The sequence below is a fragment of the Streptomyces sp. NPDC090106 genome, assembly GCF_044747265.1.
Classification (GTDB): Bacteria; Actinomycetota; Actinomycetes; order Streptomycetales; family Streptomycetaceae; genus Streptomyces.
Window position 1 is genome coordinate 396,437 of record NZ_JBIVDS010000008.1, and the last position, 57,671, is coordinate 454,107.

The window sequence follows — 57,671 nt, forward strand, 5'->3', positions numbered from 1 at the left end:
CGCGGGTCAGTCCATCGCGTCGATCAGGGGGCCTGGTGCGGCGGTGACTCGGCGGAGCCTGGGCCCGGTTCGCTTGTGCAGGGCGGCGCGTCGGGGGTCGAGCATCAGCGTCGGTGGGGTGGGTGTGACGTCGGTGCCGAGCAGAACGGCGGCTGGCGACCCGTTGCCGCGCGGGGGCGTCGCTCAGCCGCCGCGTCCGGGAGGGCACCGAGTGCGGTGGCGACTCGGCCGAGCCCCGGCCCGGTGGTCGGCTGTCGCGGGGGAGGGCTCCCCGGGCGCGCGTGGGTCAGCCCGCCGCGTCCACGAGGGTGCCGAGTGCGGCGGCGATCCGGTGCAGCCCCGGTCCGGCGGGGCCGCCCGGTTCGGCCATGTAGGTGTCGCGTCGGAGTTCGACCATCAGGGCGGACACGCGCGGGTCCCTGCCGAAGAAGTCCAGCGGCACGTACGTTCCGCTGAACGGACTGTTCAGGCCGACGTCCCCGTACAGCCCGGCGTCACCGAACGCGTCCCGGGCGGCGGCGAGCAGCGCGGGCGGGGTGTGGAAGGCGTCCGTGCCGAGGCAGACCGGGGGACGGGGGCCCTCGCCGTGCAGTTCGTAGGGCAGCCGCGCGGTGGGGTACGAGTGCACGTCGACGATCACGGCCCGGCCCGTGGCGGCCAGCCGCTCCGCGACGGCCTCGGTCATGGCCCGCGCGTACGGCCGGAAGTACCGCGCGAGGAGCGGCTCCGCGTCGAAGCCCGCCTCCCGCAGCACCTCACCGTGCGTCGTGCGCGTGTACACCGCCCCCATGCCCGCGGCGAGCATCTCCTCGCGTTCGTCGGGGAACCGCTCCGGATCGACGACGAGCCGCGACAGCCGGTTCACGAACCGCCAGGGCGTCACCCGGGCCGCCCGCGCCGCCGCCTCCGCGATCTGCGCGGTGTGCGCGTCGACGACGTGGTCCGACTCGCGCTCCAGCGCCGGCCCGTCCATCACGATCCCCGCCCGCACGTCGGCCGGGATCTCCCGCGCCGAGTGCGGCACGTGCAGGATGACGGGCGAGCCGGCCGCACCGGGCAGCAGCGAGAAGGACGGTACGGCGGAGGTCACAGGGCTGCTCCCGGGGCGTTGTCAGTGGCGTGGTGCAGGATCACCTCCATGACGATCCAGAACCACCAGATGGCGTCCCACCCGTTCCTCAAGACGCTGCGGGGGGACGACTACTACCCCGCCGGGTCCGTGGACCGGTGCGGGCAGGTCCTGCTGCGGCTGTGCGAGCGGATCGAGTCGGACCGGCCCGCCGATCTCACCGCGCTCTACGTCCTCACGCACGCCGCCACCGAGGAGATCAACGACCTCCAGGACGACGACGGCTTCGACATCGAGACGGTCGCCCGCGAGGCGATAGCCGAGGAGTTCTGGGTCGTCGCCCGGGCCTACGGCTTCGAGGACGCCGACATCGAGGAACTCGTCGCCACCCGGGACTGGTGAGCCGCCCCCGGGACGAACAAGCCGCCCCGGGACTGACGAGCCGCCCCGGGACTGAGTGAGACGCGGCCCGCCCCGGCCGGGCAACTGCCGACCGGGGCGGGATCACGCGGCGGCCCCGCGGGGCCGGGCGTCGGGTCAGAGCGACGCGAGCGTCTCGTTCCACGTGGTGGACGGGCGCATGACCGCGGCGGCCTTGGCCGGGTCGGGCTGGTAGTAGCCGCCGATGTCGGCCGGCTTGCCCTGCACGGCGAGCAGCTCGTCGACGATCTTCTGCTCGTTCGCCGCGAGGGTCTCGGCGAACGGCGCGAAGGCCTTGGCGAGGTCGGCGTCGTCGGTCTGCGCGGCCAGCTCCTGCGCCCAGTACAGGGACAGGAAGAAGTGGCTGCCGCGGTTGTCGATGCCGCCGACGCGACGGGTCGGGGACTTGTCCTCGTTGAGGAAGGTCGCCGTGGCGCGGTCGAGGGTGTCGGCGAGGACCTTGGCCTTCGGGTTGTCCGTGGCGCTCGCGTACTGCTCCAGGGACGGGACCAGCGCGAAGAACTCGCCGAGGGAGTCCCAGCGCAGGTAGTCCTCCTTGACGAGCTGCTGGACGTGCTTGGGCGCGGAGCCGCCGGCACCCGTCTCGAACAGGCCGCCGCCCGCCATCAGCGGGACGACCGACAGCATCTTGGCGCTGGTGCCCAGCTCCAGGATGGGGAACAGGTCGGTCAGGTAGTCACGCAGGACGTTGCCGGTGACCGAGATGGTGTTCTCGCCGCGGCGGATACGCTCCACCGACAGCTTCGTGGCGTCGACCGGCGCGAGGATCCGGATGTCCAGGCCCTCGGTGTCGTGCTCCGGCAGGTACGCCTGGACCTTGGCGATCAGGTTGGCGTCGTGCGCGCGGGTCTCGTCCAGCCAGAACACGGCCGGGTCGCCGGTGGCGCGGGCGCGGGTGACGGCCAGCTTCACCCAGTCCTTGATCGGCGCGTCCTTGGTCTGGCAGGCGCGGAAGATGTCACCCGCGGCGACCGGCTGCTCGATGAGCACGGTGCCCGCCTGGTCGACGACACGGACCGTACCGGCCGCGGCGACCTCGAAGGTCTTGTCGTGGGAGCCGTACTCCTCGGCCTTCTGCGCCATCAGACCGACGTTGGGAACCGAGCCCATGGTCGACGGGTCGTAGGCGCCGTTGGCGCGGCAGTCGTCGACGACGACCTGGTACACACCGGCGTACGAGGAGTCCGGCAGCACCGCGAGGGTGTCGGCCTCCGCGCCGTCGGGGCCCCACATGTGGCCGGAGGTGCGGATCATGGCCGGCATCGAGGCGTCGACGATGACGTCGGACGGCACGTGCAGGTTGGTGATGCCCTTGTCCGAGTCGACCATCGCGAGGGCCGGGCCCTCGGCGAGCTCGGCGTCGAAGGACGCCTTGATCTCGGCGCCGTTCGCCAGGGACTCCAGGCCCTTGAAGATGCCGCCCAGACCGTCGTTGGGGGAGAGACCGGCGGCGGCCAGCTCGGCGCCGTACCGCTCGAAGGTCTGCGGGAAGAACGCGCGGACCACGTGGCCGAAGATGATCGGGTCGGAGACCTTCATCATCGTGGCCTTCAGGTGCACGGAGAACAGCACGCCCTTGGCCTTGGCCTCGGCGATCTGCGCGGTGAGGAACTCGCGCAGCGCGGCGACGTGCAGCACGGACGCGTCGACGACCTCGTCCTTCAGGACGGGCACGGACTCGCGCAGGACCGTGGTGGTGCCGTCCTCGGCGACCAGCTCGATCTTCAGCGAGCCGGCCTCGGAGATCACGACGGACTTCTCGGTGGAGCGGAAGTCGTTCTGCCCCATGGTCGCCACGTCGGTCCTGGACTCGGAGGTCCAGGCGCCCATGCGGTGCGGGTGGGTCTTGGCGTAGTTCTTGACCGAGGCGGGGGCGCGGCGGTCGGAGTTGCCCTCACGCAGGACCGGGTTGACCGCGGAGCCCTTGACCTTGTCGTAGCGGGCCTGGATCTCCCGCTCCTCGTCGGTCTTCGGGTCGTCCGGGTAGTTCGGCAGCGCGTAGCCCTGCGCCTGGAGCTCGGCGACCGCGGCCTTGAGCTGCGGGATGGACGCCGAGATGTTCGGCAGCTTGATGATGTTGGCCTCGGGCGTCTTGGCCAGCTCACCCAGCTCGGCGAGCGCGTCCGGGATGCGCTGGTCCTCGGCGAGGTACTCCGGGAAGACGGCGATCAGACGGCCGGCCAGCGAGATGTCCCGCGTGGTCACGGCGACACCCGCCTGCGAGGCGTACGCCTGGACCACCGGCAGGAAGGAATACGTCGCCAGGGCCGGGGCCTCGTCAGTGTGCGTGTAGATGATGGTCGAGTCAGTCACCGGGTGCTCCGCTCCACGTCTGCAACATTGCTCGACATCAAGATATCTCGTGATGGTGGCGGGCTCGACAGGGGTCCGTGCAACCAAACGGCCGATCTCGCGGTCCTGGACAGAGATCGTGCATCTGATCGTCGACGGCCGGACGTGACCAACCGGCCGCCCGAACGAAAGCGGACCATGAGATATCGCACCAGAGTGACGGCCCCGGCTGCCCTGATCGGCACCGCCGCGGCGCTGGCGGCGGGCGCCCCGGCGTACGCGGCCTCCGACGCCACCGGGAACGGCGCGGCCTCCGGCACCACCGGGACCGGCGGCGGCACGCCCGGCGCGGAGACCCTCGGGGACACCGTCTATCCGGGCCTCGGCAACGACGGCTACCGTGTCTCGGCCTACCGCCTCGACCTCGCCTACGACGCCGTGACCCGGCTCGTCGAGGCGACGGCGACCCTCACCCTCACCCCCACCCAGGACCTGAGCCGCTTCTCCCTGGACGCCCTCGGGCTCGGCATATCCGCGGTGCGGGTCCAGGGGCGCGAGGCCGCCTTCGAACAGGTGGGCGAGAAGCTCAGGATCACGCCCGGCGTGTTCCTGCCCGCCGGGAGGAAGGTACGCGTCGCGGTGGCGTACACAGCCGACCCGCGCGCCGCGCTCGCGCACACCGCCTGGGTGCCGACCCCCGACGGCTTCGCGACCTGCCCCCAGCCCAACTCGGCGCACACCGTCTTCCCCTGCAACGACCACCCGGCGGACAAGGCGGACCTCTGCGTCCGCCTCACCGTCCCCACGGGCCTGCGGGGTGTCGCGAGCGGCCGGCTCGTCGGTACGGAGGACCTCGGCGACGGCCGGACGGCGTACACCTACCGTTCCCGTGAGCCGATCGCCACCGAGCTCGTGCAGATCACGGTCGGCGACTATGTGATCAAGGAGCGTCCGGGCCCGTCCGGCCTCGCGCTGCGGGACGTCGTCCCCACCGCCCGCGCCGAGGCGCTGGAGCCCGCGCTCGCCCTCACCCCGAACCTGGTGAGCTGGATCGAGGAGCGGCTCGGCGCCTACCCGTTCGAGACGTACGGCCTGCTGCCGTGCAACAACGACGCCTCGGACGCCTTCGACTTCACGGGCCTGGAGACCCAGACCCTCACCCTCTACAAGCCGAACTACCTGCTCCAGGCCGAGTCGAAGATCGGCTCGCACATGATGCACGAGCTGGTCCACTCCTGGTTCGGCAACAGCGTCAGCCCCGCGAACTGGGCCGACCTGTGGATCAACGAGGGCCACGCCGACTTCTACGGGCTGCTCTACCGCTACGAACGCGGCTGGGCCGACTCCCTCGGGCTCGTCACCATGGAAGCCCGGATGAAGGACACCTACGCGCGCGGCGACCAGTGGCGCGCGACGTCCGGCCCGGTCGCCGCCCCCACCGAGGCCACCCTCTTCGACAGCCAGCGCTACCTCGGCGGTGTCCTCGTCCTGTACGCCCTGCGCCAGCAGGTCGGCGAGGACACCTTCCACGCCCTCGAACGCGCCTTCCTGGACCGCTACCGCGACTACTCGGCGACCACGGCCGACTACATCGCCGTCGCCTCCGAGACCGCGGGCACGGACCTGTCCGGCTTCCTCCGCGACTGGCTGTACGGCACGAAGACCCCGCGGATGCCCGGCCACCCGGACTGGACGGTCACCCCGGTGACCTCGGCCCTGCGCCGACCGCAGGACACACCCGGCGGCCACCACGACAACTCGGCCACTTTGTAGGCCACTTGCGGTGCACCGCGTCCCGCCCGGGACGCGGTGCGCTCACCGTCCCCGTGAGGCCGGCGGCCGGTGGGGTGTCACGGGGTGACGTCGAGTGCGTCGCGCTGCTGCGGGATCGTCAGCGAGCCCTGCTGGAGGGAGACCGTGCGGCGCGGGGCCGGGACGCTGATGTTCTCCTGGCGGTAGCGCTTGTGGAGCTGCTTGATGAACTCGTGCTTGATGCGGAACTGGTCGCTGAACTCGCCGACACCGAGGATGACGGTGAAGCCGATGCGCGAGTCGCCGAACGTGTGGAAACGCACCAGGGGTTCGTGCTCGGGCACGGCACCCTCGATCGCGGTCATGACCTCGGTGACGACCTCGCAGGTGACCCGCTCGACATGCTCCAGGTCGCTGTCGTAGCCCACACCGACCTGGACGAGGATCGTCAACTGCTGCTCGGGACGCATGAAGTTGGTCATGTTCGACTTGGCGAGCTGCCCGTTGGGGATCACGATGAGGTTGTTGGAGAGCGCGCGCACGGTCGTCTGACGCCAGTTGATGTCCTCGACATAGCCCTCCTCGCCGCTGCTCAGCCGGATGTAGTCGCCGGGCTGCACCGTCTTGGAGGCGAGGATGTGGATGCCCGCGAAGAGGTTGGCGAGCGTGTCCTGGAGAGCCAGGGCGACCGCCAGACCGCCGACACCGAGGGCCGTCAGCAGGGGCGCTATCGAGATGCCGAGCGTCTGGAGCACCACCAGGAAGCCGATCGCGAGGACCAGCACCCGGGTGATGTTGACGAAGATCGTGGCCGATCCCGCGACGCCGGAGCGGGACTGGGTGACCGTCTGGACCAGCCCCGCCACCAGCCGGGCCGCCGCCACCGTCACCACGAAGATCAGCAGCACGGTGAGGACCTGGTTGGTGTGCCGCTGCGTCGCCGACTTCAGCGGCAGCGCCGCCGCGGCGACCGCCACCCCTCCCGAGAACGCCGCCCACGGCACAACGGTCCGCAGCGCGGCCACGATGACGTCGTCGCCGCTCCATTTCGTGCGATCGGCGTGCTTGCCGAGCCACTTGAGCAGGATCCGCAGCAGGAACGCGGCGACGAGTCCCGCGACCACGGCGATTCCGGCGACCACGAGGTCGTCCATGGTGAGGTCCCGTTGGAAAGCTGTCACGTTGCCACCTGTTCGGAGTGCGGGATGAGCGAGCGCGCGGCCCCGGTCAGCGGGTTGACCTGCGCGACCGCTCATCCTGCCCTATCCGGCACCCCCGTTCGTAGGTGGCCCGACGCGTCTCAGACGATGCCCTCGGCCAGTTCCGCCTGGTCACGGTCCGATCCGTACGCGGCCGTCGTGGGCGTGCCGTACGAACGCCGGGCGGCGTACCACCACACGGTGGCGAGGACGAGTACGACGGCCAGGGCGACGGACGCGTAGTTCATCGTGTCGACCGTCACCGGCGAGGACTGCGGCAGGCAGAACAACACCGTGACCACCGCCACCCACACCACCGCGACCCAGCCGATCGGCCTGCTCCAGCGGCCCAGCGACCACGGACCCGGCTGGAAACGGTCGCCCGCGCGCAGCCGCAGGAAGACGGGGATGGCGTAGGCGGGCGTGATGCCGATGACGTTGATCGCGGTGACCGCTCCGTACGCCGTCGCCGAGTACAGCGACGGCAGGGCCAGCACGCACGCCACCGCGACCGACAGCCACACCGCCGCCACCGGCGTCTGGGTGCGGCTGCTGACCTTGCGCCACAGCGCCGAACCGGGCAGTGCCCCGTCCCGGCTGAACGCGAACACCATGCGGCTGGCGGCGGCGACCTCGGCGTTGCCGCAGAACAGCTGGGCGACGATCACCACGAGGAGCAGCGCGCTGGCCCCGCCCGTGCCGAGGCCGTCGAGGAGGATCTGCGCGGGCGGCACCCCGGTGTCGGTGGCACGCGTGGCGTCGTAGTCCTGGATCGCGAAGGTGAGGCCCGCGAGCAGCACGAACCCGGCGATCCAGGAGACCCAGATGGAGCGGACGATGCCCTTGGCCGCGGAGACGGACGCGTTGGAGGTCTCCTCCGACAGATGCGCGGAGGCGTCATAGCCGGAGAACGTGTACTGGGCGAGCAGCAGACCGATCGCCGCCACGTACAACGGGCTGCTCCAGCCGGTGTCGTTGACGAACTCGGTGAACACGAACGACGGCGACTGGTGGTGGTCGGGGACGATCGCCAGCGCGCCGACGATCAGCGCCACACCCGCCAGGTGCCACCACACGCTGACGGAGTTGAGGACGCTGACCAGACGCACCCCGAACAGGTTCAGCACGGCGTGCACCAGCAGGATCACGACGAAGATCAGCATCGTCCTCCCCGGCGTCGGCTCGAAGCCCCACTGGAGGTTCATGAACGCGCCCGTGAACAGGGCCGCACCGTAGTCGATTCCGGCGATCGCGCCGAGCAGACCGAGCAGGTTGAGCCAGCCCGTGTACCAGCCCCACCGCCGGCCGCCGAGCCGGTCGGCCATGTAGTACAGCGCGCCGGAGGTCGGGTAGGCGCTGGTCACCTCGGCGAGCGCGAGGCCCACGCACAGCACGAACAGGCCGACACCGGCCCAGCCCCACAGCATCACCGCGGGACCGCCGGTGCCCATGCCGAAGCCGTACAGGGTCATGCAGCCGGACAGGATCGAGATCACCGAGAAGCTGATCGCGAAGTTGCCGAAACCGCCCATGCGGCGGGCGAGGACGGGCCGGTAGCCGAGTTCGCGCAGACGTTGTTCCTCGTCGTGCGGCGCGGTCGGTCCGTCGGTGGAGCGGGGCATGCGGAAACCTCCGGAACGGAACGGGACGGAACGGGACTGGACGGGACGGGACTTGGGGGAGGGACTGGTGGGGGAGGAGTGGGTCATGCGGGGCGGCAGCGCGCCCTGGCCTGGAGGAACACCTCCACGGCCTGATCGGGGGTGCGGTACGCCCATGGCAGGGGCGTCCAGTACGGGCCGAGCGCCTCGAACACCCGGGCAGCGTCCTGGAACTGGAGCGCGCCCCACAGGGCGTGGGCGAGATGGTTGAGGTCCAGCAGCGACCGCTCGGCGGTGAAGGTCTGCTCGAACCAGGCGTACAGCGCGCGACGCGCCTCGCGGGTCGCGTCCTCGGCGACCCAGTGCAGATCCAGCGCCGCGTCCCGGCCGCCCGAGCGGCGGTACCGCTCGACCCGCACGTACAGCGGCAGGACGTGCAGCGCGGAGCCCGGCGGCGCGGTGTCGGCGGCCCAGTGCGCGTACCCGGCCGCCTCGGCCAGCCGCCCCGAGGTGCCGTGCTCGTACAGGAACTGGAGCATCCGGTGGTGCGCCTCGCGGTTGTACGGGTCCCGTTTGTCGGCCTCCGCGAGCAGACCCCACGGCCCCGGCGGCAGCATCGGCCCCGGCGGCGCCTCCCGGTGTTCGGCCCAGCGCCGCTCCCCGTCCAGCCGGGACAGGGCCAGCAGACACACCCACGGCACCGGGTCCTGCGGAGCGGCCCTGGCCGCGCCGTGGCTCGCCTGCCACGCCTCCTGCCACAGGTCGCGGGTGTGCGCGTGCCGCTCGCGGTGGGCCCGCAGGGCCCGTTCGACCGAGACCCGGGCGTGCATCACCGTCGCCGGGACGCTCTGCGGCTCCTCCGACAGCCAGATGCGCACCACATCGGTTCCGGCGGCAGCGGCGGCGAGGACCTGGGTGCGCTGCGTCCACTGCCACCAGGCGGACGTCTCGGAGAGCAGCCGCCGCATCGACATCCAGCGTCCGGTGCGCAGTTCCTGGAGGGTGGCGCGCAACGCGGCGTCGTGTCCGGCGGGATCGTAGGCGGGTCGTGCTCCTTCTTTCGCCATCAGCCGCCCGCCCCCGGCCGCGTGGAGCGGGACGGGACGGCAGGGTGGAGTAACAACAGCCCTCCTCTGGGCGGGAGTTCAGGAGCTCGATCGGGTCGGCGGTCACTATAGAGGCGGAGGTTCCACATCTCCGCCCCTTTCCGGATCCTTTCGAACTCCTTTTCACTTCACCCGGTTTGACGCATGGTCAGCGATGCTTGACGCGGCGAGCCGGGCGGGGGCAGGCTGACGCACTGTGATCGCCGAGGACGCCGCCCCGGGAGGTACTCGATGACAGGTCCGGTGCTCGCCGTCGACCAGGGAACGTCCGGCACCAAGGCCCTCGTCATCTGTCCCGAACGCGGAGTCATCGGCGCCGGATTCGCCGAGGTCCGCCCCCGGCACCTGCCCGGCGGACTGGTCGAGGTCGACCCCGCCCAGCTGTACGCCTCCGTCGTCGACGCCGGACACCGGGCGCTCGCCGAGGCACGCGAACCCGTCGTCGCGCTCGGCCTCGCGAACCAGGGCGAGACCGTCCTCGCCTGGGACCCCGCCACCGGACGTCCGCTCACCGACGCCCTCGTCTGGCAGGACCGCCGCGCCGAGACCGTCTGCGAGGAACTAGCCCCCCACGCGGACGAGTTGCGCGCCCTCAGCGGGCTGCCCCTCGACCCGTACTTCGCCGCGCCCAAGATGGCCTGGATTCGCCGTCACCTCACCCGCGAGGGCGTCGTCACCACCACCGACTCCTGGCTGATCCACCGCCTCACCGGAGCCTTCGTCACCGACGCGGCGACCGCCGGCCGCACCCAGCTCCTCGACCTCGACACCGCGACCTGGTCGCCGCGCGCCCTGGATCTGTACGGACTGGCCGACGACACCCTCCCGAAGATCGTCGACAACGCCCGGCCCATCGGCACGACCAGGGCGTTCGGCGCCGAGATCCCCCTCACCGGCCTCGCCGTCGACCAGCAGGCCGCGCTCCTCGCCCAGCGCGTCACCGAACCCGGCGGCGCCAAGTGCACCTACGGAACCGGCGCGTTCCTCCTCGCCCCCACCGGCGACACCCCGCGGCGCGGCGACTCGGGACTCGTCAGCTGCGTGGCCTGGCGCCTGGACGGCCGCACCAGCTACTGCCTCGACGGACAGGTCTACACGGCCGCGTCCGCCGTGCGCTGGCTCACCGACCTCGGCGTCATCAGGGGCGCCGCCGACCTCGACGCCGTCGGCGGCACCGTCCCCGACAGCGGCGGCGTCACCTTCGTCCCCGCGCTCGCCGGACTCGCCGCCCCCTGGTGGCGCGGCGACCTGCGCGGCTCCCTCACCGGCCTCGGCCTCGACACCCGGGCCGGCCATCTGGTGCGCGCGCTGTGCGAGGGCATCGCCGCCCAGGTCGCCGAACTCGCCGACGCGGCGGGCCAGGACCTCGGCGCCCCGCTCACCGCACTGCGCGTCGACGGCGGTCTGACCCGCTCGGCGCTCCTCATGCAGGCCCAGGCCGACCTGCTGCAACGCCCCGTCGAGGTGTCCACCCTGCCGGACGCCACTGCCCTCGGCGTCGGCGCGCTCGCCCGCCTCGGCGCCGACCCGGGCAAGCCCGTCGAGGACGCGCTGCCCGACGCCAAGCCCTCCGCCGTCCACACACCCCGCATCGGCGCCGACGAGGCCGCCGCACGCCGGGCGCGCTTCCGCGACGAGGTCGCCACGCTCCTCGACCGGACCCCGCCCGCATGACCGTCACCAGGACCGGACGGCTCCCCGACCGCACGTACGACATCGCCGTCGTCGGCGCCGGAGTCGTCGGCTGTGCCATCGCCCGCCGGCTCGCCCGCCACCCCGGACTCGACATCGCCCTCGTCGAGGCCCAGGACGACATCGGGCAGGGCAGCTCCAAGGCCAACACCGCCATCCTGCACACCGGTTTCGACGCCGTGCCCGGTTTGCTGGAGGCCCGGCTCGTCCGCGAGGGCTCCCGGCGACTCGCCGAGTACGCCGCCGAGTCCGGCATCCCCGTCGAACCCGTCGGCGCCCTGCTCGTCGCCTGGGACGAGGAACAGCTCGCCGCGCTGCCCCGGCTCGCCGAGAAGGCCGAGCGCAACGACCACAAGGCGACCCGGCTCATCGGCGAGGCCGAACTGTACGAGCGGGAACCGCACTTGGGCCCCGGCGCGCTCGGCGCCCTGCACGTGCCCGGCGAGAGCGTCATCTGCCCCTGGACGACGACCCTGGCGTACGCCACCCAGGCCGTCCGGCACGGAGTGGACCTGCACCTCAACTCCGCGGTGGAGCGGCTGAGTCCGGGCTCGCTCACGACCTCCCGGGGCACCCTCCGCACCCGCTGGACCGTCAACGCGGCCGGGCTGCACGCCGACACGCTCGACCGTCACCTCGGCCACGACGACTTCACCGTCACCCCGCGCCGCGGCCAGCTCGTCGTCTTCGACAAGTTCGCCCGTGGCCTGGTCCGGCACATCCTGCTGCCCGTCCCGACGGCCCTCGGCAAGGGCGTCCTGGTGGCGCCCACCGTCTACGGCAACGTCCTGCTCGGCCCGACCGCCGAGGACCTCGACGACAAGCGCGCCACCCGGTCCACCACCGAAGGACTCGCGGACCTGCGCGAGAAGGGCCGCCGCATCCTGCCCCGCCTGCTCGACGAGGAGGTCACCGCCGTCTACGCGGGCCTGCGGGCCGCCACCGAGCACGACGACTACCGCATCGCCGCCCACCCCGACCAGCGGTACGTCACGGTCGGCGGCATCCGCTCGACCGGCCTCACGGCCTCCCTCGCGATCGCCGACCACGTGGTCGAGCAACTCGCCTCCAGCGGCATGGAGTTGGGGCCGGAGCGGGAACTCGACCCCGTGCGCATGCCGAACCTGGGCGAAGCTTTCCCCCGCCCCCACCAGCAGCCCGGACGCGTCGCCGCCGACCCCGAGTACGGCACCCTCGTCTGCCACTGCGAGCGCGTCTCACGCGGCGAGATCCGCGACGCCCTCACCAGCACCGTCCCCCCGGCCGGCCTCGACGGACTGCGCCGCCGCACCCGCGCGCGAGCGGGCCGCTGCCAGGGCTTCTACTGCGGGGCGGCCGTCCGCGACCTGTTCGAGAACTCGAAGGCGGCACCGTCATGACCCGGAAGGTCGACGTCCTCGTCGTCGGCGCGGGCCCCGCCGGACTCACCGCCGCCGCGGCCCTCGCCGCGTCCGGCGTGCGCCGTGTCGAGGTGCTGGACCGGGAACGACAGGCCGGTGGCGTACCCAGGCACTGCGCGCACGGCGGGTTCGGCACCCTCCTGCGACCGCTGACCGGCCCCGCGTACGCCCGCCAGCTCACCGAGACCGCGCGGCGCGCCGGGGCGGTCGTACGCACCGGCGTGACCGCCCTCGACTGGGCGGGGCCCCTCGCGCTGGCCACCGTGGGCCCGGACGGCGCCGAGACGATCGAGGCGCGGGCCGTCGTCCTGGCCACCGGATGCCGCGAACGCCCTCGCGCCGCCCGCCTGGTGCCGGGCACCCGTCCGGCCGGCGTCTACACCACCGGCGAGCTGCAACAGGCCGTCCACCTGTACGGACAGCGGATCGGCACCCGGGCCGTGATCGTCGGCGCGGAGGCCGTGTCGTACGCCGCCGCCGGGGCGGTGCGGACGGCGGGCGCGGAGGTCGTCGCCCTGGTGACGGAAGGCGCCGGCCGCGCCCCGACGGCCGTGACCCGGCTGCGCCGCCGCGACCCCGTGCTCACCGGCACGACGGTCACCGAACTCCTCGGCCACGGACGCCTGTCGGGCGTCCGCGTCCGCCACCGGGACGGCCGTACGACCGTGCTGTCCTGCGACACCGTCGTGTTCACCGGCGACTTCGTGGCCGACGACGAGCTGGCGAGACGCGGCGGGATCGCCCTCGGCACGGCGGCCCCCGCGACGGACCGGCCGGGCGTGTTCGCCGCCGGGGCACTGCTGCACCCGGGAGAACGGGCGAGAGCGGCTGCCCTCGCCGGTGCCGACGCCGCCGCCCTCGCCGGTGCCGAAGCGGCGGTCCTCACGGCCCGGTGAACGTCCCGTGCCGCCCCGCACCGGACGCGAACCGTGCCGCGCCTTCCATGCCCTCGGCCAACACGCCCGCCCCGTGCCGGAGTTCGACGCCGATCGCCGCCGACTCGTCGAGGCCCTCCTGGTCGTACACCGAGGCGCGGTCGGAGCGCAGGCACGCCTGGGGGAACGCGGCGATCGCGGCGGCGAGTTCCTCGGCGGCGGCCCGGCCGGTGCCGCTCGGCACGACACGGTTGGCGAGGCCGAACTCGTACGCCTCGCGGGCGTCCACCGGGCGCCCGGTGAGGATCATGTCCAGGGCGCGGCTCGTACCGATCAGGCGGGGCAGCCGTACCGTGCCGCCGTCGATCAGGGGGACGCCCCAGCGGCGGCAGAACACCCCGAACACGGCGTCCTCCTCTGCGACCCGCAGATCGCACCACAGCGCCAGTTCGAGGCCACCGGCCACGGCGTGCCCGGCGACCGCGGCGATCACCGGCTTCGACAGCCGCATCCGCGTCGGCCCCATCGGCCCGTCACCGCCCTCGGCGACCCGGTTGCCGTGCCCGGCGCCCATCGCCTTGAGATCGGCGCCCGAGCAGAACGTGCCGCCCTCGCCCCACAGCACCGCGACCCGCGCCTCGTCGTCCGCCTCGAACGCCCGGAACGCGGCGGCCAGTTCGACGGCCGTCGGCCCGTCCACGGCGTTGCGCACGGCGGGCCGGGAGAGGATCACCGTGGTGACGGGCCCCCGACGTTCACAACGGACGGACGTGACAGCCACGGCCCACCTCCCGGTGATCGGATGCGGGCCACAGTACGTCCACGACCACCGCCCGGGCGACGGGTGTCTCGTCCGATCCTGCCGCACGGGCGGCTGCCGTCCCGTGTGGGGCCGCGGCTCGGGCGGCCGTCGTTGTGCCTGCGGTCGCCACGCGGGTGCCTGCCGTCCCGCCTGCGGCTGCCGCCCGACCGACTGAACGCTCATCCCCAACTCCGGCTGGGGCGGGTGTGGTTCCGCCCTCGTCCTCGAATCGGGCGGCTGTTGTCCCGCCAACGGTCCCGCCCACACGACCGTGATCACGCCTCCGGTCCCGCGCGGACAATCGCGATCCCGCCTTCGCTCCCGCTCAGCCGACCGCGATCATGCCTGCGGCCCGGCTCGGGCAACCGTCACCACGCGCCGGTCTCGTCCGGAGGACTGCCGTCACGTCCCCGACCTTGCTCCGGTGCCGGTCATCGCTCTGCCGCTCCGCTCAAGCGGCTGCCGTCCCGTCCGCGGCTGCTGCCCGACCGACTGAACTCTCGTCTCCAACTCCGGCTGGGGCGAGTGTGGTTCGGCCCTCGTCCTCGGCTCGGGGGCTGTCGTCTCGCTGGCGTCGCCGCCCTTCGGCCATCGCGATCACGCCTGGGGTTCCGTTCGGGCAACCGCCGCCACGTCCCCGGCCTCGTCCGGAGGGCCGGCGTCACGCCCCCGGGAACCCGCCCAGACGATTCCCACCATGCCCCCCCACCCCCCCTCAGATCACCTTCATCCGCACCAGCGCACCCAACGTAAGCGCCCCCGGCAGGATCGGGACCCACACCGTGATGATCCGGTAGGTGAGGACCACCGCTGTGGCGATCGCGGCCGGGCCGCCCGCCGCGACCAGGGCGAGGACGAGTGCCGCCTCCACGGAACCCACGCCGCCCGGGGTGGGGATCAGGGCGACCGCGATCGTCGCCGCCAGGTAGGCGACGACCATGTGCGCGGGCGGTACCGGGAGGCCCATCGCCATGCCCACCGCGACCAGACCGCCCGCCTGGAGCGCCGGGAACGCGAACGAGCCGCCCCACAGCGCCAGTGCCCGGGAGGGCCGGGTGTGCACGGCGCGGAACTCGCCGAACGCGGTCCGCAGGAACGTGAGGACGAACAGGCGCAGGCGGCGTACGAGCAGCAGGACCAGCAGCGCCGCGACGGCGAGCGTGCCGACGGCCGCGAGGAGCGGGACCAGCGCGCCGTCCGGCAGGAGCGAACCGAACCGCAGCGCGTGCGGGAACACCATCAGCAGAACCGCCAGCAGACCGATCCGGGCGACCGACTCGGCGAGCAGATACAGCGCGACCGCCGCCGAGGAACGGGCCAGCGGCACCCCGCACACCGCCATGAACCGCAGATTGACCGCACTGGCCCCGAGGCCCGTCGGCAGCAGATGGTTGGCGGCGCCCGCCGCGAACTGCGTGGCCAGCAGCCGTCGTACGGGCAGCCGCTGCACGAGCGCGCCCTGCCGGGCGGCGGACGCGGCGACCCAGGTGCCGCAGGTGGCCGCGCCGGCGGCCAGCAGCCACGGCCACTGGGCGTGGCGCAGATGCCCGAACCCCGCCACCAGCACCTGCCGGTGGTGCACGGCGACCCACAGCACGAGCACCAGCGGCGCCAGCATCAGGATCTGCCGGCCGGGCAGTCGCCGCAGGGCTCGGGGGAAACGCGCGGTCATCACATCGGGGAAGGTTCTCCGCGCCAGGACAACACCAGGTTGCGCACGCGGGGACGGCGGCTGACGGACTTGAAGCGAATCGGCCCGCGCCGCGACGGAACCGGCCTTGACCTCAACATTGGTCGAGGTTCTACGGTCCCTCTCATGAGCATGGAGACCACAGCCTGGACGCAGCTGCAGAGCGTGATGAACGCCCGGCAGGAGACCCGTCCCTTCGCCCGCGAGACCCTGCGCCGCATCGGCGCCTTCGCCCGGCCGCACCGCCGCAGGATCGCGCTCTTCGTCGTGCTCGGGGTGCTCACCGCACTGCTCGCGGTCGCGACCCCGGTCCTCGCGGGGGACGTCGTCGACGCGATCGTGTCGGACGGCGAGGAGCGGACCGTCGTCCGCCTCTCGGTCCTGATCGCCCTCATCGCGGTCGTCGAGGCGGCGCTCGGCATCCTCGGGCGGCGCCTGTCGGCGACGCTCGGGGAGGGGCTCATCCTCGATCTGCGGACAGCCGTGTTCGATCATGTGCAGCGCATGCCGGTCGCGTTCTTCACACGTACCCGTACGGGCGCGCTCGTCTCCCGACTCAACAACGACGTCATCGGAGCCCAGCGCGCCTTCAGCAACACTCTGTCCGGTGTGGTCAGCAACCTGGTCACGCTGCTGCTCACACTGGCCGTCATGCTGACCCTGTCCTGGCAGATCACCCTGCTCGCGCTGGCGCTGCTGCCCGTGTTCGTGCTGCCCGCCCGCCGCATGGGCATCCGGATGGCCCGGATGCAGCGCGAGGCCGCCACGCTCAACGCGGCCATGGGCACCCGGATGACCGAGCGGTTCTCGGCGCCCGGCGCCACCCTGATCAAGCTCTTCGGCCGCCCCGAGCAGGAGTCCGAGGAGTTCGCGGCCCGCGCCCGCCGCGTCGCCGACATCGGGGTGCGCACGGCCACGGCCCAGTCGGTCTTCATCACCGCCCTGACCCTCGTCTCCGCCCTGGCGCTCGCCCTCGTCTACGGCCTCGGCGGCTGGTTCGCGCTGCGCGGCACCCTGGAGGCGGGCGACATCGTGTCCCTGGCCCTGCTGCTGACCCGCCTCTACGCCCCGCTGACGTCTCTCGCCGGAGCCCGCGTCGAGGTGATGAGCGCACTCGTCAGCTTCGAACGGGTCTTCGAGATTCTGGACCTGAAACCGCTCATCGAGGAGAAGCCGGATGCCCGCCCGGTCCCCGACGGGCCGGTGGCCGTCGAGTTCGACGACGTCCGCTTCGGCTACCCGTCCGCCGACAAGGTCTCCCTCGCCTCCCTGGAGGAGGTCGCCTCCCTCGACACCCGTGGCGGCGAACAGGTCCTCGGCGGTGTCTCCTTCCGCGCCGAACCCGGGCAGACGGTGGCCCTCGTCGGCTCCTCCGGCGCGGGCAAGTCGACGATCGCCGCACTGCTGCCCCGCCTCTACGACGTCGACGACGGCGCCGTGCGCGTGGGCGGCGCCGACACCCGGGACCTGACCGCCCGCTCGCTGCGCGAGACCATCGGCATGGTCACCCAGGACGGCCACCTCTTCCACGACACCGTCCGCGCGAACCTCCTGCTGGCCCGCCCGGACGCGGACGAGCCCGACCTGTGGCAGGCGCTGCGCCGCGCCCGCCTGGAGACCCTGGTGCGGGCCCTGCCCGACGGTCTCGACACGGTCGTCGGTGAACGCGGCTACCGCCTCTCCGGCGGCGAACGCCAGCGCATGACCATCGCGCGGCTGCTGCTGGCCCGTCAGCGCGTGGTCGTCCTGGACGAGGCGACCGCCCACCTCGACAACACGTCGGAGGCGGCCGTGCAGGAGGCCCTGGCGGAGGCGCTGGAGGGCAGGACCGCGCTGGTGATCGCCCACCGTCTGTCCACCGTGCGCGCCGCGGACCTGATCCTCGTCGTCGAGGCCGGACGGATCGCCGAACGCGGCACCCACGAGGAGCTGCTGGCGGCGGGCGGACGCTACGCGGAGCTGTACCGGACCCAGTTCGAGGACGAGCCGGGGAACGCGGACGGGGCCGCCCTCCGGCTGAGGGCGGCCCCGCGCGACGCTGCTCCCGCCGCTACTCGACGATGATCCTGAACGTGCTGGTCGTGTTGCGGATGTCCTGGGCGTTGCCGCTCATCCGCAGGTTGCGGAAGGTGGCCTCACCGACGGCCGGGCCCTGACCGGGTTCCGGCAGCTCGTTGGCCCAGATGCCCCAGCCGGACTTCGCGTCGAACGCGTCTCCGCTCTTCTTGGAGTCGGTGATGGAGATGTCGGTGAAGATCGTGTCCTTCACCGGGAACTGCGGTTGCCCGCCGACGTAGTTGGTCTGGAACATGACGCCTCCGTAGGTGGAGTCGTCGATGTCGACGTCGTTGACCCTGATCCCCTGGAAGACCTTCGAGGCGGAGAACGCCCAGATCGCGGGGAAGACCTGGGAGCCCCAGAAGTGGCCGCCGGTTCGTTCCAGGGAGACGTTCTCGATCGTCGTGGGCTCGGTGCCGAAGCCGTTCATCGGGTAGCCGAAGTCCAGCGAGGAGATCGTGATGCCGGAGTAGACCAGGGTGTCGGCGACGCGGATGTTGCGGAAGGTGTTGCTGTAGCCGCCGTACACCGCGATACCGGCCGCCCGCCAGGTGAGCGTCGACGTCAGGTTCTCGTACAGGTTGTTCTTCTCGTCGGCGCCTCCGGCGTCGATCGCGGAGAACAGGGCGAAGCTGTCGTCGCCGGTGGCGCGGGCGTCGTTGTTGACGACGTGGTTGTCCGTGGAGCCGTTCGTCATGTTGACGCCGTCGGCGAACATGTCGCGGATACGGGAGTTCTTGATGGTGACGCGGTCGGTGTTGGCGCCCCAGTACAGGCACACCATGTGCTCGACCCAGATGTCGTCGATGGTGATGTCGGCGACGTTGGCGAAGTCGAACACCTTGCCGGGACCGTCGATCCGGGACGTGTAGTTGCCGAAGTAGGAGAAGCCGGCGAACGACGAGCCGTTCGCGGTCGCCTCGGCCCGGAAGCCGACGTCGGTGTTCTCCTGCGACGAGGGCGCGTGGAAGCGGGTGAACCACGACCCGGCGCCCACGACCTTCACGGCCTTGCCGTAGACCTGGAACTTGCTCGCCGTCTCGTAGTCACCGGCGGGCAGATAGACCCCCACCAGCTTGCCCGTGGTGTCCATGCGGACCTTGTCGAGCGCGTTCTGCACGTCCTGGTGCGAGAAGCCCGCCGGGACCGTGTAGGCGGCCGGGTCGGGGTTCGGGAGTGCCGTCGCCTGCTCGGTGTTGACGAAGTCGATCGCGTACGACGGGGCGGAGTTGGCCGCGTCCTTCTGCAGCCGGATCTTCGCACCGGCGGGCACGGTCCTGCCGAGCTGGACGTTCGCCTCGTCGTAGATGTGGCGCGGGGCACCGGAGCCGGGCGAGTTGCCGGGCGCGGTCTCGTTGCCGTACAGCCAGGCGTACTGCGAGGTCAGGTCGATCGCCTTGAGGAACTGGCCGTCGACGTAGACGTTCAGGGTGGTGTTCGTGCCGTCGGGGACCGAGAAGCGGGTCACCAGGGTGTTCGTGCTGGCCCGGGTGGTCCACTCGACGTACTGGCCGGTCGCGGTGAGGGTGACGGCCTTGCGGCCACTGGCCTCGCCCGCGACGTCGCCGATGGTCCGGTTCGGTCCGACGACCTTGGCGCCACCGCCGACGGTGCCGTCCTCCGCCTCGTACATGTCGTAGGGCATGTCGGCGCCGCGGCCGACGAACAGGGGCTGTGTGGTGGTGTTGTTGGCGCGCTTGACGGGCAGTTCGTTGGCGTCGTCGGCGAGGACCGTGCGCACGCTGTACTTGCCGTTGGCGGCGGTCCAGGAGCCGAGGCTCACCGGTGCGGTGGTCTGGCCCGCCGCGATGGCGCCGCTGTAGGACGCGGTGAGCGTCTTGACGGTGGCACCGCTCGCGTTCAGGACGGTGAGGGTGATGCCGTGGGCGCCGGAGGCGGAGGCCACCGAGCCCTGGTTCTTGACGGCGACGGTGAACTTGACCTCGTCACCGGCGGACGCGCTGGACGGGGTCCACGAGACGGGTGCCGCGATCAGGTCGGAGCTGGAGACGGGCTTGACGACGAGGGCGTCGGAGCGGGTGAAGACGTTGTTGCCGTCGTTCTGCTCGATGACCTTGTTCGACGGGTCCACCTCGGCGCCGACGGGGTAACTGCCCGCCTCCCGGGTGCCGATGCTCGCGGTGACCGTCGCCGACGCGCCGGCCGCGAGCGCCGGGACGTCCGCCGTGGCGGCCTTCGTCCCGCCGAGCGTGAAGTCCAGGTCGGTCGCCTTGGCCGCCTTCGTGCCGCTGTTGGTGACGGTCGCGGTCAGGCTGATGGCGTCCGACTCGACCGGCGCGGCGGGGGAGTTGGTGATGCCGGTGACCCGGAGATCCGGGTTGGCGGCCGGGGTGCCGATCACCTGGACCTCGGCGACCTGGGCGCCGGGCGCGCCGGAGTTGGAGGTGAACCTGAGCTGGATGTCGGCGGCGGCCCCGGAGACCGGGACGGTCACCGTGTTGCCGGTCGCCGGATTGAACGTGTAGTCCTTCGCCGCGACGAGGCCGGTGAACGCCGTCGCGTCCTGGTCACGGCCCAGCACCTGGATGTTCTGGGTCCGCGTCGACCAGGCGGCGTCCGGGTTCAGCTTCACGACGACCTGGGAGAGGTCGGCGTTGGCGCCCAGCTTGGTGGTGAGGGTGGCCGGGTAGGCGCCGCCCCCGCTCTCCCAATAGGTGGCGACCTGACCGTCGTTGGCGTTCGTCGCCACATAGGTGAAGGTGGACGAGGACGCCTCGATGGGCTTGCCCTGCGCGAGGTCGGAGCCGGAGCCGCTGCCCGGCCGCGTGACGCTGTTGCTCGCCACCGACACGTTCCCGGCGGCGTCCTTGGCCCGCACGGAGTAGGTGACCGTCGCGGACGCCGACGGGGTGTCGGTGTACGTCAGCACGTCACCCGCCACCGACTTGACGACCTGGCCGCCCGCGTACACGTCGTACCCGGTGACGCCGACGTTGTCGCTCGACGCCTGCCACGTCAGCTTCACGTCGTTGCCGGACTGCGTGTAGGCGAGGTTGCCGGGCGCGGTGGGCGCCTGGGTGTCGCCGCCGGTTCCCTTGCGGGTCACGCTGTTGCTGTTGGCCGAGACGTTCCCGGCGGCGTCCTTGGCCCGCACGAAGTACGTGACGTCGGTGCTCGCGGGCTGGGTGTCGGTGTACGTCAGGACGCTCCCGGCGACACTCGCCCTCAACTGGCCGTTCGCGTAGACGTCGTAGCCGGTGACGGCCGTGTCGTCGGTGGCCGCGCTCCAGGCCAGCCTGATCTGCCCGGTGGCCGGTTCGGTGTAGGCCAGGCCGGCCGGCGCGGTGGGCGCCTGGGTGTCGCCGGTGGCCGGTCCGTAGACCTCCAGCTCGGACAACTGCCCGGCCGGCCAGCCGGTGTTGGCGGTGACGTACGCGCGCACGTACCGGGTCGTGGTGGTGTCGAAGCCGATGGTGTTCGACTGGTCGTTGCCGCTGTCGAAGGTGTACGCCTTCGAGGCGGTCAGGTCGGTGAAGTTCTGGTTGTCGGTGGAACCCTGGATCTTGAGCGTCTGGCTGCGGCTCGGCCAGCCGCTCGGCAGGCGCAGTGTCACCTGGTTCACCTGGACCGAGGCACCGAGGTCGACCTTCAGCCACTGCGGGAAGGCGTTGTTGGCGCTCTCCCAGTACGTGGCCCGGTTGCCGTCACCGGCGTTGGCCGCGCCGTAGACGTCCGCGTGCCCGCTCTCGCTGAACGTCTTTCCGAGCGCGAGGTTGGGGGTCGCGGCGGCGCTCGTGAGGACCTGCATCTCGGCGAGCTGCGCGGTGGGCGCGACCGAGTTCCCCGAGAAGTCGGCCCGTACGTACCGGGCGAGCGTCGCCGGGAAGGAGATCCGCACCGTGTTGCCGTTGCCGGGGCTGAAGACGTACTGCGCCGACGACTTGAGCGTGGCGAAGCTCGTCCCGTCGGCGCTGCCCTGGAGCGCGAGCGTCTGCTTGCGGGTCTCCCAGTCCGCGGGCAGCCGCAGCACGACCTGGCGGACACGCCGGGCCTTGCCGAGGTCGGTCTGCACCCACTGGGCCGCCTTGCTCCCGGCCTGCCAGTAGGTGTCGCTGTCGCCGTCGGTGATCTGGGCGGCGGGGTGCGCGCGCAGTGCGCTGCCGGCCTTGACGGGTGCCTCGGCGGCGACGTCGGGGCCACCGGCCGCGTGCGCGCCGACGGCGGGCAGTCCCAGAACCAGGAGGGACGAGGCGAGCGCGGCGGTCGCCGCTCGGCGCCTGAAGGATCTGGGTCTGCGTCGAACCGTGCGAATCATGTGGGGACTCCCTGCGGAGGTGCGCGCGCCGAGCGGCGCGCGCAGGTTCTTGCGCGGTTTCATCGCAATATTGCAGAGCGCTATAAGTCCGTCTACGGTCCGGGCGACACAACTTTCACGCCGTGACACGATGCCCCGCCCGAACGGCGGTGCCTGCTTACGCAGTTCGACGCAAACGAATGAAAGTGGCGCAAGATATTGCGTCGATTACGTCATCTTGTTGCGCTGCATTGCGTGCACCCCGGGCGCCCTGGGTCGGGTGCCGCGACCGGGTGCGGCGGCCGGGCGCCCCTGACCTGGCGGGCGAACCGTTGTACCCTCCGGGGACCGCCCTTGACCTGGAGAAACAGGCAGGGAGCAGACAATTGGGGAGTTACTCCGTGTTTCGAACCATGTTCAAATCGAAGATCCACCGCGCCACCGTCACCCAGGCCGACCTGCACTACGTGGGATCGGTGACCATCGACGCGGACCTGCTGGACGCCGCCGACCTGCTGCCCGGCGAACTCGTCCACATCGTCGACATCGCCAACGGCGCCCGTCTGGAGACGTACGTCATCGAGGGCGAGCGCGGCTCGGGCGTCATCGGCGTCAACGGTGCCGCCGCCCATCTCGTCCACCCCGGCGACCTGGTGATCATCATCAGTTACGCTCAGGTCAGCGATGCCGAGGCGCGCGCCCTGAAGCCGCGGGTCGTGCACGTGGACCGCGACAACCGGATCGTGGCCCTGGGTGCCGACCCGTCGGAGCCGGTGCCGGGCACCGAGCAGCAGCGCAGCCCGCAGGCCGTACCGGCCTGATCCGAGACGGTCACTTCCAGGAGCGTGCCCATGAGCGACACCGAGATCCGCGACGACCGGCCGGCCGGTCTTCTCCAGGCCTTCGACGGCGACGAAGTCACCGGCCGCATCGAGTACTTCGTCCTCGAATCGCCCGGGCGCGCCCTGGTCCCCGTCCACACGATCGTGGAGCCGGCCCACGAGGGGAAGGGCATCGCGGGCTCGCTCGCCCGCGAGCTCTACGCCCTCGCCGAGCGCGAGGGCGTCGTCGTCGCCCCGCTGTGCCCCTACGTCGTCAAGTGGGCCGCGCGCCACCCCGACGAGGCCCCGGCCGCCGACCCCGAGCTGCTGCGTGCGGCGAAGGAGTGGCTGGTGGCGCATCCGGGCCGCTTCTAGGGGTACGCGGGGGAGTAGTCCAGAGCCGATGTCGACGAATGGCCGGAGGACCCCATGACCGACCCCTACCCGGACCCGCTCACCCCGCCCCCCACCCCGGGCCCGGACCCGGTTCACCCGTCGCCCGTACCGGACCCGTCCCCGCCGCCCGCGCCGACGCCGCAACCGCCCGGCCCGGGCCCGCAGCCGACGCCGCAGCCCCCCGGGCCGGGTCCGCTGCCGACACCGCCCCCGGACCCCGCGCCGTCGCCGGTCCCGCCGGGTCCGGAGCCGGTACCGAGCCCGGAGCCGGGACCGCCGCTCAGCTAGGGCGGACAGGGCCCTGAACGCGCCAGGGGCGCGGGAACCGTGTGAACGGTTCCCGCGCCCCTGCCGTCGTCCCGCGAGCGGCGGCCCCGATCGGGGTCAGCCGGAGATCTCCGAGCGGTCCCCGCCCCAGAGCGTGTGGAACGAACCGTCCCGGTCGGTCCGCCGGTAGGTGTGCGCCCCGAAGAAGTCCCGCTGGCCCTGCGTGAGCGCCGCGGGCAGCCGCTCGGCACGCAGCGCGTCGTAGTACGCGAGCGCCGCCGAGAAACCGGGCGTCGGCACACCCTGGCGGGTCGCCGCGACGATCACCTCACGCCAGTCGTCCTGAGCGGCGGCGATCTCCCGGGCGAACGTGTCGTCGGACAGCAGGCTCGGCAGGTCGGCCCGCGTGTCGTAGGCGGCCCGGATGCGGTCCAGGAACGCCGCCCGGATGATGCACCCGCCGCGCCAGATCGCGGACACGGCACCCAGGTCGATGTCCCAGTCGTACTCCTCGCGCGCGGCGGCGATCTCGTGGAAGCCCTGCGTGTACGACACGATCTTCGAGGCGTACAGCGCCTGCTCGACCCGGTCGGCGAACGCGGCGGCCTCGGCCTCGCCGAGCGGCGTCGCCTTCGGCCCGGCGAGCCCGCGGGACGCCTCGCGCAGATCGGCGTGGCCGGACAGGGACCGCGCGAAGACGGCCTCGGCGATCCCGGAGACCGGGACGCCCAGGTCGAGGGCGATCTGCACGGTCCAGCGCCCGGTGCCCTTCTGCTCGGCCTGGTCGACGACCACGTCCACGAACGGCTTCCCGGTGGCCGCGTCGACGTGCGCGAGCACCTCGGCGGTGATCTCGATCAGATAGGAGTCGAGCCGCCCGGTGTTCCAGGTACGGAAGATCTCCGCGATCTGCGCGGGCGTGTACCCGGCGACGTCGCGCAGCAGCTGGTAGGCCTCACCGATGAGCTGCATGTCGGCGTACTCGATGCCGTTGTGCACCATCTTCACGAAGTGGCCGGCGCCGTCCGCGCCGACGTGCGTCACACAGGGCGCGCCGTCCTTCGCCTTGGCGGAGATCTTCTCCAGCATCGGACCGAGCGAGTCGTACGACTCCTTGGAGCCGCCGGGCATGATGCTCGGGCCGTTGAGCGCGCCCTCCTCGCCGCCGGAGATGCCGGTGCCGACGAAGTGGATGCCCTGCTCGCGCAGTTCGCGCTCCCGGCGCCGGGTGTCGGCGAAGTGCGCGTTGCCACCGTCGATGATCATGTCGCCGGGCTCCAGGAGCGGCGCGAACTCCTCGATCACCGCGTCCGTCGGCCCGCCGGCCTTCACCATGATGACCAGACGGCGCGGTCGCTCCAGCGCCGCCACGAAGTCCTTCGCGGTCTCCGCCGCGATGAAGTCGCCCTCGTGCCCGAACTCCTCGACCAGGGCCTGGGTACGGGACGCCGTCCGGTTGTGCACCGCGACCGTGTAGCCGTTGCGGGCGAAGTTGCGGGCGAGGTTGCTGCCCATGACCGCGAGGCCCGTGACGCCGATCTGCGCTGTAGTGCTCATACCGCCTGCTCCCAAAGAATCCGTCATGTGCCGGTCGTGTCCGTCAGTATGGTCCACCGGCCATCCTGGTCCGCCGGCTGACGGACCGCACGTCAGGGATACGTCCGGCGGTCCTCCGGATGTTCAGTCAGAACATGGTGTCGGGGAGCACCACGGTGCCGCTGTTGGGCAGCGGGGCGTCGGGGGGCAGCCGCAGAATCCTCCGGGCCAGCTGACGCACGTGGTCCACGTAGTCCCTCGGCGTCAGCGCGGAGCGGAAGTCGACGCCGCTCCACGTCGCCACGAACGACGGCGGTTCCACGTCGCCCACGAGGACGGGGATCACCTGCTGCCGCCGGGGCGACAGCGCGGCCCGGTCGAACTCCTGGAGCGCGTGCTCTGACCGGGTCCACGCCCCGGTCACCACGGACACCACGGTGTCCGCGTTGCGCAGCCCGTCCTCCAGCTTGGTCGGCCAGTGGTCCCCGCTCTGCACCTCCCACTCGTCGACGAAGACGGAGACCCCGAGCCGTTTGAGGTTCTCCGCGAGGGCGAGGGTCCAGTTGGCGTCCGCGTGCGCGTAGGAGAGGAACACGTCGTGATGGCCGCCGCCGCGCGACGAGTGCGGTTCGAGCCGCCGCGAGTCCTGTCGGACACGGGCGGCGATCGCCCGGGCCGCCTGCGCCACGGTGCCGTCCTCCAGGTTGAACGCCTGGAAGGACTGCGCCAGCCGCGGCAGTTGGCCGATGGCCGTGGAGGAGGTGACCACGGGCAGCGCCAGCCGTTCGGTGACCGCGTTCACGGAATGCCGCAGGAAGTAGCTGGTGTCCAGGTTCTGGGACGGGTCCTCGCCGTTCTCGTCCATGATGAGCACGAAGTGGCGGCAGTCGTCGATGTGCCGGGACTGGGTGCCCGCCGAGGGCGACAGATCGCTGGAGAGCCGCGCGCTCACGCCGTTCTCCCGCAGCAGCGAGGTGAAGTTCCGGGCCAGCTTGGTCGTGGACTGGCTGTGGCTGACGAACACGTCGGTCGTGTAGCCCCGCCGCGCCGCCTGCTGGGCGGTCTCCACGTACGAGTCCCGGTTCTCCACCAGCAGACTGACGTCCTCCAGCCGCCGGGCGAGCAGCGCGGCGAGACCGGCGATGCTGTAGGTGACCTGCTCGGAGTTGCGGGGACTCTCGGTCAGGGCGGGCAGCGACTCACCGAACGACCAGACGGGGAAGTAGGGGATCGTCACGCGCTGGAGCAGCTCCCCCGGGTCGCTTCCCCGGGGCGCCCAGTCCCGCAGCCGGGGCTTCATCCGCTCCGCGAGTTCCCGCCGCCAGGTCTCGCCCTGCTCGTACTCGGGCTGGGCGTCGAACCTGCTGAGCAGCGGGACCGTGAGCAACCTAGGCCGGTCGTAGGGCAGTTCGTCCCGTGCCTGCATGGCGCGTTCGACGATGTCCAGGACGCCCCGCACGTTCTGCTCGTTGGCGGTGAAGGCGAACACCAGCACATCGGGGACCTGGGCGGTGCAGATGCCTCCGGAGTCGGTGATGCCGGTGCGGCTGTCGACGAGGACGAGGTCGTACTCCCGCATCCACGCCGCGCGCCACGCCTCCAGGGTCGCCCCGAAGTCGTGCGCGGAGTACAGCTTCTCCCAGTCGACGTCCTGGAGCCGGGAGACATAGCTGCCGTCGCCATCCTTGCCCGCGGCGATCAGATCCAGCCGCGCGCCGCCCGGCAGGTTCACCGGGGTGCGGTGCCGCAGGGCCGTGTTCGCGCCGTCGGGCGTGTCCCGCGCCTCCTCGATCATCTCCAGCAGACCGGCCCGCGGCGGCTCCTGGAGGTAGGGGTCGAAGAAGTACGACAGCCCCGGTGCCTCCAGGTCCCAGTCCACGCACAGCACCCGGTAGCCCCAACGGGCCAGCAGCACTGCAGTGTTGGCGAGCGCGAAGCTGCGGCCGACACCGCCCTTGTAGGAGTAGAACGTGATGACCTGACCGTTCCGGCGGGGTTCCATCACGCTCCAAAGCGGGGGAGGCGACCGCGGACGGGCGCGGTGGCGGCGGGCGGCCGGAGAGCGGGCCAGTCGGCGCACCAGTCCGGAACCTCCGCCAGCCGGCCGGCGATGAGCTCGGACAGACGCTGCACCTCCTTGTGGAAGTGCGGATAGGCCTCGGACTCCTGGTACTTGGGGTACGGGACGTTGTAGTCCTTGAACTCCCGGTGCAGCTGGCGCCGCTGCACCTCGGCCGGGAAGGACGTGCCGTCCGCGAACACCACCGGGAGGATCAGGGTGTTGCCCTGGACGCGCTGTTCGCGTTCCTCCATCGTCGCCCATTCCGCGGTGCACCAGGGGGACTGGAAATACGGGGCGGAGAGCACGGGCACCAGCAGCTTGCTGCGGCCCAGCGAGGACGCGATCTGGTCCGGCCAGGGGGTGCCGATGTGTTCCTCCAGCTGGCGGTCGATGAATATCTCGGCTTTGCCGATCTCGTCCTCGAGGCAGCGTTTCAGGGCCGGATAGAAGTGGTTCCACACCCACTCGCAGACGTTCCCCGCGCTTCTGCTGTAGCTGACGAAAACGTCGAACTCGTAGTCCACCGCTGCCCCGTTCACCTGCGCGTTCCCCCGGACGGAACGGAGTTTAGCCCTCGGTGGCGCACTCAACAGGCCTTTCGGTGAACGGCATTCGGCACGGGGCGGCTGCGGCGCGCGGGGCGAGGGTCGTCCGATTGCCGTCTTGTCATGGCCTGTTCGGGGCACTTATTTTTGGCCTTCCTACGCACTAGGGGGAACTCCATGGCCGTACGCGGCCGGCACCGCCGGTATCAGCCGAACAGGATCAACCGAGCCTCGCTCACCGTCACGGCGGGCGGCGCCGGAATGGCGATCCCGCTGATCGGCGCCGGCGCGGCCCAGGCGGCCGACGTGGACACCTGGAACAAGGTCGCCGCGTGCGAGTCGAGCAGCAACTGGAGCATCAACACCGGCAACGGTTACTACGGCGGGCTCCAGTTCACCCAGTCCACCTGGGAGGCCTTCGGCGGCGCCCGGTACGCGCCGCGCGCGGATCTCGCCACCAAGGACCAGCAGATCGCCGTCGCGGAGAAGGTGCTGGACGGGCAGGGGCCGGGCGCGTGGCCGGTGTGCTCCGTGCGGGCCGGGCTGACCCGGGGCGGGGACACCCCCGACATCCACCCGGCGGGGGAACGCACCAGCAAGACCTCCGTGCAGGACGTGCAGCCGCAGACCACACCGCAGTCCCGCGCCGGATCCGCCGAGATGTACACCGTCGTCCGCGGCGACAGCCTCTCCCGGATCGCCGACCGCGAGGACGTCAAGGGCGGCTGGCAGCGCCTGTACGCGGCCAACCGGAAGGCGATCGGCGCCGATCCGGACCTGATCCTGCCGGGACAGCGGCTGGACCTGCGCGGCAAGGCGACGGCGCCCCCGGCGGCCCCCGAGACGTCCACGGCCACCACGAAGGCCACCGAGAAGAAGAGCACCGACACCGACACCGGCCGTTCCCTGGTCGCCCCGGTGAACGCCCCCACCGGCACGCCCTACCACAAGACGGGTTCCTCCTGGTCGAAGGGCTACCACACCGGCGTGGACTTCGCGGTGCCCACCGGCACGTCCGTGAAGTCGGTCGCCGCAGGGAAGGTCGTCACCGCCGGCTGGGGCGGCTCCTTCGGCTACCAGGTGGTCGTCCGGCACTCCGACGGCCGGTACACCCAGTACGCCCACCTGTCCGCGATCTCCGTACGGGACGGGCAGAGCGTCGGCGCCGGTCAGCGCATCGGACGGTCGGGGTCCACGGGCAACAGCACGGGCCCGCATCTGCACTTCGAGGTGCGGACGGGGCCCGGTTTCGGTTCCGACGTCGACCCGGTGGCGTACCTCCGGGCCGGCGGCGTCAGGATTTGACCCTGGTGCGGTGCCGGTCCAGGACCGGCATCGGGATGTACGTGGCGGCGTAGAACGGGCCGCCGTAGAAGAACACCGGCTCGCCCGCTTCCGTGCCGTCCGGTCCGTCCGCGTGCTCCTCGGGCGGACCCGGCCGGTCCGCGGGCGCGGTGCCCACGAGGAGTTCCTCGCGGATCACCGGCTGCCCGGGGAGGCCGGTCAGTAGTTCCTCGGGGGAGTCGGGCGTGCGCAGCGCCGGGAGCGGCTCGGGCAGCGTCTGCGGCTCCTCGCGGGCGATCCGCTCGGTCGTCAGCAGGATCAGCCCGCCCGCCGCGACGACGCCGCAGCTCAGGGCGAGCGCGGTACCGGTCGTGCCGTAGCGGAACGTCTCACCGAACATCGTGATGCCGACGGCCGCGGCGACCACCGGGTTGACGACGGTCAGCGTGGCCAGCGGGGCCGCGAGCCCGGCGCCCCGGTAGGACGCCTGCGAGAGCAGCATGCCGGCCGTGGCCAGGACGCCGATGACGGCGAGCGAGGGCGCGTCCGCCAGGGACACACCGCCGGTCCAGTCGACCGCGACGGTCTTGGTGAACACCGAGGACATGCCGAACGCGATACCGGACGCGGTGGCCAGCAGGATGCTGCGGACCGCCGGGTGCCGGTGGGCCGCCCGGCCCGCGACCATCAGGGAGACGAGCGCGGCGGCGGTGACGGCCGCGACCGTCACCCGCTGGGCGGTGTCCAGGGACTGCGCGTCGGACGCGCCGACCAGGGAGAGCAGACCGGCCAGACCCACGGTCGCCATGATCGCGCCCCGCCAGGCGGTCGCCCCGGCCTTGCGGCCGACGAACAGCGCTGCCATGGGCAGGGCGAACACGATGGTCAGCGCGCCGAGCGGCTGGACCAGGCTGAGCGGGCCGAACGCGAGGGCCACCACGTGCAGGAGGCCGCCCAGGCCGTTCAGCGCGACCGCCGCCCACCAGCTCGGCCGACGCAGCGGGGCGTACTGCTGCAATGGGGAGGACGCCGCGACCTGCTCCTGGACGATCGCACCGGCGGCGTAGGCGACAGCGGAAACGAGCGACAGGACCACGGACAACGCGAGGGCGCTCATGTGCGGCTCCTCTGCGTGAGGCAGGGGCAATCACCCCGGCGCGGCGAACGGTCGGCTTCCATGGACAACACGATGCCGCGAAAAACTGTTCCCGTCGTCGTACCTGAGCAGGCATTGGGTCCTACTGCCGATGGAGTATTACGGAGCGTCCGTCCTCCCCAGGGTGGGTGACACCGACCCTGACCCCCTGGGGGCGCCCTCCTAGGGGGCTTGGTACTACTGCTCCTCGTGGACCTCGACGCCGATCTCGCCGCGCTCCGACCGCTCGGTGGCTTCTTCCTACTACGGACGGGAGCACCGCCCCGTTCAACGCTGCCGTCACTCGCCCGGACGTACGCCGACATAAAGTCGGATGTTTACGAAAATTCGCTGACTTTCCGTGTCCGGAAGGTGGCCGCCGCTCTCCGCACCCCCGAGACGCGGACCGCCGCCTCGATCGCCCACCAGGGGCTCGCGTCCCGCCTGTGGTCGGCGGCCCTCGGCTGCGCCGTCCTGTACGGCCGCGTCCCCGACCTCGACGCCCGGCTCCTGCGCTGGGACGCCGACGGCGGCGCCCCCGACGACCTGTGGCTGACCGAGGTCCGGCCGCTGCCCGGCGACGCCGGCACGCTCGCCCGGACCGTGCTCGACGGCCACCTGGAACCGCTGGCCGAGGCGCTGCGGACCCGGTACGGACCCGCCGCCGGACTGCTGCGCGGCAACGCGGCGTCCGCCCTCGCCGGAGCCGCCCGGCAACTGGAGCTCCGCACCCGCGCCGGGGGCCGCCCGGACCTCGCCGCCCGCACCCGCGACCTCACCGCCTCCCTCCTCGGCCACCCGTACCTCACCGGCACCGGAACCCTCACCGGCACCGCCTTCCGCCGCCGCAGCTGCTGCCTCTACTACCGGGTGCCCGGCGGCGGCGTGTGCGGGGACTGCTGCTTCACCCGGCCCCCGCGGTCTTCCCCGCACGCCGCATCTGGGTGACCATGAGAACCGAACAGGCCGCCGAGCATGGGGGGTTCCGGGTGCGTGTGGGACTGCTGACCCGGGAGTACCCGCCGGACGTCTACGGCGGTGCGGGCGTCCATGTCGAGTTCCTCGCCAGGGAGTTGGGCTCCCTCGTGGACCTGGAGGTGCACTGCTGGGGCGAGGGCCGCGGAGTGGGCGTCGTGCGCCACCGCCCCTGGGCCGCCCTGGACACCGCCAACGACGCGCTGCGCACCTTCTCCGTGGACCTGGCGATGGCTGCGGGCCTCGAAGGCCGCCAACTCGTCCACTCCCACACCTGGTACGCCAACCTCGCGGGTCACATGGCCAAGCTCCTGCACGGCATCCCGCATGTGATGACCGCCCACTCCCTGGAGCCGCTGCGCCCCTGGAAGGCCGAGCAACTCGGCGGCGGATACGCCCTGTCGAGCTGGGCGGAGCGCACCGCGATCGAGGCCGCCGACGCGGTGGTCGCCGTGTCCGGCGCCATGCGCGAGGACATCCTCGCCTGCTATCCGGCCCTCGACCCGGCCCGGGTGCACGTCGTGCACAACGGCATCGACACCGCCCTGTACCGCCCCGACCCCGGAACCGACGCGCTCACCCGCGTCGGCGTCGACCCCGGCCGGCCCTACGTCCTCTTCGTCGGCCGCATCACCCGGCAGAAGGGCGTGCCCCATCTGCTGCGCGCAGTACGGGACATCGACCCGGCCGCACAGGTCGTGCTGTGCGCCGGGGCCCCCGACACCCCGGAGATCGACCGCGAGTTCCGGCAGCTCTACGAGGAGCTGAGCGCCGTACGCGAGGGCGTGCTGTGGATCCCGCAGATGCTGCCGCGCCCGGACGTCATCCAACTCCTCACCCACGCCGCCGTGTTCGTGTGCCCGTCGGTCTACGAGCCGCTCGGCATCGTCAACCTGGAGGCCATGGCGTGCGGTACGCCGGTCGTGGCCTCCGCGGTCGGTGGCATCCCCGAGGTCGTGGACGACGGCAAGACCGGCCTCCTGGTGCCCGTGGACGACGGCTTCGAGCCCGCCCTCGCGCAGGCGCTCGACTCCGTCCTCGGTGACCCGGAGGGCGCCCGGCGCATGGGCGAGGCCGGACGGGAGCGCGCGGTGGGCGAGTTCGGCTGGGACGCGGTCGCACGGCGCACGGCCCGGCTCTACGAGGAGATCCTCAAACAGGCGTACTAACCCGTATTCAGGGCAGGCATGGGTCAACCAGGGTGAGGGGAGCGGCCATGCGTCGTGGCGGACCTTCGGTGCTCGGAATCGTACTGGCGGGCGGGGAGGGCAAGCGCCTCAAGCCCTTGACCGACGACCGCGCGAAACCAGCGGTCACCTTCGGCGGCACGTACCGCCTCGTGGACTTCGTGCTGTCCAACCTCGTCAACGGCGACATCCTGCGCGTCTGCGTCCTGACGCAGTACAAGTCGCACTCGCTGGACCGCCACATCACCACCACCTGGCGGATGTCCAGCCTGCTCGGCAACTACGTCACCCCCGTCCCCGCCCAGCAGCGCCTCGGCCCGCGCTGGTACCTGGGCAGCGCGGACGCGATCCTCCAGTCGCTCAACCTCGTGCACGACGAAGGGCCCGAGTACGTCGTCGTGTTCGGCGCCGACCACGTGTACCGGATGGACCCGCGCCAGATGCTCGCCCAGCACATCGAGGGCGGGGCGGGCGTGACGGTGGCGGGGATCCGGGTGCCGCGCGCGGAGTCCTCGCAGTTCGGTGTGATCACCCCCGGCTCGGACGGGCAGAGCGTGGAGCGGTTCCTGGAGAAGCCCGCCGACCCGCCCGGACTCGCAGGCGACCCCGAGTCCGTCTTCGCCTCCATGGGCAACTACGTCTTCACCACCAAGGCGCTGATAGAGGCGCTGCAACGGGACGCCGAGGACGAGAACTCCGTGCACGACATGGGCGGCTCGATCCTGCCCCAGCTCACCGACCGCGGCGAGGCCCAGCTCTACGACTTCAGCGCCAACCACGTGCCCGGCGAGACCGCCCGCGACCGCGGCTACTGGCGGGACGTCGGAACCCTCGACGCCTACTACGACGCCCACATGGACCTGATCGCGGAACGTCCCGCGTTCAACCTCTACAACCGCCAGTGGCCCATCTACACCCACTCCAACCAGCTCTCCCCGGCGCGGTTCAACGCGGGCGGCATGGCCAGCGAGTCGATCATCAGCGCCGGGTGTCTGATCCGCGGCCAGGTCACCCGCTCCGTCCTGTCGCCCGGCGTCCGGGTCGACCCGGGGGCCGTGGTCCAGGGCTCGATCCTGCACGACAACGTCAAGATCGGCCGGGGCGCGGTGGTCCGGGGCGCGGTGCTCGACAAGAACGTCGAGGTCCCGCCGGGTGCCACCATCGGTGTGAACCCGGACCGGGACACGGAGCTGTACACCGTCTCCAAGGGCGGGGTGATCGCCCTCGGGAAGGGCCGGCAGGTGTCCTGAACGGGCCTCGTGGTGCCCGTGTGACGGGTGGGGAACCGGCGGGCTGGACTTAACCTGACATTAACTGTGCGTAGCTTGATCGTACTTGACCGTAATCGCCGGAGGGCGATTGACTGCTTGCCCACCCGTCGTCGACGCGAGGCAAGCCCTTGACCTCAGAACTGCTCGCCCCTCTCGACCTGGCGTTCTGGAACATCGAGTCCGCCGAGCACCCCATGCACCTGGGTGCCCTCGGTGTCTTCTCGGCGCACTCGCCCACCGCGGGCGCCCACGCGGCCGACCTGCTCGCCGCGCGGGCCGCCGCCGTGCCCGGCCTCCGGATGCGCATCCGGGACGTCTGGCAGCCCCTGTCCTTCGGCGGTGCCACCCGCGAGCCCGCCCCCGACTTCGACCCCCTGGACCACGTCACCCTGCACGCGCCCACCGCCGACTTCCACACCGAGGCCGGACGGCTCATGGAGCGCCCGCTGGAGCGCGGCCGGCCGCCCTGGGAGGCGCACGTCCTGCCCGGCGAGTCCGGCACGTCCTTCGCCGTGCTCTTCAAGTTCCACCACGCCCTCGCCGACGGCCTGCGCGCGCTCACCCTGGCCGCCGCGATCCTCGACCCGATGGACCTCCCGGCCCGCGGGCCGCGCCCCGAAGAATCCCCGAAGGGCTTCCTCCCGGACGTGCGCAGACTGCCCGGACTCCTGCGCGGAGCCGTCTCCGACGTGGGCCGCGCCCTCGACATCGGCGCGTCCCTCGCCCTGTCCTCCCTCGCCGTGCGCTCCTCGGCGGCCCTGTCCGCCGCACCGAGCGGCACCCGCCGTACCGCGGGCGTCGTCGTCGACCTCGACGACGTGCACCGGGTCCGCAAGGCCCAGGGCGGCACCGTCAACGACGTGCTCATCGCCGTCGTCGCCGGAGCCCTGCGGCGCTGGCTCGACGAGCGCGGCGACGGCAGCGACGGCGTGGCGCCCCGTGCGCTGATCCCCGTCTCCAAGCGCCGCCCGCGCACCGCGCACCCGCAGGGCAACCGGCTCTCCGGGTACCTGATACGGCTTCCGGTCGACGACCCCGAGCCGCTCAGCCGCCTGGACACGGTCCGCAGCGCCATGGACCGCAACAAGGACGCGGGACCCAACCGGGGCGCCGGTGCCGTCGCCCTCCTCGCCGACCACGTGCCCCCGCTCGCCCACCGGCTCGGCGGACCGCTGGCCGGCCAGGCGGCCCGGCTCTGGTTCGACATCCTCGTCACCAGCGTCCCCCTGCCCGGCCTCGGCCTGAAGCTCGGCGGCAACCCCGTCACGGAGGTCTACCCCTTCGCCCCGCTGGCCCAGGGACAGTCGCTGGCCGTCGCCATCTCCACGTACCGGGGGCAGGTGCACTACGGGCTCGTCGCGGACGCCGAGGCCGTCCCCGACCTCGACCGCTTCGCCCACGCCCTGACCGCGGAGCTGGAGACGCTCGTCACCGCCTGCGGCGCCTGACTGTGTCCTTCGGCTCGTTCGCCGCCGTCTTTTTGGAGGTCGGGCCCGGCGCTCCGTAGAATTCCACGTTCGAAAGCGGACGCGGTCGGAGCGCCGCACGGGGCAGCAGGGAACGGCAGCGCGATGACGGTGACAGAGGACGGCCCGGCGACGGCCACGGACGAGGTCGTGCACGGGCCCGGCATCGACCCCGAGCGGCTCGCCGTGTGCCTCAGCGTGCTCGACGAACTCGACGAGCTGGATGTCGACCACCCCGACGCGATCGCCGTGCGCCGGGCCACCGCGGGCATCTACCGCACGGTCAAGCAGCGCCGCCGCCAGGAGCGCCGGGCCGCCAAGACCGCGCACGACAAGGCCGTCACCGAGGCGACCGCGACCGGCTCCGCGCAGCGCATCGACGACGAGACCGAGGGGCTGCTGCCGTCCTCGAACACCGAGGAGGGCCGGGTCGCCGGGATACTCCAGCGCCCCCGCTCCTGCTACACCTGCAAGACCCGGTACGTCGAGGTCGACTACTTCTACCACCAGCTCTGTCCGGACTGCGCCCGGCTGAACCGCGCCAAGCGCGACGCCCGCGTCGACCTCACCGGCAAGCGCGCCCTGCTCACCGGCGGTCGCGCCAAGATCGGCATGTACATCGCGCTCAGGCTGCTGCGGGACGGCGCGCACACCACGATCACCACGCGCTTCCCCAAGGACGCCATCCGCCGCTTCACGGCCATGGACGACTCCGCGCAGTGGCTGCACCGCCTGGAGGTCGTCGGCATCGACCTGCGCGACCCGGCCCAGTCCGTCGCCCTCGCCGAGCAGATCGCCGAGGCGGGCCCGCTCGACATCCTCGTGAACAACGCGACGCAGACCGTCCGCCGGCTGCCCTCCGCGTACGCCGCCCTGGTCGAGGGCGAGAGCGCCCCGCTGCCCGCCGGGGAACTCCCCGCCCACCACGTGATCGGCGCCTTCGGCTCCGGCGCCGTCGACGGACTGGCCTCGCTGCCCGCCGGGATCTCCGGCATCGACGCCCAGCAGGTCGCCGACCTCGCCCTGGTCGCGGGCAACGCCAGCGTCGCCCGGCACCTCGACGGCACGGCGATCGACGCGGGCGGTCTGGTGCCCGACGTCGTCGACTCCAACACCTGGGTGCAGACCATCGACCAGATCTCCCCGGTGGAGCTCCTGGAGACCCAGCTCTGCAACTACACCTCGCCGTTCATCCTGATCAGCGCCCTGCGCCCGGCCATGGCCGCCGCCGCGAAGAGGGCGGGCAGCGGGCGGGCGTACGTCGTGAACGTCTCCGCGATGGAGGGCGTCTTCGGCCGCGGCTACAAGGGTGCGGGCCACCCCAACACCAACGCCGCCAAGGCGGCCATGAACATGGTCACCCGGACCAGCGCGCAGGAGATGTTCCAGAGCGACGGCATCCTCATGACGTCCGTCGACACCGGCTGGATCACCGACGAACGCCCTCACTACGACAAGCTCCGCCTCGCCGAGGAGGGCTTCCACGCCCCGCTCGACCTGGTCGACGGCGCGGCCCGCGTCTACGACCCGATCGTGCGCGGCGAGCAGGGCGAGGACGTGTACGGCGTCTTCCTCAAGGACTACGAACCCGGCAAGTGGTGACCCGCCGGCCGTGACGAGCGCCCCGTCAGAAGCCGGGGCGCCCCGCGTTGTCGGCGAGGTCGGACCAGGCGATCCCGATCAGCAGGGCGGCCACGCCGACGAGCACGACGCCGAGCGCGAGCGCGTAGAACAGGACGGTCCGGGCCAGGTCGCCGTGCTCCGCCGCCGTACGCGCGCGGCGCGGCGGCGGCGCTGGCGGCAGGGGCGGCTGCGCGGCGGGAGGGACGGGCTGCTCGGCGGGCTGACTCATGTCTGCCACCTTCTCGATGAGGCATCTGCGCTGGGGTGACACCACATCCCACGATGTCACCGGCCCGGACCCGCTGCCATGTGTGCGGCGACGGGTCAGCGGGCGTCGTCCGCGGCCGGTCCGCCCGCCCTGAGCCGGTCGTGCACCGCGTATCCGCCCGGGCGGGCCGCGCGGACGCGGGTTCCGCCGTCCACCAGCAGATCCGCCCCGGTGATCCACTCCGCCGCGTCCGACACGAGCCACACCACGGCCCGGGCCACGTCCTCCGGTTCCCCGATCCGGCCGAGCGGCAGCCCCGCCGCGACCTCCGCCTCGCCCGGCTCCCAGACGAACCGGGCCAGGTCGGTGCGGACGAGCCCGGGGGAGACGGAGTTGACCCGGACCCGCGGGGCCAGTTCGCCCGCCAGCTGCCGGGTGAGATGCAGCAGGGCCGCCTTGGTGGTGCCGTACGCCCCCACGTGCGGGCCGGTATGGGTGGCGCCCTCCGTGCAGACGTTCACCACCGCGCCGCCGTGCTCCCGCATCCACGCCTCCCACACGCACCGCACGAGACGCAGCGGGGCCTCGACGTTCACCGTGAACGCGGCCCGCCAGGCGTCCGGGTCGACCTCCATGAGGGGGCCGTACGGCTGGTTCGTCGCGGCGTTGTTGACGACGACGTCGATCCGGCCGAACGCGTCCAGGGCCAGCCGGGTGAGCGACCGCAGATGAGCGGGGTCGGCCACGTCACCGGCCAGCCCGACGCCGTCCAGTGCGCCGGCGGTCCTGCGCACCTCGGTGGCGTCCCGCGCGGTCACGCACACCCGGGCGCCCGCGGCGGCCAGCCCCTCGGCGACCGCCCGCCCGATGCCCCGGGTACCGCCCGTGACGAGCGCCGCCCTGCCCTTGAGGTCCTGCGGTGTCATCGCCGTACCGTCTCATGACGGACCGTCAGTCGACAGTCCTGAGAGGGGAGTTCCGGGCCGCGACCAGCTCCAGGACGGTACGCCAGTCCTCCAGGACCCCGGCGTCGAAGACGGTGGCACGGCTCTCCTCGTCGGCCAGCCGCAGGCGGGTCAGGTCGTCGTCGCCGGCCGGGCCGCGGCGGCGGACGAGACGGTGGACGCGGTCGCCGAGCAGGGTCCGCACGGCGTCGGCCGCGTGCTCGTGACTGCGGAGCCCGTCGCCGGGGCACAGGAGTTGCCCGACGCACTGCACCAGCCCGGCGACCTGGAGCTCCTTGTCGGCGGGGCGGCCCCGGCGCAGCAGCGCGGCGGTCCGCAGCGCGTGCTGATGCCGGCAGGCGTACAGCAGATCCATCAGCTCCTCGACACTGCGCAGCTCCATGCGTCGGTCCTCCCGCCGGACAGGCCGTTGCCGTCCGCCAGCAGATCATGGCCGCCTTGCGAATCGGCCAACAGGACCTGAACTGCGCGACGAGGGCGCGGGTTCCTCGAAGGCGTGCGCGGTGACTGTAGGCCGAACGGGTGAGGTGTCCGCCGGGTCATCATGTGACAAAACGGGGCAGGAACTGCTTAATCAATACGGGGGACTTGCAATGGTTACCCCATGTTTTCAGCCCCATCGAGCGGACCCCCGCTCATTTGGTTAATCTGTAGCCGACGGACAGCAGTACGGGGTCCCACCCACACCCACGGTCCGTCCCGGAGCAAGCCGATCACCGCGGTCTGTTCTCGTACGAGTTGCCGGCGCCACCGCGCTCGAACTGTTTTCGACTCACACCCGAGCGGGCGTCCGGCACCAGGTCGCACACTGGTGGGCATGCCCCGAGGGTGACCCGACACATAAGGAGTGCGCGGTGACACCAGAGAAGACGAATCGCGAGCAGCGCCCCAAGGAACGCACGGAGCGAGCCGGACGCAGGCCCGGCCAGCTCGGCAGCCTCGACGTGTGGGCGCGCTCCGCCCCCATCCGCCTCGCCGGATACGAGGACGACCTCGCCGAGCCCCACATCCTGCCCAGCGTGGACTGACGGGCCCTCGCGTTCGCCGCCGGCATGGGCGTGCGAGACCTCCACGCCCATGCTCGATCAGGTCGGATGAGATCCGATCAGCATCAGTGTCAGGAGCAGGATGCTGATCGGCATCAGGTCAGGTCCGATCAGTCCAGGGGAGCCGTCCGCTCCCAGGGACGCAGCCTCTCCAGTTGTTCCGCCACCTCCAGCAGCAGCGCCTCGGATCCCGGGCGCCCCACCAGCTGTACGGCGGTGGGGGCGCCGGACGGCAGGGTCCCGAAGGGGACCGCCATCGCCGGCCAGCCCGTGAGGTTCCAGGGCGGGGTCATGGGCGAGTAGTTCGTGTTGGCCAGCACGTTGCGGAGCCAGCCCCGCTCGTGCCAGGGGGCCGACTTGGGGGAGCGGCGGGCCAGCGCCGGAGTGAGCAGCACGTCGTGCTCGCCGAAGAACGGCTCCAGCCGCGCCCGCAGCTCCGCACGGCCGCGTCCTTCGCTCACCCTCGCCACGAAACGCCGCCCGATCGCCGCGTGCACCCGGGTGCGGCGCGTCAGCAGCGCCGGGTCCAGCTCCCGTGCGTCCACCGAGGTGCCCGCCGTCCAGTGCGCGAGCGACGTGAGACTCAGCGACATCGGATACGACGGGTCGGCCCGCCGCACCTGATGGCCCGCCTTCATCAGCGCCTCGCCCGCCGCCCGCGCGGCACCGCGGTAGGGCTCGGTGACGGCGATCCCGGCCAGGGGGCTGCGCAGGGACAGCGCGATCCGGCGCATGCCCGGCTCGGCCGCCCGCGCGAACCCGTTCTCCGCGAGGACCTCCAGCATCAGCCGCGTGTCCTCGACCGTCGTCGCCAGCGGACCGTTCTCCGACATGCCGAACCAGTCGCCGTCGCCGACACCGGCCGGGACCACGCCGTGACCGGGCTTGATGGTGACCAGACCGCAGTTGGCGGCCGGGATGCGCAGGGACCCCATGCCGTCGTTGCCGAGCGCGATCGGCACCAGGCCGGCGGCGACCGCCGCCGCGCTCCCGCCCGACGAGCCGCCCGCCGTGCGGGTCAGGTCCCAGGGATTGCGGGCGGTGCCGTGCACCCCCTCCGTCGTGCCGAAGACGCACAGTTCGGGGACGTTGGTCAGGCCCACCACCACGGCGCCCGCCGCGCGCAGCCGGGCCACCGTCACATGGTCCTCGTCGGCGGGCGTGTCCGGGGTGGCCGCCGAGCCGACCCGCTTGGACTCGCCGCGCACCGCGAGGTTGTCCTTCACCGCGACCGGCACGCCCGCGAGGGGCAGCCCGGTCAGATCGTCCCGGGCGCCCACCTCGTCGGCCTCGGTCAGCGCCGCCTCGGCCCGCACCGCGCGGAAGGCCCCCACGCGCGGGTCGACCCGCTCGATCCTGGCGAGATGCTCGGCCACCACCTCCCGGGGTGTGACCCGCTTCTCCCGCACGGCGGCGGCGATCTCGGCGGCGGTCCTGCCGGTCCAGCGGGTCACGGTCTCTCCTCGCGGGGCGTGTCGAACGGATGCGTACCGGCGGGTACGTAGGGAGAACTGTGCCCCGGACACGGCGCCGCGTCGAGGGGCGATCCTGGTTGGACATTCGCGTGGCTGTTGTTGGACTTTTCGCGATCCGGCCCGCAAGGACCCGCAGGTCATCGGATCAATAGCTCAACTCGGCCCCCATCCGGTTCCGTTGACAGCCTCCGGTGCCCGGCCAATCATCAGTCATCTCATCAGTCATCCGATGAATGGGAGTGGCGAGTGAGAGCATTTCCTGGACGTCAGATCCTCGGCGCCGTCGCCGCGGTGCTGGCCCTGCTCCTGGCGGCGGTCCCCGCGACCGCACGGCAGCAGACCGAGCCGTCGCCGGCCCCGCCGCCGTCGACGGTCCCCGCCCTCACCGACTGGACCCCGAGGGCGGGACGTTACGAGTTCGGCCGCGGCACCCGGATCGTGGCCGGCACCCCGGCCGGGCGGCGGGTCGCCCGCACCCTCGCCGACGACCTGCGCGCCGCCGGACACGGCACCGTCCCGGTGACCGACCACGGTGCCCGCGGCGGGGACATCGTCATCGACGTACGGCCGTCCCGGTCCTCGCTCGGCGCCGAAGGGTACGAACTCGGCGCGGGCCAGCGGCTGTCGGTGACCGGCGCGACCGAGACCGGCGCCTTCTACGGCACCCGCACCCTGCTCCAGCTCCTCGCCCAGGGCGACCGGATCCCCGCCGGACGCACCGTCGACGTGCCGCGCTACGCGGAACGCGGGGTCGGGGTGTGCGCGTGCTACATCCACATCACCGTGGACTGGCTGGAGAACCTGGTCCGCGAGATGGCGTACCACAAGCTCAACCAGCTGCTCCTGGAACTCAAGGTGAAGAGCGACACCCACCCCGAGGCCAACACCTGGGGCTACTACACCAAGGACGAGATACGGCACCTCGTCGCCCTCGGCGAGAAGTACCACGTCGAGATCGTCCCCGAGATCAACTCCCCGGGCCACATGGACCCGTGGATCGAGAACCGCCCCGACCTCCAGCTCACCGACGCCGACGGCGCCAGGCAGCCCGCCCGCCTCGACGTCACCCAGGACGCCGCCTTCGACTACTACACCAGCCTCGTCGACGAGTACGCCGAGGTCTTCACCGCCCCGGACTGGCACATGGGCGCCGACGAGTACATGCTCGGCTCCGACTTCGCCAAGTACCCGCAGATGCTCGCGTACGCGCAGGACAAGTACGGCCCCGGAGCCACCCCGCAGGACGCCTTCGTCGACTTCGTCAACCGGGTCCACGCCTACGCCGCCGCGCACGGCAAGCGGCTGCGCATCTGGAACGACGGGCTCACCGGGGCCAGCACGGTCCCCGTGGCGACGGGCGGCACGACCGTCGAGCACTGGCTGAACGTCGCCGTGAAGCCCAGTCAACTGCGCGCGCAGGGCTACCCGTTGATGAACGCCTCCTACTCCCTCTACCTCATCCGCGGCGGCTTCCACAGCGACACCGAGGGCCTGTACGACCAGAGCTGGGACCCACGCAGCTTCGAGGGCGAGAAGCTCGCCTCCGCCGAGGGCGTCACCGGCGCGAAGATCAGCCTCTGGCCGGACAACGGACGCGGCGAGACCGAGAACGAGGTCGCCGTGCGGCTCTGGCCCGCCCTGCGCCACCTCGCCCAGGCCACCTGGGGCGACCCGCACCCCGACCCCACCTACGCCGGGTTCACCGCACGCGGCACGGCCGTCGGGCACGCGCCGGGATGGCGGGACCTGACCCGGACCCCGCTCGCGGACGGCACCCGCACCTTCACCGCGGACGGCGTGAGCTTCACCGCCGACGTCACCCGCACCGCCGACGGCTACCTCACGCTGCGCGGCCAGGACGGCTGCCTCGCGGTGAGCGGTGGGAAGCTCACCCTCAACGTGCCGCTCCAGCCGGGCGTCCGGGCCACCTGGGACACCTGCGCCGCCGGATCCACGCTCCAGCGCTGGCAGGTGAGGCCCGTCGCGGGCGGACACCTGCTCGTCAACGCCATCACCCAGATGTCCCTGGCCGTCGTCGACGGCCGCGTCGTGCAGTACCCGCCGGACCAGCACCCGCCCGCCGTCTGGCACTTGAGCTGAGGAGCCGCACCCCCATGTCCGTCTCCCGACGTGTCTTCGTCACCGCGGCCGGCGCCGTCGCCGCCACCGGTCTGCCCGTACCCGCCCTCGCCGCCCCTTCCCCCGCCGGGCAGTCCGGCTCCTCCGGGGAGTCCGGGCAGCGCGTCGCCGTCAGCCCCGACGACACTCCCGAGGACCTCGTTCGCAAGGCCTCCCAAGTCCGGCCCACCGCACGGCAGATCGCCTGGCAGGACCTGGAGCGCACCGCCTTCCTGCACTTCGGCGTGAACACCTTCACCGGCCTGGAGTGGGGCACCGGCGACGAGGACCCCGACGTCTTCCAGCCCGCCGGCCTCGACACCGACCAGTGGGCCCGCGCCCTGCGGGACGGCGGCTTCCGGCTCGCCATCCTCACCGTCAAGCACCACGACGGCTTCGTCCTCTACCCCTCCCGGTACTCCGACCACACGGTGGCGTCCAGCAGTTGGCGCGACGGGCAGGGCGACGTCCTGCGCTCCTTCGCCGACTCCATGCGCCGCCACGGCATCAAGGTCGGCGTGTACATCTCGCCCGCCGACGAGAACCAGTACCTCCACGGCGTGTACGCCAACGGCAGCGCACGCGCCGACCGGACCGTCCCGACCCTGGTGGAGGGCGACGACCGCTCACCCGAGCGGACCTTCACCCTCCCCGCCACCGACTACGGCGCCCATATGCTCAACCAGCTCCACGAGGTCCTCACCGAGTACGGCCCGGTCGACGAGGTCTGGTTCGACGGCGCCCAGGGCCGCATCCCGCCGGACAAGGTCGAGAAGTACGACTGGGACAGCTGGTACGCCCTGGTCCGCGCCCTCGCCCCGGACGCCGTCATCGCCGTCTCCGGCCCCGATGTCCGCTGGGTCGGCAACGAGGGCGGGCTCGCCCGCGAGGACGAGTGGAGCGTCGTACCGGTCCAGGAGAAGGACTACGGCCGCACCGACTACGCCCTCGCCTACGACGCCCCTGACCAGGGCAGCCGTGCCGCTCTGGTCCGGGCGCAGCCCGTGGCGGACTGGCTCCAGTGGTGGCCCGCCGAATGCGATGTGTCCATCCGTGACGGCTGGTTCTACCACGCCGACCAACAGCCCAAGACGGTCGAGCAGTTGACCGACATCTACTTCCGCTCGGTCGGCCGCAACTCCGTGCTCCTGCTCAACATCCCGCCGGACACGGACGGTCGGCTGCCCGCCGCGGACGTGACCCGGCTGCGCGAGTTCCGCGAACGCGTGGACCGCGAACTCCCCTGGGACCTCGCCCGCGGCGCCCGGACCACCGTCGGGCCCGACGCCGTCACCCTCGACCTCGGCGGCTTGCGCACCGTGGACCGCATCCGCCTGGCCGAGGACGTCCGGCACGGCCAGCAGATCGAGACCTTCGTCGTCGAGGCCCACCGCGACGGCGCCTGGAGCCAGGTCGCCGCGGCCGGCACGATCGGCGCGAGCCGCATCCTCCTCCTGCCCCAGGCCGTCCGGGCCCGGCGCTGGCGGGTGCGGGTGACGGGCGCGCGGGGAGCGGTGCGCATCGCACGCTTCGAGCTCCACAAATCCGCGCAGTGAACGGGGCCTAGCCCTCGCTGAGTTGCGTGCGCAGCCACTGCTCCACCTCGCCGACGTGGGCCGCCGCTGCCGCCCGGGCCGCTTCCGGGTCGTGGGCGAGCAGCGCGCGGTGGATGGCGGCGTGCTCGCGGCGGGTGCGCTCGAAGGCTCCCTCCTCCTGGTAGCCGCGCCAGACGCGGGCGCGGAAGGTGCGGGAGGAGAGACCTTCGAGGATCGCGGCCATGGTGTCGTTGCCCGCCGCGGCGGCGATCTCGCGGTGGAAGGCGAGGTCGTGGGCGAGGATCTCCTCGGGATCGTCGGTCGCGTTCATGGCGGTGAGGTGCTTCTCGACCTCCGCCAGCTGGTCCGGGGTGATCCGCGCGGCGGCCAGCGCGGTCGCCGTGGACTCCAGGATGCGGCGGACCTCCAGGAGTTCCACCAGGCGCGGGCCCCGGGAGAGGTCGGCGACCACACCGAAGGTCTCCAGGAGGTCGCCGGCCTCCAGCCGCGTGACGTAGATGCCCGATCCGTGCCGTGCCTCCAGCACGCCCAGCACCGTCAGCGCGCGGATCGCCTCCCGCATCGAACTGCGGGAGATGCCCAGTTGGGCCGCCAGATCACGTTCCGTGGGCAGTCGCTGCCCGGGCTCCAGGCTGCCCTGGGCGATCATCGCCTTGATCTGCTCGATCGCCCGTCCGGTCACCGTGGCCTTCTGCGGAGTCTCCTCCACGCCGCCCTCCTCCGCTCGCCCTGGGCGGAAGTCTAACCATCGAGGTGGTCCGACCACTATGGCCGGATCTCCGGGAAATTCCGTGTCGGAGGGTGTTGTGGAGCCAAAGTGGTCTGATAAATATTCCGCAACTGCTCGAACACGTTCGACGACTCGATCACGCTCGACGAGGAGCTGACTGATGACCGGCTGGACAGTGCGGAACGGGTGGCGCGGCAAGCGGAGGTCCCCATGGGCGACACGGACGGCGGTCGCCGTCGTGTGCGCCGGGCTCACGCTCACGGCCTGCGGCAGTACGAAGGACACGGGAGGATCGACCGCGGCCGGAGGTGACGGCGACGGCAAGGTCGGGGTGATCCTGCCCCTGCTGACCTCGCCGTTCTGGCAGTCGTACAACGACTACGTCCCCGAGATGGCGAAGTCCGAGGACGTCGACGCGCTGAAGACCGTCAACTCCAACAGTGATCCCTCGCAGCAGATCACCGACATCAACACCCAGCTCAACCAGGGTGTTTCGGGACTCGTCGTGGCCCCCCTGGACAGCGCCGCCATCGAGGCTGGCCTGGACCAGGCCGAGCGCAAGGGCGTCCCCGTGGTCGCCGTGGACGTCGCCCCCGACAAGGGCAAGGTCGCGATGGTGGTGCGGGCCGACAACGTCGCCTACGGCGAGAAGGCCTGCCAGTACCTCGGCGAACACGTCGGCTCCGGCAAGGTCGTCCAGATCATGGGCGACCTCGCGTCCGTCAACGGCCGTGACCGCTCGGAGGCGTTCCGCGCCTGCGTGAAGAAGGACTTCCCGAAGCTGAAGGTCCTGGAGATCCCCGCCAAGTGGGAGTCCGACACCGCCGCATCCAAGCTCGACACCCTCCTCAACGCCAACCCCGACATCAAGGGCATCTACCTGCAGGCCGGCGGCGTCTACCTCGCGCCGACCCTCCAGACCCTGAAGTCGAAGGGCATGCTGAAGACGGCGGGGGAGTCCGGGCACATCGCGATCGTCTCCAACGACGGCATCCCGCAGGAGTACGACGCGATCCGCAAGGGCGAGATCGACGCCACCGTCTCCCAGCCCGCCGACCTCTACGCCAAGTACGGCATGTACTACATCAAGGCCGCGATGCAGGGGAAGACGTTCCAGCCCGGCCCCACCGACCACGACTCGACGATCGTGAAGCTGCCCAGCGGCATCCTGGAGGACCAGCTGCCCGCGCCCCTGGTCACCAAGGACAACGTCGACGACCCCGGCCTGTGGGGCAACACGGTCCGATGACGACCGCCCTCGTCGAAGCGCACGGCGTCGTCAAGCGCTACGGATCCACCACCGCCCTCGCCGACGGCCGACTCACCGTCCTGCCCGGCGAGTCCCACGCCCTCGTCGGCCGCAACGGCGCCGGCAAGTCCACGCTGGTCACCCTCCTCACCGGCCTCCAGGCACCCGACGAGGGCACGGTCCGCTTCGACGGCGAACCCGCCCCCGCCCTCGCCGACCGGGACGCCTGGCGCCGCAAGGTCGCCTGCGTGTACCAGAAGCCGACCGTCGTCCCCGAACTCACCGTCGCCGAGAACCTGTTCATCAACCGGCAGCCCCTCAGCAACGGGTTCATCAGCTGGCGCCGGCTGCGCGCACGGGCCGCCGAACTCCTCGGCACCTGGGACATCCACGTCGACCCCGACGCCCGCACCGGCGACCTCAAGGTCGAGGACCGTCACATGGTCGAGATCGCCCGCGCGCTGAGCTTCGGCGCCCGGTTCATCGTCCTCGACGAGCCGACCGCCCAGCTCGACAAACGGGAGATCGAACGCCTCTTCACCCGGATGCGGGCCCTTCAGGAGTCCGGGGTGACCTTCCTGTTCATCTCGCACCACCTCCAGGAGGTCTACGAGGTCTGCCAGACCGTCACCGTCCTCAGGGACGCCCGCTGGATCACCACCGCGCCCGTCGCCGATCTGCCCAGGAGCGCCCTGGTGGAGGCGATGGCGGGCGAGGCGGTCACCGAACGCGCCGCCCGGGGCGGGGCGATGGAGGAGGACGCCGGGCCGGTGCTGCTGGACGTCCGGGGGCTCAGCTCGGACGCCTACGACGACGTCGACCTCACCGTCCGCCGCGGCGAGGTCGTCGGCCTCGCCGGGATCAGCGGCAGCGGCAAGACCGAACTCGCCGAGTCGCTCACCGGACTGCACACCCCGACCGGCGGCACCGCCCGGCTCGACGGCGTGCCTCTCCCGTTCGGCGACGTCCGGGCCGCGCTGAGGGCCGGCGTCGGCTGCGTGCCACGCGACCGGCACACCCAGGGGCTGGTCCACGGGATGTCCATCGGCGACAACGCCACCATGAGCGTCCTGGACCGGCTCGGCCGCCACGGCTTCGTCGGCGGCGACCGCAGACGCCGCTTCACCGGCGAGCTGATCCAGCGCCTCGACATCCACGCCGAGGGCCCCGACCAGCCCGTCTCCGACCTGTCCGGCGGCAACGCGCAGAAGGTCGTCATGGCCCGCGCCCTCGCCTCCGACCCCCGGCTCCTCGTCCTCATCAACCCCACCGCGGGCGTCGACGTGAAGTCCAAGGAGTCCCTCCTCGCCCACGTGGACAGCGCCCGCGAGAACGGCACCGCCGTCCTCGTCGTCTCCGACGAACTCGACGACCTGCGCCGCTGCGACCGCGTCCTCGTCCTCTTCCACGGCCGTGTCGTCGCCGAGCACCCCGCGGGCTGGCACGACCACGAGCTGATCGCCTCCATCGAAGGAGTGGACCATGGCTGACACCAAGGCTCCGCCCGTCAAGCAGCTCAGGATGCCCGAGACCCGCGCGGCCCGCGCCGTCCTGCTGCGCCGCGCCCGCGAACTCGCCCTCGTCCCGGCCCTGTTGCTGCTGATGGTGCTCGGCGCGGTCGTCAACGACTCGTTCCTCACCGAACGCAACCTGATCTCCGTCCTCGGCGCCTCCGCGGCCCTCGCCATGGTGGTGCTCGCGGAGTCGCTCGTCCTGATCACCGGCAAGTTCGACCTGTCCCTGGAGTCGGTCGTCGGCATCGCTCCCGCCATCGGCGCGCTCCTCGTGCTCCCCGCCGCCGCCTCCGGCTGGGGCACCGAACTCCCCGCCCCGCTCGCCCTGCTGGCCGTCCTGCTCGTCGGCGCGGCGGTCGGCGCCTTCAACGGCGTCCTCGTCGTCACGTTCAAGCTCAACGCGTTCATCGTGACGCTCGCGATGCTGATCGTGCTGCGCGGACTGCTCGTCGGGGCGACCAAGGGCAAGACCCTCTTCGGCATGCCCGACAGCTTCTACTCCCTGGCCACCACCACCTTCCTCGGCATCCCGATGTCCGTGTGGCTCGCCGCCGTCGCCTTCGCCGTCGCCGGGTTCGTCCTCAAGTACCACCGCGTCGGCCGCGCCCTGTACGCCATCGGTGGCAACCCCGACGCGGCCCGCGCCGCCGGAATCCGCGTCGAGCGCGTGATGCTCGGTGTGTTCGTCGTCGCGGGCACCCTCGCCGCCGCCGGCGGCATCATCCAGACCGGGTACGTCGGCGCGATCAGCGCCAACCAGGGCAACAACATGATCTTCACCGTGTTCGCGGCGGCCGTCATCGGCGGCATCAGCCTCGACGGCGGCCGGGGCACCATGTTCGGCGCGCTGACCGGCGTCCTCCTGCTCGGCGTCGTCCAGAACCTGCTCACCCTCGCCCAGGTGCCGTCCTTCTGGATCCAGGCCATCTACGGCGGGATCATCCTCGTCGCCCTGATGATCGCCCGCGTCACCACCGGCCGCGCCCAGGACTGAGCCCCGCCCCTGTCACCTACCGAAAGGACCTCCGTGTCCCCGACCCCCGGCCCCCCTTCCCGTGTCATCGCGGTCGACACCCACGACATCCGCTTCCCCACCTCGCGCGAGCTCGACGGCTCCGACGCGATGAACCCGGACCCCGACTACTCGGCCGCCTACGTCGTGCTGCGCACCGACGCCGCCGACGGCCACGAGGGGCACGGCTTCAGCTTCACCATCGGGCGGGGCAACGAGGTCCAGGTGGCCGCCATCCACGCGCTGCGGCACCACGTGGTCGGACGGGACGTCGACGAGCTGTGCGCCGACCCGGGGACCCTCAACCGCGACCTGATCGGCGACAGCCAACTGCGCTGGCTGGGCCCCGAGAAGGGCGTGATGCACATGGCGATCGGCGCGGTCGTCAACGCCGTCTGGGATCTCGCCGCCAAGCGCGCCGCGAAGCCCCTGTGGCGCCTCCTCGCCGAGGCCGAACCCGCCTGGCTGGTACGGCAGATCGACTTCCGCTACCTCACCGACGCGCTCACCCCCGACGAGGCCCTGGACCTGCTGACCCGCGGACGGGAGGGCGCCGCCGAGCGCACCGCCGCCCTCCTCGACCGCGGCTACCCCGCCTACACCACCTCGCCGGGCTGGCTCGGCTACGACGACGAGAAGCTCACCCGGCTCGCCGCGCAGGCCGTCGCCGACGGCTTCCGCCAGATCAAACTGAAGGTGGGAGCCGACCTCGACGACGACATCCGCAGGTGCCGGGTGGCCCGCCGGGTCGTCGGCCCCGGCATCCGCATGGCCGTCGACGCCAACCAGCGCTGGGACGTGGACGAGGCGATCCGCTGGACCGAGGCGCTCGCCGAGTTCGACCCGTACTGGATCGAGGAACCCACCAGCCCCGACGACGTCCTCGGCCACGCCGCGATCCGCGCGGCCGTACGGCCCGTCAAGGTCGCCACCGGCGAACACGTGCAGAACCGGGTCGTGTTCAAACAGCTCCTCCAGGCCGGCGCCCTCGACGTCGTCCAGATCGACGCGGCCCGCGTCGGCGGCGTCAACGAGAACCTGGCCATCCTGCTCCTCGCCGCCAAGTTCGGCGTCCCGGTCTGCCCCCACGCGGGCGGCGTCGGACTGTGCGAACTTGTCCAGCACCTCTCGATGTTCGACTACGTCACCCTCTCCGGCACCACCGAGGACCGCGTCATCGAGTACGTCGACCACCTGCACGACCACTTCCTCGACCCGGTGGTCGTCCGGGAGGGTCACTACACGGCACCCGCCGCCCCGGGCTTCTCCGCCGCCATGCGACCGGAGTCGATCGCCCGGTACACCTACCCGGACGGCGCCTTCTGGGCCGCCGACCTCGCCGAACAGAAGAACCTCGCCGAACAGCAGCCACCCGCCGGACAGGACCGGCTCACCGGACGGAAGAAGGGGCACGCCGCATGACCGACTTCGAAGGGCTCAGGGCCCTGGTGACCGGCGGCGCCTCCGGCATCGGCCGGGCGAGCGCCGGACTCCTCGCGGCGCGCGGCGCCCGGGTCGCCGTCCTCGACCTCGACCCGTCGTCCGTGACCGCGCCCCTGCTCGGCTTCGAGGCCGACGTCAGCGACGACACCTCCGTCCGCGAGGCCGTCGCCGCCGCCGTGGAGGCGCTCGGCGGACTCGACGTCCTGGTCAACAACGCCGGGATCGGCGCCCAGGGCACCGTCGAGGACAACGACGACGACGAGTGGCGGCGCGTCATGGACGTCAACGTCCTCGGCATGGTCCGCACGGCCCGCGCCGCGCTCCCGCACCTGCGGGACTCCGCGCACGCCGCGATCGTCAACACCTGCTCCATCGCCGCCACCGCGGGCCTGCCGCAACGCGCCCTGTACAGCGCGACCAAGGGGGCGGTGCTCTCGCTCACCCTCGCCATGGCCGCCGACCACGTCCGCGAGGGCGTCCGCGTCAACTGCGTCAACCCCGGTACGGCCGACACCCCCTGGGTCGGCCGCCTCCTGGACAGCGCCCCCGACCCGGCCGCCGAACGCGCCGCGCTGGAGGCCCGGCAGCCCACCGGCCGGCTGGTCTCGGCCGACGAGGTCGCGGGCGCCATCGCCTATCTGGCGAGCCCGCTGTCCGGGGCGACCACCGGCACCGCCCTCGCGGTCGACGGCGGCATGCAGGGACTGCGACTGCGTCCGGCCGGCCGGTGAGCGCCGCGCGCACCCCCGCCCGCCTCGGCCTCGGCACCGCCGCGCTGGGCAACCTCTACACGCGGATCAGCGACGAACAGGCCCACGCGACGGTCACCGCGGCCTGGGACCTGGGCATCCGCTCCTACGACACCGCGCCCCACTACGGACTCGGCCTCTCCGAACGCCGCCTCGGCGCCGCCCTGCGCGAGCACCCGCGCGAGCGGTACACCGTGTCCACGAAAGTCGGCCGACGCCTGGAGCCGTCCCCCGACACCGGCGGCGACGACCTCGCGAACGGCTTCGCCGTACCCGCCACCCACCGCAGGGTCTGGGACTTCACCGCCGACGGCGTACGGCGGAGCCTCGACGCCAGCCTGGAACGCCTCGGCCTCGACCACGTCGACACCGTCTATCTGCACGACCCCGACGACCACGCCGAACAGGCCTTCCGCGAGGGCTATCCGGCCCTGGAGAAGCTCCGCGCCGAGGGCGTCGTCCGCGCGATAGGCGCCGGCATGAACCAGTCCGCGATGCTCGCCCGCTTCGTCCGCGACACCGACGTCGACGTGGTGCTGTGCGCGGGCCGCTACACCCTCCTCGACCGGAGCGCCCTCGCCGACCTGCTCCCCGCGGCCCTCGCCAAGGGCACCTCCGTCGTCGTCGGCGGCGCCTTCAACTCCGGCCTGCTCGCCGACCCGGGGCCGGGCGCGACGTACGACTACGCGGCGGCGCCGGGGGAGTTGCTCGACCGGGCGCTGCGGATGAAGGAGGCCGCCGAACGGCACGGCGTCACCCTGCGGGCCGCCGCGCTGGCCTTCTGCGCGGCCCACCCGGCGGTCACCGACGTCCTCGTCGGCGCCCGCTCCCCGGCCGAGGTCGACGACTGCGCCGACCAGTTCGCCACCGCCGTCCCCGACGCCCTGTGGCGGGACCTGCGGGCCGCGGGACTTGTGGACGACTTGGAACCGTCATGAGAGCCGATGAGGAGTCGCCGTCATGAGAGTGGCCCTGCACACCAAGGTCCGCGCGGACCGCGTCGACGCCTACGAGGCCGCCCACCGCGAGGTCCCGGCGGAACTCACCGCCGCGATCCGCGCCGCCGGTGCCACCTCCTGGACGATCTGGCGCAGCGGCACCGACCTCTTCCACGTCCTGGAGTGCGAGGACTATGCCCGGCTCCTCGCCGAGCTGGAGCAACTGCCCGTGAACGTCGCCTGGCAGGCCAGGATGGCGCAGCTCCTGGACGTCGTGCACGACTACACGACCGAGGGCGCCGGCGCCGAACTGCCCGTGGTGTGGGAGCTGCCGTGACCGTCGTCGACGCCCACCACCACCTCTGGGACCTGTCCGTCCGCGACCAGGACTGGATCCCCGAAGGCAGCCCGATCCGGAGGGACTTCACCGTCGACGACCTCACCGCCGAGGTGACGGCGGCCGGCGTCGACCGCACCGTCCTCGTCCAGACGGTCACCGTCGCCGAGGAGACCCCCGAGTTCCTCGCCCTCGCCGACGGCCACGACCTGATCGCGGGCGTCGTCGGCTGGACCGACCTCACCCGCCCCGACGTGGCCGACGAACTGGCCCGGCTCCGGGAGCTGCCCGGCGGACACCTCCTCAAGGGCATCCGGCACCAGGTGCAGGGCGAGCCCGATCCCCAGTGGCTGCTGCGGCCCGACGTACGGCGCGGCCTGACCGCCGTCGCCGACGCCGGACTCGTCTACGACCTGGTCGTCCTCGCCCGCCAGCTGCCCGCCTGCGTCGAGGCGGCGGGCGCGCTCCCCGGACTCACCTTCGTCCTCGACCACCTGGGCAAGCCGCCGATCGCCTCCGGCCGACCGGAACCCTGGGCCCGCGCCGTCCGGGCCCTGGCCGCGCACCCCAACACGGTCTGCAAACTCTCCGGCCTGGTCACCGAGGCCGACCCCGCGGGCTGGACCGTCGAGGACCTGCGCCCCTACGCCGACGTCGTGCTCGACGCGTTCGGCCCGGACCGGCTGATGTACGGCTCGGACTGGCCGGTGTGCCGCCTCGCGGGCACGACGTACGGCGAAACGCTGGACATCGCGCGGGAGGTGGCGGGCGAGGAGGACCCGCGGATCTTCGGGGGGACCGCCGTGCGCGTCTACGGTCTGTGAACCTGCCCGGCGAGCCGGGTCGGCGGCAGGAACTCGCGTACGTACGTCCGGTCCCAGCAGGCCCCCGTCTCCCTCAACTCCCGCCAGGTCGTGTACCGGTAGCGGAAGAGGCGGGCGCGCACGTACCGCGGCGGGGAGCCCGGCGGGAACGGTGAGCGGCGCAGGAGGCGCAGGGTGGCGGGGTCGTTCTCCAGGAGCCGTTCCACCAGGGTGGCGAACCAGGACTGCGCGTAGCCGGGCGACAGGGCCGCGAACCACATCAGCCAGTCGAGCCGCAGATGGTACGGGGCGAACTGGCGCGGCCAGCGCCTCGGATCGCCCGGCTTCCCCTTGAACTCGTACTCCCGCCAGTCCGAGTCCGGGCGCGGCACCTCGTCCGCCGTGCCCTCGACGACCACCTCGTGGCGGACCCGGCTGACGCTGCCGAACGCCCCGTAGGTGTTGACCAGATGGAGCGGGTCGAAGGAACGGTTCATGACCTGGCGGCGGGAGACCATGTTGGCCACCGGGCGACCGCTCAGTCCCACGAGGAGCACCGCCACCGCGAGGACCACGGCCTCGAACCAGAGCGGGCTGTCCGGCGCCCGCGCGGAACCGCCGGACGACGGGAAGCGGACCGCCGACAGCGCCAGCGCGATCGTGATCCAGTTCAGCCAGGAGAAGTTGCCCGACAGCACCAGCCACAGCTGCGTCACGATCATCAGCGAGGCGGCGGCCGTCGCGACCGGCTGCGGGGTGAACAGCAGGAACGGCACCACGAGTTGGGTGACATGGTTCGCCGCCGCCTCCACCCGGTGCACGGGCCGCGGCAGACGGTGGAAGAACCAGCTCAGCGGCCCGGGCATCGGCTGTGTCTCGTGATGGTGGCAGAGGCAGGTCAGCTGCCGCCAGCAGGCGTCCCCGCGCATCTTGATCAGCCCCGCCCCGAACTCCACCCGGAACAGGACCCAGCGCAGCAGGAACAGCACCACGACCGGCGGGGCCACCTCGTCGTTGCCGAGGAACACCGCGAGGAAGCCCACCTCGAGGAGCAGCGACTCCCAGCCGAACGCGTACCAGGTCTGGCCCACGTTGACGATCGACAGGTACAGCGCCCATGGCACCAGCCACAGCATCATGGCCGCCCACAGCGGCAGCAGCGCGTCCGCCCCGGCCAGCAGCGCAGCCGACACCGCGCAGCCCGACCAGGCGCAGAGCGCGAAGAACCGGTCCGAGTAGTGGAGTCGGAACAGGCCCGGTGCCGCCCGGAACGGCGTCCGCGCGAGATACCGGGGGACCGGAAGCAGGCCCCGCTCCCCGAGCAGCGCCCGGAACTGGAGGGCCGCCGTGAGGAACGCGACGAGGTACACACCGGCCAGGGCCCGCTGGAACACCAGCCGGCTCAGCCCGTACCCGGGTGCGGTGAACCAGTCCACGGTCCGCCCTCCTGCCTCCATTGTCGCGCCGGAGCCCTCCGTCACCCAGCGTGCCCGCCGTCCCGGCTTGCGTGACCCGTGCGAGTGAAGCAGACAATGGTCACGAACTGCCCGGTACGAAGCGGGAGAACGTGGTGCGCACATCCACCGGAACCCTCGTCACGGCCTGCGCCCTCTCGGCGGCGATCGCGGTCGCCGGATGCGGCGGCGACGGTGACCAGGGCACCAGATCCAGCGGTGAGGTCTTCCTCCAGCCGGTCGCGGCCCAGGGCCCCGACCCGTTCACGGACTCCACCGCCACCTCCGCGGCCGAACCGTCCGCCGTCACCCGAACGCAGCAACCGCCCCCGTCCGGGCGGAGCGGCACCACGCGCTCCGTGTCCGGCGCGACCCCCGGCCTGTACGGCGGCGCGGCACGGGTCAGCAGCTGCGACGTGAACCGGCAGATCGGCCATCTCGCCGCCGACCGCGCCCGGGGACGGGCCTTCGCGCGGGCCGCGGGCGTGGAGCAGGCGTCGGTCGCGGGCTATCTGCGCTCCCTCACCCCGGTCGTGCTGCGCGCCGACACCCGTGTCACCAACCACGGCTACCGCGCCGGGAAGGTCACCGGCTACCAGTCCGTCCTCCAGACCGGGACCGCCGTCCTCGTCGACAACCGGGGCGTGCCCCGGGTCCGCTGCGCCTGCGGCAACCCGCTCACCCCCGCGACGGCGACCCGGGGCGAGCCCGGCACCCGGGGCCGGGCCTGGTCCGGCTACCGGCACGACCGGGTGATCGTGGTGACCCCCGCGCCCAGGACCGTCACGAACATCACGATCATCGACGTCGTCGAGAACACCTGGATCGAGCGGCGCTGCGGCCACGACGTGCGGTACGACCACGTCGTCCCGCGCCCGGTCGTCCCCCTCACCCCCACCCCGACGCCCACCGGGCCCACGCCCGCCGGCCCCACGCCGTCGCCCTCGACGCCGAGCCCGTCCGACAGCCTCACCGGGACGAGCCCGGGCACGGAGACGCCGTCCGCCTCCGAGGACGAGCGGCTGACCGACCCGACCGCTCCCACGTCGCCGGAGTTCCCGACCGACGTGCCCGAGAGCGTCCCCGGCACGGTGCCCGCCCCCGACCTGCCCTCCGGCGAGAGCTCCGAGACCTCCGAGAACCCAGAGACCTCCGAGAACCCCGAGACCTCCGACGGGCCGGACGGGTTCGAGGAGTCCGAGGAGTCGGATGAGTCCGAGGAGCCCGGGACGCCCACGGACACCGGGGAGGAGATCGGCCCCGAGACCGTGCCCGAGACCCCCGACCTGCCCGACGGCGGCGGTCTGATCCCGGACGACACCGGGTCGCCCGAGGAGCCGACCGGTACCGGCGGCGTCCTCGGCAGCCCCACCGACGTCTTCGCGAGCTGACCGCCTCCGGCCGATCCGTCGGAGTCGAAGAATCGGACAAATCCTGGCAAGGTGGGCCCATGGTTGATCGGGGAGCGAGCGCCCTGTCACTCCCGGACGACTGGCCCGCCCACCCGGACCCGATCCTGGCGCTCAACCGCATGGGCAGCTTCGACTGGGACCTGGACAACGGTCTGTTCCACATGGACGCCCAGGCCCACGAGGTCTTCGACCTGCGCCCCGACGAATACGACGGTCACCCCGAGTCCCTCGGCAGCCGCGTCCCGGCCCCCGAGGGGTTCCGCCTCGACGGGCTGGTCTCCCAGGCGCTGAAGGACGGCAGCGAGAACTACGGCACCTATTTCCGCATCCGCACCCGTGACGGGCGGCTGCGCTGGACCCACACCCAGGGCTACATCCGGCGCGACGAGACGGGACGCCCACGCCGGATCGTCGGCATCGTCCGCGACGCCACCCAGGAGATCGAGGACCTCAGCGTCCGCCACCGGCAGCGCACCGGCCAGGACGAGGCGCTGCGCGACCAGACCAACGTCGTCCAGCTCACCACGGCCGCCCTGGCCTACGCCCGGACCGTCGACGACGTCATCGACGTCCTCAAGGACACCCACGGCCTCATCCACCTCGGCGCCACCAGCCTGGTCATGGGCCTGACCGAGGCGGGCCGGATCCGGCTGATCGCGGAGGGCCCCGCGGGCAGCTTCGTCCCCGGCACCGACGTCACCCGGATCGACGAGCCGTACCCGATGAGCGAGGTCGTACGGACCCTGACCCCGCGGTTCATCGAGTCCGCCGAGGAATTCGCCGAGCGCTACCCGATCCTGTGGCCGCACATCACCGGCCTGGACATCACCTCCGCCGCCTACCTCCCGCTGATCGCCCAGGCCCGGCCCATCGGCGCCATGGGCCTGCTCTACAGCGACCGCCGCGGCTTCACCTCCGAGGAGCGCAACGTGCTCGTCGCCCTCGGCAGCAGCATCGCGCAGAGCCTCCAGCGGGCCATGTTCTACGAGCAGGAGAAAGACCTCGCCTCCGGACTCCAGCAGGCCATGCTGCCGCGCACCATCCCCAGCGTGCGCGGCGCCGACGTCGCCGTCCGCTACCGCGCCGGGTCCGCCGCGGGCTCCCTGGGCCGGGACATCGGCGGCGACTGGTACGACCTGATCCCGCTGCCCGGCGGCCGGGTCGGCGCCGTGATCGGCGACGTCCAGGGGCACGACACCCACGCCGCCGCCGTCATGGGCCAGCTGCGGATCGTGCTGCGCGCCTACGCCGCCGAGGGCCACACCCCGGCGACCGTGATGGCCCGCGCCTCCGTCTTCCTCCACGAACTGGACACCGACCGCTTCGCGACCTGCCTGTACGCCGAGGCGGACCTGGCCACCGGAGTCGTCCAGGTCGTCCGCGCCGGCCACATCGACCCCCTGGTCCGGCAGGCCGACGGCCACTGCCGCCGGGTCTCCGTGGAGGGCGGCCTGCCCCTCGGCCTGTCCGCCGAGTTCGGCCGCCTCGAATACCCGGTCGGCACGATCGAGCTGGACCCCGGCCACACCCTCCTGCTCTGCACCGACGGCCTCGTCGAACAGCCCGGCGCCGACCTCGACGACGGCATGCGGACCCTCACCGCGCTCATCTCCACCGGTCCCGCCGACGTCCGCGACCTCGCCGACCGGCTCATCGACGTCGCCGAGGAGCGCGGCGGCGACGACGACGTGGCCCTGCTCCTGCTGCGCCGCCGGGGCGCCGACGTCACCGAGGCGGGCGGACGCCTCCAGCAGCACGTGGCGCCCGGCGACCCCGAGGCGCTCACCGAGGCCCGGCACATGATCCGCGCCGCGGTGCGGGCCTGGGGCGACCGGGACCGCGCCGACGAGATCGAGCTGGTC

General features: G+C 72.1%; 44 protein-coding genes and 1 pseudogene (1 of these 45 cut by a window edge). 27 read left to right on the plus strand and 18 right to left on the minus strand.

Translation table 11 applies throughout. The features are described 5' to 3' along the window. Positions 1-286: 286 nt before the first annotated feature. Entirely contained in the window at positions 287-1,090 is an 804-nt protein-coding gene (locus tag ACIPSE_RS26920) for an N-formylglutamate amidohydrolase (protein ID WP_401666906.1), read from the minus strand. A 48-nt stretch (positions 1,091-1,138) separates the two neighbouring features. Between ACIPSE_RS26920 and ACIPSE_RS26925 the strand changes: the two genes are divergently transcribed. Next, entirely contained in the window at positions 1,139-1,471 is a 333-nt protein-coding gene (locus ACIPSE_RS26925; protein ID WP_401666909.1) for a DUF5713 family protein, read from the plus strand. A 135-nt stretch (positions 1,472-1,606) separates the two neighbouring features. Here the strand turns inward: ACIPSE_RS26925 and ACIPSE_RS26930 are convergent, their stop codons facing one another. After that, complete coding sequence (locus ACIPSE_RS26930) at positions 1,607-3,823, minus strand: NADP-dependent isocitrate dehydrogenase (RefSeq protein WP_401666911.1); 2,217 nt, start codon at positions 3,821-3,823, stop codon at positions 1,607-1,609. A 177-nt stretch (positions 3,824-4,000) separates the two neighbouring features. Between ACIPSE_RS26930 and ACIPSE_RS26935 the strand changes: the two genes are divergently transcribed. After that, positions 4,001-5,575, plus strand: a complete 1,575-nt coding sequence (locus tag ACIPSE_RS26935; RefSeq protein ID WP_401666913.1) for a M1 family metallopeptidase — start codon at positions 4,001-4,003, stop codon at positions 5,573-5,575. Between the two features lie 77 nt (positions 5,576-5,652). On the opposite strand, the gene ACIPSE_RS26940 is transcribed toward ACIPSE_RS26935, so the two are convergent. The 3 genes from ACIPSE_RS26940 to ACIPSE_RS26950 form a co-directional block, all read right to left on the minus strand. Then, positions 5,653-6,708 (minus strand): mechanosensitive ion channel family protein, encoded by a 1,056-nt coding sequence (locus tag ACIPSE_RS26940; protein ID WP_401667272.1) that lies wholly within the window; start codon positions 6,706-6,708, stop codon positions 5,653-5,655. Between the two features lie 146 nt (positions 6,709-6,854). Further along, positions 6,855-8,375 (minus strand): amino acid permease, encoded by a 1,521-nt coding sequence (locus tag ACIPSE_RS26945; RefSeq protein ID WP_401666915.1) that lies wholly within the window; start codon positions 8,373-8,375, stop codon positions 6,855-6,857. Positions 8,376-8,458: 83 nt separating this feature from the next. Continuing rightward, complete coding sequence (locus ACIPSE_RS26950) at positions 8,459-9,421, minus strand: hypothetical protein (protein ID WP_401666917.1); 963 nt, start codon at positions 9,419-9,421, stop codon at positions 8,459-8,461. Positions 9,422-9,691: 270 nt separating this feature from the next. Between ACIPSE_RS26950 and ACIPSE_RS26955 the strand changes: the two genes are divergently transcribed. The 3 genes and pseudogenes from ACIPSE_RS26955 to ACIPSE_RS26965 all read left to right on the plus strand — a co-directional run. Beyond that, positions 9,692-11,134: an FGGY family carbohydrate kinase gene (locus ACIPSE_RS26955; RefSeq protein ID WP_401666920.1), complete on the plus strand. Its 1,443-nt coding sequence runs from the start codon at positions 9,692-9,694 to the stop codon at positions 11,132-11,134. Continuing rightward, positions 11,131-12,531, plus strand: a complete 1,401-nt coding sequence (locus tag ACIPSE_RS26960) for an FAD-dependent oxidoreductase (RefSeq protein WP_401666923.1) — start codon at positions 11,131-11,133, stop codon at positions 12,529-12,531. The genes ACIPSE_RS26955 and ACIPSE_RS26960 overlap by 4 nt, the downstream gene beginning before the upstream one ends. Continuing rightward, positions 12,528-13,421 (plus strand): annotated as a pseudogene (locus ACIPSE_RS26965) (FAD-dependent oxidoreductase); the annotation flags it as partial. The gene ACIPSE_RS26960 and the pseudogene ACIPSE_RS26965, both read left to right, overlap by 4 nt. A gap of 13 nt (positions 13,422-13,434) precedes the next feature. Here ACIPSE_RS26965 and ACIPSE_RS26970 read toward each other — a convergent pair. Further along, positions 13,435-14,208 carry a crotonase/enoyl-CoA hydratase family protein gene (locus ACIPSE_RS26970; protein ID WP_401666925.1) on the minus strand — a complete coding sequence of 258 codons (774 nt, stop codon included), beginning with the start codon at positions 14,206-14,208 and terminating at the stop codon, positions 13,435-13,437. Positions 14,209-14,944: 736 nt separating this feature from the next. Then, entirely contained in the window at positions 14,945-15,901 is a 957-nt protein-coding gene (locus ACIPSE_RS26975; protein WP_401666927.1) for a YbhN family protein, read from the minus strand. A gap of 150 nt (positions 15,902-16,051) precedes the next feature. Here ACIPSE_RS26975 and ACIPSE_RS26980 point away from each other — a divergent pair, with 150 nt between their 5' ends. Continuing rightward, positions 16,052-17,983 carry an ABC transporter ATP-binding protein gene (locus ACIPSE_RS26980; protein WP_401667275.1) on the plus strand — a complete coding sequence of 644 codons (1,932 nt, stop codon included), beginning with the start codon at positions 16,052-16,054 and terminating at the stop codon, positions 17,981-17,983. Here the strand turns inward: ACIPSE_RS26980 and ACIPSE_RS26985 are convergent. After that, positions 17,970-22,253, minus strand: a complete 4,284-nt coding sequence (locus ACIPSE_RS26985) for a discoidin domain-containing protein (RefSeq protein WP_401666930.1) — start codon at positions 22,251-22,253, stop codon at positions 17,970-17,972. The genes ACIPSE_RS26980 and ACIPSE_RS26985 overlap by 14 nt on opposite strands. Positions 22,254-22,633: 380 nt before the next feature. Between ACIPSE_RS26985 and panD the strand changes: the two genes are divergently transcribed. Together panD and ACIPSE_RS26995 are read left to right on the plus strand one after the other, a co-directional pair. Beyond that, positions 22,634-23,053 (plus strand): aspartate 1-decarboxylase, encoded by a 420-nt coding sequence (panD, locus tag ACIPSE_RS26990; protein ID WP_401666933.1) that lies wholly within the window; start codon positions 22,634-22,636, stop codon positions 23,051-23,053. 30 nt (positions 23,054-23,083) lie between these two features. Then, a complete protein-coding gene (locus ACIPSE_RS26995; protein ID WP_401666936.1) occupies positions 23,084-23,428 on the plus strand; it encodes a GNAT family N-acetyltransferase in 345 nt (114 codons plus the stop codon). Positions 23,429-23,833: 405 nt separating this feature from the next. Here the strand turns inward: ACIPSE_RS26995 and gndA are convergent, their stop codons facing one another. From gndA to ACIPSE_RS27010, 3 genes are all read right to left on the minus strand, one after another. Then, on the minus strand, positions 23,834-25,273 hold the full coding sequence (gndA, locus tag ACIPSE_RS27000) for an NADP-dependent phosphogluconate dehydrogenase (RefSeq protein ID WP_401666939.1): 1,440 nt from the start codon (positions 25,271-25,273) through the stop codon (positions 23,834-23,836). Positions 25,274-25,400: 127 nt separating this feature from the next. After that, positions 25,401-27,254, minus strand: a complete 1,854-nt coding sequence (locus ACIPSE_RS27005; RefSeq protein WP_401666941.1) for a KGGVGR-motif variant AAA ATPase — start codon at positions 27,252-27,254, stop codon at positions 25,401-25,403. Then, positions 27,254-27,853: a TIR domain-containing protein gene (locus tag ACIPSE_RS27010; RefSeq protein ID WP_401666944.1), complete on the minus strand. Its 600-nt coding sequence runs from the start codon at positions 27,851-27,853 to the stop codon at positions 27,254-27,256. Before ACIPSE_RS27010 ends, ACIPSE_RS27005 begins: the two co-directional genes overlap by 1 nt. Positions 27,854-28,036: 183 nt before the next feature. Here ACIPSE_RS27010 and ACIPSE_RS27015 point away from each other — a divergent pair, with 183 nt between their 5' ends. Beyond that, positions 28,037-29,164: a transglycosylase family protein gene (locus tag ACIPSE_RS27015; RefSeq protein WP_401666946.1), complete on the plus strand. Its 1,128-nt coding sequence runs from the start codon at positions 28,037-28,039 to the stop codon at positions 29,162-29,164. Here the strand turns inward: ACIPSE_RS27015 and ACIPSE_RS27020 are convergent. After that, on the minus strand, positions 29,154-30,260 hold the full coding sequence (locus tag ACIPSE_RS27020; RefSeq protein WP_401666948.1) for a DMT family transporter: 1,107 nt from the start codon (positions 30,258-30,260) through the stop codon (positions 29,154-29,156). The two genes, ACIPSE_RS27015 and ACIPSE_RS27020, sit on opposite strands and share 11 nt — an antisense overlap. Before the next feature lie 210 nt (positions 30,261-30,470). On the opposite strand from ACIPSE_RS27020, the gene ACIPSE_RS27025 reads away from it, so the two are divergent. From ACIPSE_RS27025 to ACIPSE_RS27045, 5 genes are all read left to right on the plus strand, one after another. Continuing rightward, a complete protein-coding gene (locus ACIPSE_RS27025; RefSeq protein ID WP_401666951.1) occupies positions 30,471-31,226 on the plus strand; it encodes a (2Fe-2S)-binding protein in 756 nt (251 codons plus the stop codon). Positions 31,227-31,267: 41 nt separating this feature from the next. Continuing rightward, a complete protein-coding gene (gene glgA / locus ACIPSE_RS27030) occupies positions 31,268-32,422 on the plus strand; it encodes a glycogen synthase (protein ID WP_401667278.1) in 1,155 nt (384 codons plus the stop codon). A gap of 47 nt (positions 32,423-32,469) precedes the next feature. After that, positions 32,470-33,690 carry a glucose-1-phosphate adenylyltransferase gene (gene glgC / locus ACIPSE_RS27035; protein ID WP_401666954.1) on the plus strand — a complete coding sequence of 407 codons (1,221 nt, stop codon included), beginning with the start codon at positions 32,470-32,472 and terminating at the stop codon, positions 33,688-33,690. Positions 33,691-33,839: 149 nt separating this feature from the next. Continuing rightward, positions 33,840-35,159 (plus strand): wax ester/triacylglycerol synthase family O-acyltransferase, encoded by a 1,320-nt coding sequence (locus tag ACIPSE_RS27040; protein ID WP_401666956.1) that lies wholly within the window; start codon positions 33,840-33,842, stop codon positions 35,157-35,159. Between the two features lie 123 nt (positions 35,160-35,282). After that, positions 35,283-36,779, plus strand: a complete 1,497-nt coding sequence (locus ACIPSE_RS27045) for an SDR family NAD(P)-dependent oxidoreductase (protein ID WP_401666959.1) — start codon at positions 35,283-35,285, stop codon at positions 36,777-36,779. 25 nt (positions 36,780-36,804) lie between these two features. Here ACIPSE_RS27045 and ACIPSE_RS27050 read toward each other — a convergent pair whose 3' ends face one another. From ACIPSE_RS27050 to ACIPSE_RS27060, 3 genes are all read right to left on the minus strand, one after another. Next, a complete protein-coding gene (locus tag ACIPSE_RS27050; RefSeq protein ID WP_401666962.1) occupies positions 36,805-37,029 on the minus strand; it encodes a hypothetical protein in 225 nt (74 codons plus the stop codon). A gap of 95 nt (positions 37,030-37,124) precedes the next feature. Continuing rightward, a complete protein-coding gene (locus ACIPSE_RS27055; protein WP_401666965.1) occupies positions 37,125-37,934 on the minus strand; it encodes an SDR family oxidoreductase in 810 nt (269 codons plus the stop codon). A 25-nt stretch (positions 37,935-37,959) separates the two neighbouring features. Continuing rightward, on the minus strand, positions 37,960-38,355 hold the full coding sequence (locus ACIPSE_RS27060) for a hypothetical protein (protein WP_401666967.1): 396 nt from the start codon (positions 38,353-38,355) through the stop codon (positions 37,960-37,962). 472 nt (positions 38,356-38,827) lie between these two features. Between ACIPSE_RS27060 and ACIPSE_RS27065 the strand changes: the two genes are divergently transcribed. Then, positions 38,828-39,001, plus strand: coding sequence for a hypothetical protein (locus tag ACIPSE_RS27065; RefSeq protein ID WP_343243690.1), 174 nt, complete (start codon positions 38,828-38,830; stop codon positions 38,999-39,001). 128 nt (positions 39,002-39,129) lie between these two features. On the opposite strand, the gene ACIPSE_RS27070 is transcribed toward ACIPSE_RS27065, so the two are convergent. Beyond that, the gene (locus ACIPSE_RS27070; protein ID WP_401666970.1) at positions 39,130-40,473 is read right to left on the minus strand and encodes an amidase; all 1,344 of its coding nucleotides are present in this window, start codon (positions 40,471-40,473) and stop codon (positions 39,130-39,132) included. Between the two features lie 267 nt (positions 40,474-40,740). Between ACIPSE_RS27070 and ACIPSE_RS27075 the strand changes: the two genes are divergently transcribed. Both ACIPSE_RS27075 and ACIPSE_RS27080 read left to right on the plus strand, forming a co-directional pair. Then, positions 40,741-42,594, plus strand: a complete 1,854-nt coding sequence (locus tag ACIPSE_RS27075; RefSeq protein WP_401666972.1) for a family 20 glycosylhydrolase — start codon at positions 40,741-40,743, stop codon at positions 42,592-42,594. 14 nt (positions 42,595-42,608) lie between these two features. After that, on the plus strand, positions 42,609-44,168 hold the full coding sequence (locus tag ACIPSE_RS27080; protein ID WP_401666975.1) for an alpha-L-fucosidase: 1,560 nt from the start codon (positions 42,609-42,611) through the stop codon (positions 44,166-44,168). Between the two features lie 7 nt (positions 44,169-44,175). On the opposite strand, the gene ACIPSE_RS27085 is transcribed toward ACIPSE_RS27080, so the two are convergent. After that, a complete protein-coding gene (locus ACIPSE_RS27085) occupies positions 44,176-44,877 on the minus strand; it encodes a FadR/GntR family transcriptional regulator (RefSeq protein ID WP_401666978.1) in 702 nt (233 codons plus the stop codon). A gap of 181 nt (positions 44,878-45,058) precedes the next feature. Between ACIPSE_RS27085 and ACIPSE_RS27090 the strand changes: the two genes are divergently transcribed. Genes ACIPSE_RS27090 through ACIPSE_RS27125 form a run of 8 tightly spaced genes read left to right on the plus strand, consistent with a single transcriptional unit; the run spans position 45,059 to position 52,964 of the window. Next, positions 45,059-46,147: a sugar ABC transporter substrate-binding protein gene (locus tag ACIPSE_RS27090; protein WP_401666981.1), complete on the plus strand. Its 1,089-nt coding sequence runs from the start codon at positions 45,059-45,061 to the stop codon at positions 46,145-46,147. Then, positions 46,144-47,637 (plus strand): sugar ABC transporter ATP-binding protein, encoded by a 1,494-nt coding sequence (locus ACIPSE_RS27095; protein ID WP_401666983.1) that lies wholly within the window; start codon positions 46,144-46,146, stop codon positions 47,635-47,637. The genes ACIPSE_RS27090 and ACIPSE_RS27095 overlap by 4 nt, the downstream gene beginning before the upstream one ends. Beyond that, positions 47,630-48,655: an ABC transporter permease gene (locus tag ACIPSE_RS27100; RefSeq protein WP_401666985.1), complete on the plus strand. Its 1,026-nt coding sequence runs from the start codon at positions 47,630-47,632 to the stop codon at positions 48,653-48,655. The genes ACIPSE_RS27095 and ACIPSE_RS27100 overlap by 8 nt, the downstream gene beginning before the upstream one ends. A gap of 33 nt (positions 48,656-48,688) precedes the next feature. Further along, positions 48,689-50,095 carry an enolase C-terminal domain-like protein gene (locus ACIPSE_RS27105; RefSeq protein WP_401666988.1) on the plus strand — a complete coding sequence of 469 codons (1,407 nt, stop codon included), beginning with the start codon at positions 48,689-48,691 and terminating at the stop codon, positions 50,093-50,095. Then, positions 50,092-50,847 (plus strand): SDR family NAD(P)-dependent oxidoreductase, encoded by a 756-nt coding sequence (locus ACIPSE_RS27110; RefSeq protein WP_401666990.1) that lies wholly within the window; start codon positions 50,092-50,094, stop codon positions 50,845-50,847. The genes ACIPSE_RS27105 and ACIPSE_RS27110 overlap by 4 nt, the downstream gene beginning before the upstream one ends. Further along, complete coding sequence (locus tag ACIPSE_RS27115) at positions 50,844-51,803, plus strand: aldo/keto reductase (protein WP_401666992.1); 960 nt, start codon at positions 50,844-50,846, stop codon at positions 51,801-51,803. Before ACIPSE_RS27110 ends, ACIPSE_RS27115 begins: the two co-directional genes overlap by 4 nt. Before the next feature lie 22 nt (positions 51,804-51,825). Further along, complete coding sequence (locus ACIPSE_RS27120) at positions 51,826-52,140, plus strand: L-rhamnose mutarotase (protein WP_401666995.1); 315 nt, start codon at positions 51,826-51,828, stop codon at positions 52,138-52,140. Beyond that, positions 52,137-52,964, plus strand: a complete 828-nt coding sequence (locus tag ACIPSE_RS27125; protein WP_401666997.1) for an amidohydrolase family protein — start codon at positions 52,137-52,139, stop codon at positions 52,962-52,964. The genes ACIPSE_RS27120 and ACIPSE_RS27125 overlap by 4 nt, the downstream gene beginning before the upstream one ends. Here the strand turns inward: ACIPSE_RS27125 and ACIPSE_RS27130 are convergent. Next, complete coding sequence (locus tag ACIPSE_RS27130) at positions 52,952-54,379, minus strand: lipase maturation factor family protein (protein WP_401666999.1); 1,428 nt, start codon at positions 54,377-54,379, stop codon at positions 52,952-52,954. The two genes, ACIPSE_RS27125 and ACIPSE_RS27130, sit on opposite strands and share 13 nt — an antisense overlap. Before the next feature lie 134 nt (positions 54,380-54,513). On the opposite strand from ACIPSE_RS27130, the gene ACIPSE_RS27135 reads away from it, so the two are divergent. Both ACIPSE_RS27135 and ACIPSE_RS27140 read left to right on the plus strand, forming a co-directional pair. Further along, the gene (locus ACIPSE_RS27135) at positions 54,514-55,788 is read left to right on the plus strand and encodes a DUF6777 domain-containing protein (protein ID WP_401667001.1); all 1,275 of its coding nucleotides are present in this window, start codon (positions 54,514-54,516) and stop codon (positions 55,786-55,788) included. A gap of 59 nt (positions 55,789-55,847) precedes the next feature. Continuing rightward, on the plus strand, positions 55,848-57,671 hold the 5' portion of the coding sequence (locus ACIPSE_RS27140) for a SpoIIE family protein phosphatase (RefSeq protein ID WP_401667003.1). The gene runs 267 nt beyond the window's last position; 1,824 of the gene's 2,091 nt are visible here — the first part of the coding sequence; its start codon is at positions 55,848-55,850; its stop codon lies beyond the right edge, outside the window.

Excerpts from the sequence above, each read along its gene's own strand:
- ACIPSE_RS26925 (WP_401666909.1), top strand. The coding sequence starts at position 1,139 with ATGACGATCCAGAACCACCAGATGGCGTCCCACCCGTTCCTCAAGACG.
- ACIPSE_RS26935 (WP_401666913.1), top strand. The coding sequence starts at position 4,001 with ATGAGATATCGCACCAGAGTGACGGCCCCGGCTGCCCTGATCGGCACC.
- ACIPSE_RS26940 (WP_401667272.1), bottom strand. The coding sequence starts at position 6,708 with ATGGACGACCTCGTGGTCGCCGGAATCGCCGTGGTCGCGGGACTCGTC.
- ACIPSE_RS26945 (WP_401666915.1), bottom strand. The coding sequence starts at position 8,375 with ATGCCCCGCTCCACCGACGGACCGACCGCGCCGCACGACGAGGAACAA.
- ACIPSE_RS26950 (WP_401666917.1), bottom strand. The coding sequence starts at position 9,421 with ATGGCGAAAGAAGGAGCACGACCCGCCTACGATCCCGCCGGACACGAC.
- ACIPSE_RS26955 (WP_401666920.1), top strand. The coding sequence starts at position 9,692 with ATGACAGGTCCGGTGCTCGCCGTCGACCAGGGAACGTCCGGCACCAAG.
- ACIPSE_RS26960 (WP_401666923.1), top strand. The coding sequence starts at position 11,131 with ATGACCGTCACCAGGACCGGACGGCTCCCCGACCGCACGTACGACATC.
- ACIPSE_RS26975 (WP_401666927.1), bottom strand. The coding sequence starts at position 15,901 with ATGACCGCGCGTTTCCCCCGAGCCCTGCGGCGACTGCCCGGCCGGCAG.
- ACIPSE_RS26980 (WP_401667275.1), top strand. The coding sequence starts at position 16,052 with ATGGAGACCACAGCCTGGACGCAGCTGCAGAGCGTGATGAACGCCCGG.
- ACIPSE_RS26985 (WP_401666930.1), bottom strand. The coding sequence starts at position 22,253 with ATGATTCGCACGGTTCGACGCAGACCCAGATCCTTCAGGCGCCGAGCG.
- ACIPSE_RS26995 (WP_401666936.1), top strand. The coding sequence starts at position 23,084 with ATGAGCGACACCGAGATCCGCGACGACCGGCCGGCCGGTCTTCTCCAG.
- gndA (WP_401666939.1), bottom strand. The coding sequence starts at position 25,273 with ATGAGCACTACAGCGCAGATCGGCGTCACGGGCCTCGCGGTCATGGGC.
- ACIPSE_RS27005 (WP_401666941.1), bottom strand. The coding sequence starts at position 27,254 with ATGGAACCCCGCCGGAACGGTCAGGTCATCACGTTCTACTCCTACAAG.
- ACIPSE_RS27015 (WP_401666946.1), top strand. The coding sequence starts at position 28,037 with ATGGCCGTACGCGGCCGGCACCGCCGGTATCAGCCGAACAGGATCAAC.
- ACIPSE_RS27020 (WP_401666948.1), bottom strand. The coding sequence starts at position 30,260 with ATGAGCGCCCTCGCGTTGTCCGTGGTCCTGTCGCTCGTTTCCGCTGTC.
- glgC (WP_401666954.1), top strand. The coding sequence starts at position 32,470 with ATGCGTCGTGGCGGACCTTCGGTGCTCGGAATCGTACTGGCGGGCGGG.
- ACIPSE_RS27045 (WP_401666959.1), top strand. The coding sequence starts at position 35,283 with ATGACGGTGACAGAGGACGGCCCGGCGACGGCCACGGACGAGGTCGTG.
- ACIPSE_RS27050 (WP_401666962.1), bottom strand. The coding sequence starts at position 37,029 with ATGAGTCAGCCCGCCGAGCAGCCCGTCCCTCCCGCCGCGCAGCCGCCC.
- ACIPSE_RS27055 (WP_401666965.1), bottom strand. The coding sequence starts at position 37,934 with ATGACACCGCAGGACCTCAAGGGCAGGGCGGCGCTCGTCACGGGCGGT.
- ACIPSE_RS27060 (WP_401666967.1), bottom strand. The coding sequence starts at position 38,355 with ATGGAGCTGCGCAGTGTCGAGGAGCTGATGGATCTGCTGTACGCCTGC.
- ACIPSE_RS27080 (WP_401666975.1), top strand. The coding sequence starts at position 42,609 with ATGTCCGTCTCCCGACGTGTCTTCGTCACCGCGGCCGGCGCCGTCGCC.
- ACIPSE_RS27090 (WP_401666981.1), top strand. The coding sequence starts at position 45,059 with ATGACCGGCTGGACAGTGCGGAACGGGTGGCGCGGCAAGCGGAGGTCC.
- ACIPSE_RS27095 (WP_401666983.1), top strand. The coding sequence starts at position 46,144 with ATGACGACCGCCCTCGTCGAAGCGCACGGCGTCGTCAAGCGCTACGGA.
- ACIPSE_RS27100 (WP_401666985.1), top strand. The coding sequence starts at position 47,630 with ATGGCTGACACCAAGGCTCCGCCCGTCAAGCAGCTCAGGATGCCCGAG.
- ACIPSE_RS27110 (WP_401666990.1), top strand. The coding sequence starts at position 50,092 with ATGACCGACTTCGAAGGGCTCAGGGCCCTGGTGACCGGCGGCGCCTCC.
- ACIPSE_RS27120 (WP_401666995.1), top strand. The coding sequence starts at position 51,826 with ATGAGAGTGGCCCTGCACACCAAGGTCCGCGCGGACCGCGTCGACGCC.